This is a genomic window from Gilliamella sp. Pas-s25 (genome assembly GCF_009795885.1).
Lineage (GTDB): Bacteria > Pseudomonadota > Gammaproteobacteria > Enterobacterales > Orbaceae > Gilliamella.
Map to the genome: position 1 here is coordinate 1 of NZ_WTEV01000018.1, position 57,671 is coordinate 57,671.

Below are 57,671 nucleotides of genomic sequence, written 5' to 3' on the forward strand. Positions count from 1 at the left end.
GTTATGGTTGTTTTTTGCAGAATTATTATAACTCACATCATGCCGTCTAAAAAATAATCACGAAAGATCAACACGCCCTAATAACTTATTTATTTTATTGTGATTAAAGGTTAGCTTTTAAATTCACAATTTCAGCCTTTAGACATAAAATTTTTATTTTTAATAAGGAAACGATAAAATGGGATTGATGAATAAAGTAGTAGAAGTATTTCCAACTCGCCCTTTAAAAGTTATGAAACTAAAGCAAGAAGGCATATTACACCAAATAAAAAGAATATTTGCGATAATATTTTTCTTTGTGTTAGCTATGTTTATGGCCCTGAATTATTATCCTGGATTAATTGATGATTATAAAATATCACGGAATCCAGTTGTGGTTGACTATCCTGCAGAAGTAAAATGTAATACAAGACGTATTATTGAGAATTGTTCAGTGAAAATTACCACTAATACAGGACAAGTTATTAAGCGTGCTATCCTTGGTGGAATAAGCAAAAATAATCAAGTTGTAACTGTGGCTTCTGCCGATGATCCTTCACTAGTAACAATCAATTTAGCTATTGATAATATGCTGAGAGTATTTGTGATTACGACTGTTCTTACTCTTTTGTTTATGTTGCCTGTATGGATGGGTTTAGTAACTATCTTAAGAATACATAAAATGAGAAAAGTTATCAATGAAATTAATGGACAAAGATTAACGCCTGCTATTGTTCCGATTAAATTAACATCTTATGGTAAAACAATAACTGCTATATATCATGCAAAAAATGCTCAAGGTGTAGATGTTAAATGTGTAGCCCTTTTTAATAAAGACTCAAACGGTGGACCAATTATTATAGGTGATATGACTAAAAATAAATGTAATGTCTTGGCCATAATCGGGAAAAATAATCCTGTTCCTATTATTCTTGATCAAAACTTTACGCGTTGTGATTTTAATGATAATGAAATTCAAGCATTAAAAACAGTTCTTATCAATAGTAGTGAATTCAGGTTAAGTCTAAATATTCACATGTTATAAATAGAGCGATAGCATCGCCCTATTTTTTAGGGCTTATGATATGTATTGCAACTTATTTTTCTTTTAAGACAAAATAAACAAACTGCACTTATTAATGGCTTGCTAGATAAACCTTAAATTTTGTCGTTTGGGCAATCACTTCAACGCTTTTAAATGTTTCATCTAAAATGGTTTGATACGGTAAAAATGAATTTGCCACAATGCACAAATAACCATTTAATTTTAGGTGTTTTTTCGCCTCTTTAATTAGTGCATTAACGGCTGTGTAATTTGTCTCTTTGCCATCATGAAAAGGTGGATTAGAAACAATTAAATGATATTTATCATTCAGATTAGAAAAAACATCACTCGCCACAACAGTTGCATTCACGTTGTTACTGTTTAATGTTACTTTACTTGATTCAATTGCTGCACAGTTTACATCGGATAACGTTAGTGTAATATCAGGGTGTAATTTACCTAGTACCGTGGATAAGATGCCCGAACCACATCCCACATCTAATACATTACCTTTAATAATATCAGTACGATCCATTAATGCATTTAAGAGTAATTCACTGCCAGCATCTAACCCTTTTTGGCTAAACACACCGGGTAAACTTTTGATTTCAATATTCTGATTTTCAATAATTAAATGATAACTTAACCACCACTCATCAAGATCAAAGGCCAAACGACTATCCGCCTGAAAGTGGTATAAACCACAACGCCTTGCACTGTCAATTTTTTGAATTGTACCAAAATCACTCAATAACGCTTCCACGCTTTTTACACCTGTTCTATTTTCACCAATGATAAAAATATCACTGCCTTTTGGCATATTGTGCAATAAATAAGAAAGTTGAAATTGTGCTTCGCTTTTCGTTTTTGACCAATAGTAAATTAGTGTATCCATGCCAACATAAAGTTCTGCTTCTGGCAATAATGAAAAATAAGTATTCTTGCCACGGGCACTATTTTTTAAACGCAAATAAGTATGAAATTGTGTGCAATGAATCTTAACTTGATTTGCCGACATAATAGCCGGATAGCTATCTTGAATATCACCAGCTATAATCACATTTTTATCGTTAAAAAATGTTTGATGACGTTCAAGCACTTGACTTGCTGGAGTAAAAGCAGATGTTGCCATATTTCCTCAATGAAAAACCTTTATAATTTGATGCGTTGATTATACAATTAACTATCTTTAATCTCTAATAAAAAACAGCAAGTCAATAATGACACAACAAGATTGGTACTTAAAACAGTGCAATATAACGCAATATGTTTTGCGTAACTCGAATGTCTTTAAAGGCGAAATCGCACCCCATATCAGTGATAAGATCCGTTTAATTGTCGTTGCCAAAAAGCAACCTACCCAAAAAATCTATTTAGATATATTAAATGCGATTAGCCTTACCCAAGATCAGGTGTTAGTATTAACACCATCCCAACTCATTGTACCAGCAAATGATATTAAGACTGTGATTTGGTTTATTGATGTTAAGCCCGAAGAGTCTTGGCAAAACCCATTAACCATTCAAACCGCTAGCTTAGATCAGCTTGCAAAAGCACCACAACAAAAACGCCTACTTTGGCAACAATTATGTCAATATGAAAACTATTTCCACCCTGACCGAACATGATTTAACAAAAGCCTTTGAATTAGAACTGATCTGTCATGCTATTCCTTGGTCAAAGCAGACATTCTTTTCAAACCAAGGTGATCGTTACTTAAATTTTAAAATAACGATTGATAACCAAATAGCAGGATTTTGTATCTGCCAACAAGTCGCCGATGAAGCCAATTTATTTAATATTGCAATACATCCCGATTTTAGAAAACAGGGACTAGCAAAGGCTTTGCTCAATCATTTGATAGACACGTTAATAACTATAAAATCGCCTTGTCCGATTTCAACACTTTGGCTTGAAGTGAGACAGTCAAATACACCAGCAATTGCGCTATACCATGCTATAGGGTTTAACCAAATAACGGTTCGAAAAAATTATTATCCAACAACTGATGGTAAACAAGAAGACGCAATTATCATGGCTTACACGTTAGCTTTATAATTAACTAATCAGATACCAAAAAAGGAAAGCAGATGTCACAAAATAAAGCCTTACTCTTTGTTAATGGTGAGCCACCATTGCATGACTTTTGCAATTTAGAAAAGTACACCTATATCGCTTGCACTGATGGTGCTTACCATAATTATTTGTCCACATCATCAATCCAACCTGACTTTCTTATTGGTGATTTAGACAGTTATAATCCCAATGGTAAAATTCCACCCAAAACTGAAATTATTCACACACCCGATCAAAATAAAACAGATTTTGAAAAAGCACTTTTATTTTTAATAAGTAAAGGGATAACTTCATTTGATGTATTTGGTGCTACAGGTCGAGCAAGCGATCACTTTTTGGGAAATATTTCTGTTGCAATGCAATATTATCATCAATATCAAATCACATTTTATGATAACTATTGTCATTTCTTTTTTGTCAAACATTATCAAGAAATGACGAATGTAAAAGATCATATTATTTCATTAATTCCACTTTCCAAAGTAACAGGATTAACCATTACCGGCTTTCAGTACCCTTTGATTGACCAGACTCTATCCCTAGGTAGCAGCATTAGTTTAAGAAATAAAGCGATTAGCGATGTAGTTACAATATCTTTTAAAAAAGGTGATTTAATGGTTTTTATTGAAGATTCAAAGAATGTTAATTGACATCGTCGTTTACATTACTTTACAATAATTTTCCAAAGTAATATGTGTCATCTATTGGTCTAGGGAACTCTCCATGCTTTCAAAAAAACTTTCAGTACTTGTTTTTGCTTCATTTATTTCTTGTATGTCTTTTGCACAAACCAACAATGAGCAGAGTGAAACTGATAAGGTAATCAATACATTTCTTCAATGTGATCATCAGTTTTTCAAACAACTAGCTACACATCAAGAATTAATAAACCAATATGTTGACTTAGCAACGACTTCCGATAATGTAACTTATATCCCTGTTGAATCTATTCAACAAAGTGATAAAAATAAAGTCATGTTTAAAAAGCCACTTAAGTATCGTGGTTTAAAAATCACTGGCTATCAAAACATCTATATTCCGACCACTTTGTCTGGTCATTTTTTGTACTGGGGTTTTATCTTTGATAACAATGAAGACGAGGTTAAAAACACTTTAAATAATATTAATTGGTTGCCATACAACACTAATGTTTATATAGCAAACGCCAAAATTTATGATCGCCAATTAAAACCTACAGTCTGGCAAGACGATCCTTATGCTATTGATGGTGTTATTCCAAGATTAGGAACGATTAATAAAGCAATTTATTTAGAACTGTTTGCCAATAATCAAAGTACTGTTTTTTGTTCTATCCAAGGTGATTTAGACAAAGAAACTCTTCTTGCTACTCGCCCTGATCTAAAACCAATCATTGAAAAACAAGAAGCTGAACGTCAAGAACGGATTAAAACATATAAAGAGAAGATGCAAAAAGAAAAACAAGAACAACAATCTCAACCACAAGTTAACGCTACGGAAGCAACTTCAAAACATGGAGATAATATTTAATGAAAAAGCTCAGTTTATTCTTAATTTTTTTGTCTTTTGCAACATTTAGTTATGCGGTTGAAAAACAAACCAATACTAACAATACAGCAGTAGAGAGCTTAAAAGATCCTAGAGTAGGTGAACAATTTATTCCAACATCTAAATCAAACGAAGATAATACTGTTAGTTATTCTTTTTTAGATAGAAATTCAATTAAACTTCATCCTTTCAATGCCAAAATTCGTACGTTTAGTGAAGTGATAAATTACAGTCCCGCATTAGTGCAAAAAAATGATGATGGTACTGAAACGCCCTATCACGCCATTGAAATTGATTATTATGCCAATTGCGACAAAATGGAGTTAGCAAAAGGTAAACTCAGAACAATTGAAAATAACTTTGGTGATGGAAAATTAGTCAATACAATTGAAATTCCAAACCGCTGGGTAGCAGCAAGTCTAAGTCACGAACAACATAAGCTACTTGTTATTGCCTGTTCTTTGCCTCTTGCAAATGAATAATTAAGTCAGCACTTATATTTAACTCTTGCCACCTTGCTGTGGCAGAGTATATCCATTTATGCTAATATCAAGCCATTATTTACCTAAATGATTACACCTTTATGAATATCAAACAATTCCATACGCTTGCTGATCAGTTATTTAATAAAATAGAGCTATTTTTGGATGATTATGCAGATGAGCATGACATCGATTTAGATTATGAAACAAACGGCAATGTCATCACAGTTAGTTTTCCCGATAGCAGTAAGATTATTGTTAATACCCAAGAACCACTGTTTCAAATCTGGTTAGCCACACGCAATCAAGGTTATCATTTTGATTATATTAATAATAATTGGATTTGTAATCGAACTGACAAGTCGTTCGACCAGATTTTTTCTGAGTCTGTAAAAGAACAAGCAGCTCAATAACAGATATAAAAACGGGAATTAATTTAATGCTTAACTCCCGTTTAACCGCCTAATTAACCAATCTTACTAAAAAGCAAAATTTACAATAAAGTTAGGTTTGCCAGTTTAACCACTAGCCATTTAATACCTTCATTAACAAAAGCAATTTGTGCTCGTTTGTGATCGCCTTCACCATCAAGATTGACAATAGTTCCTTCACCAAAACGGTTATGTAATACTTTACGACCTAATTTATAACCATCACATTGAGGCTTTTTCTTAGGATAAGGTTCTTTTTTCTCAGATAGCGTAATATTACCTTGATAACTAATTTCATTTAATTTATCAACGGGTAATTCTGCTAGAAAACGTGACGGTAAATTTCGCTCCTCACGGCCATATAGACGCCTTATCTGAGCTAATGACAATGTTAGGCATTTACGTGCTCTAGTAATACCAACATATGCAAGACGCCTTTCTTCTTCCATTTTGTCAAATTCTTGAGAAGATCGTAAGTCTGGAAATATGCCCTCTTCTAATCCGACAATAAACACATTATCAAATTCAAGACCTTTAGCTGAATGCAGAGTCATTAACTGAACTGAATCTTGTTCATTAATCACATCTCGGCTTTCTAGTGAAGTATAAGCCAAAAATGATTCTAAAACCGTCAAAGTCTTACCCGTTATAGTATCTTGAATAACCGTGTTTTCATTAGCACGATAGAACTGCTCAGCAGCTGATACTAATTCTTCAAGATTTTCTAATCTTGCTTGACCTTTAATACCAGGTTCTTGCTCATACATCTGCAATACACCAGATAATTTAATAATAGCATCAAGCTGCTTGTAAAATGGTTGTTCCCCAACTTCATTATAGATAGATTCCATCAATTCCAAAAAGCGACTAATACCTGAACACTGCCTTTCAGTCAGTGCATTGGTTTGAATTAGCATTAAGCATGCATTCCATAAAGAAATATTATGTTGCTTTGCTATCAACCTAACTTTATCTAGCGTGATATTACCAATGCCTCGTGTTGGAGTATTGATTGTAGCTTCAAACGCCATGTCATTATTGTGATCATGCAATAGTCGCAAATAGGCAAGCGCTAATTTAACTTCTTGTCTTTCATAAAAACGAATAGAACCATAAATTTGGTATGGTACCCCTGCTTGTAATAGTGTATCTTCAAGTAGACGCGATTGCAGATTATTACGGTACAAAATAGCACAATCAGCAAACTTTTCGCCTTTTTGATGGCATTTTTTTATTTGACTCACAACAAATCTTGCTTCGTCAATATCATTAAAACCAATATAAAGCGAAATCTTTTCACCCTCGCCTCTATCTGTCCATAGATTTTTACCCAATCGATTTCGGTTTTGCGCTATTAAGCTATTTGCTACATCTAAAATATTACCTGTTGAACGGTAATTTTGCTCTAGTCGAATAATTTCTGTTTCGGGGTAATCATTGCTAAATAATTGAAGATTATCCGCATTAGCACCACGCCAACTATAGATAGACTGGTCATCATCACCAACAATCATCACGTTAGCTGTATTACCCGCTATTTTTTGCACCAATCGGTATTGAATTTTATTGGTGTCTTGAAATTCATCAATTAATATATTACTAAAACGATGATGACAGTAAGCTAAAACATCTTTATTACGGCAAAGCAGTTCATAAGATCTTAGGATTAATTCAGAAAAATCAACATAACCGACTCTCTCACAAATGGCTTGATAATCGCGATAAATCGTTTGCCACATGACTTGTTTAGGATCTTCAGGAACAATATCATCCGCACGAAGTCCCTTTTCTTTTTGAGTAGAAATAAAACCAGCACACTGTTTGGCTGACCACTGTTTTTCGTCGATTTTTAGTTCACGAAAAATTCGCTTGATAAGCCGAATTTGATCTTCTGTATCAATAAGTTGAAAATTAGGTGGCAACTTAGCTTGCTCAGGGAACATGCGTAATAAACGATGGGTCAATCCATGAAACGTACCCACCCACATACCATTAAAATAACCCTCACCTACTAATGCTTGAATTCGTTCTTGCATTTCAGCAGCGGCTTTATTAGTAAATGTAACGGCAAAAATAGAACTAGGCGAATAGTGCTTTTCAAGACAAAGCCAAGCAATTCGATGAACTAAAACGCGAGTTTTACCACTCCCAGCACCGGCAAGAACAATGGTATATTGGTTATCAGTGGTGACAGCATTTTGTTGCTCTGCATTCAGTCCATCTAATAATGTTTTATTAATTTCCATCAAATTCAAACCTATTTTGATAATAGAAAACATTAACCAGCATTAATGTTGAGTGTGTTATTAATATTTTTATCATATTTCGAGATATTTTGACGACTGTAATCGAACAGAATCTAAAGATAAGTTTCTTTAAGTGCTATCTGCCAGAACTTAACCTATCTTTATGTAATTTTACTGTCTATTTATACAGAAAAAGGAATGATTATAACAGATTCTCCAATTCTGGCAATTGAGTTATTTCTATATGGGGCAAACATCTTGCATCATCAAGGTGTAAAATATCACGATTATAAATATTGATAAAGCAAGCTAAAAATCCATTATTAATTGCGCCATTAACATCCGTTAATAAATTATCGCCTACATGTAAAATATGATGTGATGAAATAGCTAGCTTATCAGAGGCCAAATTAAAAATCTCGGGAAAAGGTTTTGAACGCCCATGTTCACCACCACGTAATGAAAACTGAAAATAGTCGCCCAAACCAATTTGATGAATATCAACGTTACCATTAGTAATTACCGCTAAAGGATATTTAGTTGCCAATTTGGTTAATAGCAAATGTGTTGATTCAGGAACGTTTATCTTGTGTCGCCAAAAATTAAAACAGGTGACAGATTCATCAATCACATCGGCAAATTTTGATACTGGAATATTAGTTTTACTTAATAGCGATTTAATAGTTTGAATTCGCCAAACTATAACATCATGATAAATTTCAGGATAAGATGCCAGTACTGAATACTTTTCAGCAAAAAAGTCGGATGTCGTTAAAGTGCACAATTGTTCATGACGTTGAAGCGTTTTAACCATTTCTTCTTCCGCTTTTTCTACAATCATACTGTTATCATATAACGTATCATCAAGATCGAATGTGAATGCTTTAATACAATGAATAGACCGATAAAAGTGCATCGCTATTTTCCCCTTTTGGCTCTCGGATGGGCTGAGTCATAAACTTCTGACAGGTGTGAAAAATCCAAATGGGTATAAACTTGGGTCGTTGATAAATCAGCATGACCAAGCAATTCCTGAACTGCACGCAAGTCCCGACTTGATTCAAGCATATGGGTAGCAAATGAATGGCGTAATTTATGTGGATGAACGTGACTACTTAACCCTTGTTTAACACCCCATTGTGTAAATCGTTTTTCAACATTACGAGGTGAAATTCGTTTGCCTAACTTTGAAATAAATAGTGCATCATCTTGCGGTACAAAAAAATCTCGCATGGATAACCAGTGTTTAATCCATTTGATAGACTCCCTACCTAATGGCAGTTTCCGTTCTTTACTACCCTTTCCCATTACGCGAATTTCACCATCGATAAGATTTAATTCTCGACAATTAAGACTAACTAATTCGGACAGACGCAACCCCGAACCATACATGACTTCAAGCATTGCTCTGTCGCGGACTGAAAGCGGATCGTTAGCTTCAATATCAAGCAATTGATTAATTTCGTCAATATCAATATTTTTAGGCAGATGCTGCCCCAATTTTGGATTTAATACTCCTCGAGCAGGATTAGCTGTAAGACGCTCATTTTTTACCATCCAATCACAAAAACTACGCAAAGCCGATAGCCTTAATGACAAGCTTCTTGCTTGTAATCCTTTTTGTTTACTGCGACTAATTAACACTCTTACTGCTGATGAATCTAAATCCTGCCAAGTTGAAATTTCACCTTCTTTTGCCAGCGAAATAAGCGCATAAAGCTGCCGTCGATAATTGATTTGAGTATTTAAACTCAACTGCTTTTCTGACTTTAAATAATTCAAAAACTGATCAACAGGCAAAGTTAATGTAGCATTACTATTTTCGTTAGGCTGAACCATGACATTTCCTTATCTTTTTCGCATAATCCATCGGCTAATTAAAATAGGTAAAATTTCACTCATTTTTTCAAGTAACAATGTACCTTGTCCGGCTTGATAATGTTCTGGATTAGCGCTAGTAAACATTAACAGCCCCAAATCACCAAATTGCCCTAATAAAGATAAAGCCACCGACCCAACATAGCCATGTTCAGGTAATAAAAAATCAAGCTCAGTTGAATTTAGTGTGCCTAAATATTGTTGACTATACTGTAAATGTCTAACACGAATAAAATCAAATTGCGATGAATTTAAAGCTAAGTGAAGATAATTTGACGGTGCCTTAAGCAGCCATTTATCGTCAAAAAGATATAAATAAGCACCGCTAAGCCCTAACGATTTTGCCCATGTATTTAATAATACAATCAATTGATTGAGATCCTGCACTTTAATCAATTCAATATGTAAATCCATCAGTTGGCTAAACAACAGCTCGTTAGCACTAGCATGTTCCATCAATAATGAAATTTCGCACTCTAATTGATTGATTTTGTTGCGCTGACGAGCCATATTCCATTCAGGTAACGAAATAATCCCTCGCACAGGATGAGGTACTCGCATACCCTCAACATAGCGCGCATTTCGTATAAAAAAATCTGGATTATCAATAAGATATTGACTCACAATTTCGTCATTTAATTTTATTGATGAAGACTGTTGTCGAGCTTTTTTTGCTCTTAAGTTTCGTGTATTTTTACCAACCATAATTAACGTCTATCGTATTATCTTATATTTCTAATGCTTTCTACTTTTGATTGAATCACGCCAAACATAAAAATAAAATAAAATCAAAATCATTATCAACTTATTTTATGAAGTTTTCTATCAACAAATGCTAGAGCCATACAGTAAAAATATCAAAATTAAATGGCAATAAAGCCATCATACACATGCGTAGCAGGTCCAGTCATATAAAGGGAATGCTTGCCACCTTTCCATTCAATTAACAATTTGCCACCCGGCAAATTAACATTAACACGTTGGTTCAATAAACCTTGATTAATACCAACCGCAACAGCTGCACAAGCCCCTGTACCACAAGCTTGCGTTTCGCCAACCCCACGTTCAAATACACGTAAATTAATATTTTCTCGATCAATAATATGCATAAACCCAATATTGGCGCGTTCAGGAAAGCGCTCATGTTGCTCTAATAGTGATCCGAGTGTTGCAACTTCTGCCGTTACAATATTATCAACTTGAATCACACAGTGAGGATTCCCCATAGATGCAACACCACATAATATGGTCTGTTCTTGTGCGCGAATGATATAGGTTTTTTCTTCTTTAATAGCCTTGAAAGGAATTTTATTGGGTTCGAAAATAGGCTCCCCCATATTCACACGTACTGTATCATCATCATTGACGGTTAATACAATATTACCTCTCATGGTGCTAACTTTTAACACGCGTTTTCGGCTTAATCCTTTTAAACGAACAAAACGCGCAAAACAACGAGCACCATTACCACACTGCTCAACTTCAGAACCATCGGAGTTAAAAATACGATAATGAAAATCACTATCGGGTACATAAGGAGGCTCAACAATAAGAAGCTGATCAAACCCGACACCCGTATACCTATCAGCCATCCGTTTAATCATTTCTGTCGAAAGATGAACATTTTGCGTCACAGCATCAATAACCATAAAATCATTTCCGAGTCCATGCATTTTTGAAAAGTTCATCGTTAGTTTACCTTCTATTGTCAAACGTGTTAGTTTGTTATTCTTCAGTTTAGGCTGTTAACCAGCAGCAACTTCAAAAAGAAATGCTATTGTGATTGAGCATTTCGATATAACGTATAAATATTATAAAATCACTTCACCGCGCCATAAATCTTCGAAAGATTCACGCTCACGGATTAATTTATGTTGTTGTTCATCAATGAGCATCACCTCAGCAGGTCTTGGATGACTATTATAATTCGATGCCATACTAAAGCCATAAGCACCAGCGCTACAAATGACCAATAAATCATCTTGATTAACCGAAAGCTGACGCTGATAAGCCAGTACATCGCTTGATTCACATATTGGACCAACAACATTGTATACAAAAGATTCATCGCCAGCTTGTAGTTGTTTTTCTGGCAATATGTTCATCCAAGCATCGTAAAGTGCAGGGCGGATCAAATCATTCATCCCCGCATCAACAATCGCAAAATGGTTATCATCTTGGTGTTTGGTATATTCTACTTTAGTAATTAACACACCTGAATTAGCAACAATAGAGCGTCCTGGCTCAAACAAAATTTCAATATCGGGATAATTAGTTAATTTATTTTTCAACTCAGTCACAAGTTGCGATGCTGCTGGAGGTTGTTCATTATCATAACAAACACCTAAACCGCCGCCTAAATCGATATGTTCAATAATAATGTTATCAGATTGCAATTTATCCACTAAGGCAAGAATACGATCGGCAGCATCAAGAAATGGTGATAATTGAGTTAGCTGTGAACCAATATGACAATCAATACCAACAATATTGATATTGGCTAATGATCGCGCCTTTCGGTAAACATCTAAAGCTAACTCATAGCTAATTCCAAATTTATTTTCGCGTAAACCTGTTGAGATATAAGGATGTGTTTTAGCATCTACATCAGGATTGATTCTTAATGAAATTGGAGCTATTTTATTTAATCGTTTGGCAACTTCATCAATTCGATACAACTCGGCTTCAGATTCAACATTAAAGCATTTAATGCCAACTTCAAGCGCACGTTCAATTTCAACGATTGATTTAGCAACACCAGAAAAAACGATTTTTTTAGGATCGGCTCCCGCCTTTAATACTCGCTCTAACTCACCTTGTGAAACAATATCAAAACCAGCTCCAAGTTTTACTAGTAAACTTAAAACAGCTAAATTACTATTAGCTTTAACCGCATAACAAACTAAATGCTTATTATTGGTCAAAGCCTGTTCATAGGCTAAAAACTGTTTACTTATGTGATCAGCCGAATAAACATATAATGGGGTACCATAGTGCTTTGCAAGATCGGCTATCGCTATTTGATTGACAAATAAGCGAGCATGTCGATAATTTAAAAAGTCCATCACTTTACTCCACTATACGTTTTTAATGAATATGTTAGATTGAATTGAGGCTGTTGTTGTTAGTTTGGTTTGTTGCATTTGTGCCTTTTCAACTGGCTGATAAAGCGGGCCCTTTAATCCACATCCCACTAATGCCAAGGTAACAAAAAAGATAGAGAGTGATTTTATCGTTGATTTCATACAATATCCGCAATTCTTTCCATTTTTTTATGATGCTATCTATATTACACGATAGCCATAGCAGTGCAAAGAGTAAATAATCATGTTTAAGCAAACACATATATAAAATTTGTAACTCGTGCAGATAAAAAGATATATAAAAATATAAACAGCGATTTAAAGCTTGGTTTTCGTCATTAATCACAAAACTTAATACACGTTAAACTATTTCATGTTAAGCTCCACCATTAAATGGCTTGCGAGGAGCTTAACACCCCAATCACAGCAATGGTATTAATCCTTTATGAAATAAAAAATAATTAGAATATTAGCAAAAAAGCGGAAAATCCGTTTTATCACCTATTGCTTTTAATCGTTTTTGAGCGGTAATTATATTGGATTTCCAATTATCATCATTTGCCCACATTTCAATGACTAGGGGGGCTACATAATTCATGGCATTAAGCGTTTTGAATATAGCAGTAAAATCAACTTCTCCTTCACCTATAACAAGATCCCTAAACTGACCGGGATAATTAGATTTAACTTTATAGGTATCTTTTAAGTGAATCTGCACAATATGATCACAACTTAACCTAAGTTCAGTGCAAGTATCGTAATTCCATCCTGTGATGTTTCCAACGTCTGGATAAGCCATAAAATAAGGCGAGTTAATTTCTTTTTTTAGAATTTCAAATTTACTTAAGCAGTTAAGATATTGCGTATCCATAATTTCAACCGCCAACATTACGCCAACTCGCTCGGCCTGTTTTACTGCCCATTTCATTCCTTCAATAAAACGTTTATGTGTTTGCAAGTCAGCTTGTTCATAATAAACATCATATCCAGCAAGCTGAATCACTCTTATACCCAATTTATAAGCAAACGTAATTGCTTTATCCATTATGGCTTTGGCTTCTTTTCTAATATTGCTATTTGCTGATCCAAACGGAAATTTACGATGCGCACTAAGACACATGGAATGAAGTGGTATACCGGTCTTTTCGCATAAATGCCTAAGCGAATATATCTCATCATCAGACCAATCTAACCTTGCACGACGCTCATGTGACTCATCTACTGAAATTTCGACAAAATCAAATCCTAATGTTTTAGCTTGATTTAATTTATCTTGCCATGATAGTTCGGTAGGCAATGCCTTTTCATAAATCCCTATACGAGGAGTTGTTTTAGATTGATACATTGTTTTTGATATATCTGTACTTTGCGACATAATGACCACCTAGTAATAATTAAACAAAAAAGAAAAATGGCCCAATTAACGGCCACATGATGGTAATTACCAATATTGAGCTATTTGTTCTTTTAATGCTTGAGCCGTTTTTTTGCCGTTTTCATTAGCCAAAGCACGACCAGCAATAAATGCTTTAGTTTTAATACCGGCGAATAGATGTATATCTTCAGGTACAATACCTCCAGTAATTGACAATTCTAGCCCTAAATCTGAAAGTTGACGCATTTTAGTTAGGTCATCTTCACCCCAGCCGATACCAGCAAGTTCAGCATCGCGTGACCGATGATATATTGCTTGCTTAATGCCTAATTTTCGCCACGATTTCGCATCATCTAAAGTCCAATGACCATATAATTCAATTTGAATTTCACCTTGAAATTCATCGGCTACTTTTTTACATGCCTCAACAGTTGCAATATGAGCTGCTGCTGATACTGTTAACCAATTGGCTCCAGCAGAAAAAGCCATTTTAGCCAAAATAGCGCCACCATCGGTCGTTTTTAAATCACACACCAAAATATGATTTGGATAGAGTTGTCTTAGACGTTTAACACTTTGCATTCCTGCGCCAAATGCCAAAATAGTACCAACCTCGATGATATCGACAAACCCAGCTACATTTTGTGCAACCTCTAATGCAGGAGCTAAATCGGTTTGATCTAATGCGATTTGTAATTTAGGTGCTACCATGTTTTTCTCCTTATCTCTTTTATTTTTGACCGTAGTAAGCATTCGCACCATGTTTGCGAAAGTAGTGCTTATCTGATAAAGTTTGTTGGATTTTAATTGTTTGATTCAGTTGGCGAGTTGCCAATGCCATCATGGCGATCTCTTCAAGTACAACTGCATTATGTACCGCATCAAAGGCACTTTTACCCCAGCAAAATGGCGCATGCCCCGAAATTATCGCACCCGGCATTGCGACAGGATCAAGCCCACGGCATTTAAATTCTTCAACGATAACTAAACCAGTGTTTTTTTCGTAGTCAGTCGCAATTTCGCTATCGTTCAATTCACGCGTGCAGGGCACATCACCATAAAAGTAATCAGCATGTGTAGTGCCTAAAGCAGGAATATCTAATTCAGCCTGAGCCCAAATGGTTGCATAACGTGAATGCGTATGCACTATACCACCAATAGCAGGAAACGCTTTATACAGTTCGATATGCGTTGCAGTATCACTTGAAGGATTCAATCTACCTTCAACAATCTCGCCTGTTAATGAAACCACCACGATATCATCAACGGTCATATTGCTATACTCAACACCAGAAGGTTTAATAGCAATAACATCTTTCGTGCGATCAATTTCAGAGACATTCCCCCACGTAAAAGTGACTAAATTATATTTTGGTAGCAATAAGTTGGCTTGTAAGACACTTTCTTTTAAAGCTTGATACATAACTCCCTCCCACTTATAGCCTGTTCAATAACGGCATAAACATCTTCTTTTGAGTTACATCGCCTTAACTTGTCAAGATCAATACCCGTTTCGCTATTTTCATCATCTAAGATTTGGGTCACTTCCATTAATCCTTCCATATGCTGATCAGACGTACTGCCAGCAAGCGTAACTAAAACATCAACTGGTTCGTCTTCACCCTCAAAATAGACGGGATTTTTTAAGGTAACTAAAGCAAACGCAGTTCTATTCACTCCGTCTTCAGGTCTAGCATGGGGCATGGCAAAGTTTGGAGCAATAATAATGTAGGGCCCCATTGACTTAACACAGCTAATAATGGCATCGTAATACGAAGGCTCTATCGCTTTTGATGCAACTAACATATCCGTGCCTAACTTGATAGCTTCTTGCCAAGTTGCAACATCTGCTTTGAGTAAAATCGAGTTATTCTCAATCAGTGATTCTTTTAAGGCCATGTTGTACTCCTTTTTTAATTGGAAAAACTATCTAGAAACTACTTGATTAATCAGCTTAATAAGCTCGTCACCAAAAGTTTGTGGATTAAGCATATTTTGAACACCTAACGCATACTGACCTTCATTTACTTCAATTTCATGAATAAGATGCTTTGATGCGACGATGATATCGACATTAGGAAGCCGCGATTTGTAATCAGTCACTGCACAAGAATCCATTTCATTAGCAATACCTTTTTTATTTAAGTAGTTGGCAATTTTCATTTTCATCATCATTGACGAACCTTGGCCACTACCACAGACAGCCAAAATTCGAACTGCGCGACCATCACTGGTTGCGATCTCATCCATTTTTTCAACTACAGCTATATTCATATCTTGATGTTCGTCATTTATTTCTGATTGTTTTGTTTGCATGGCTTCATCTAAACGTAACTGTTTAGCAGCAAAGAACATATAAAGCATTGCTAATGCTATAAGCACATAGATAAATAAATGCGACATAGATAAACCTTGTAAAATAGGTGGAAATAATATTGCCCAATCAGCCATTCCCATCCAAGAATCAATCGGTGTTCCATTTTGTGCAAAAATATAAATAACCCAAGCCGAGCCAAATACTTCTACCATGCCCATCACAAAACAAATTTTCATAACGGCTTTCCAACCACCAAAGTGATTAGCAAAAACACCAATAGTTGCGTTCGAAAAAAACATCGGAATAAAACCTGGAATAATCATAATAGGTGATTTAAAGACAAGTAATAAAGCAATAGCCAAAAATTGTCCTAACGCCCCCCAAATAAAACCAAATACCATGGCATTAGGGGAAAACGCATAAATGGCAGCACAGTCAATAGCTAATACTGCATTAGGAATTAATTTTTCAGAAATACCTTTAAAGGCTTCAGACAGCTCAGCAACAAACATTCGCACGCCACTTACAATCACTTGGATAGCCACAGCGAATTTAAGACCAGTTTCAAAAATATAAATTGTCCAATGAGTTGACCCAGCCATGGTTTGCAAATTATCTAAGCCAAACGAAAGTAAAATTATTCCGAAGAAAAACGTCATGACAATGGTGGTTGCGGCGATACTATCATGAAAAATGTGTAACCATTTAGGCAATTTTAAATTATCAACAGAATCGTTTTTATCCCCCAGTTTAGGTGCTAGTTTAACGGCTATCCATGACCCAAGTTGTTGTTGGTGACCAATTGAGAATCCAGCACCACCGGTAACAGCCTCAGTGGGTTTGAACATCATATTTGAAAAGATGCCCCAATAAAGCGCAATAATAACGGCCGAATAGATAATGGTCTCCCACATACTGTAGCCAAAAAGAAAGTAAAATAATGCAATTAAACCAACCTGCTGAAACATAATATGGCCAGTTAACATGATGGTTCGAATACCTGTTATACGACGAAAAATAACCAACACAATATTAATAGCCAATGCTAACAATACCGCATAACCAACCCATGAATAGTTTTCATGCATGCCATTTTCAACGGCCACCATTGATGCATAAGTATCAATAATAGATCCTTTAATACCATGATACTCAGCCAGTTTGGCAATAACAGGTTTGAAAGTTGAAACTAACACACCAGATCCAACTTGTAATAGCATAAAACCAACAATGGTCTTAATGGTGCCTTTTAACACTGTTGATATATCTTTACGTAACAGACAATAACCTAGCATTGTCACTAAGCCAAGTAACAAAGGTGCTTTTGTCATAACTTGACTATAAAAAATATAAAATACGTTATAGATTGCTTCCATATGTTCCTCTCATCAGTTATCGACATTTTTCATTGCTTCAACAATACATCTCGGAGATCAAGTTTTATCAAAATTAAATACTAGCAACATATTCCACAATCAAAACAAATCACTCAATGATTATTTATGATTATTTTGATAAGGATCACTTTTTTAAATAATTAATAATCACACCTGTGACATACATCACACTTTAATAAAAAAAGAAAGAAAGCAAAAATTAAATTAAATGTTATCAATACAATAAACAATAAAACCAATAAATTTTAATTTAAATAATTGACATTTACACCAATGAAAATTATTATCAATTTAAATCAAATTTAATCACTAAAAATAAAGAGGTTGTAATGAGTGAGCTATCTCGGCATAACGAAATAGTGGCATTAGTTAATGAAAAAGGTATGGTTAAAGTTACTGAGTTAATTTCGTACTTTGCTATTTCACCCGCAACAGCTCGGCGAGATATCACAAAACTGGATCAAGAAGGGCGAGTAAAAAAAGTTCGCAATGGAATTATGCGATTAGAAGAAGTGAAACCTATTTGGGCGCCAATTGATAATCATAATACCGACCATTATCACGAAAAAGCGCGCATTGCTATTCGTGCTGCCAAGCTATGCAATAATGACGAAAACATTGTTATAAACTGTGGATCGACGGCATTTTTACTCGGTCGCGAACTATGCGGTAAAAATGTCTCAATTATTACTAACTATTTTCCATTAGCGTGTTACTTAATTGAACATGACCATGAAAACGTCATTATTATGGGGGGATTATACAATAAAACACAAAATATCATTATTAACCCTATTGTCAGCATTACTGATTCCTATGCCGGCAAATGGATGTTTACCAGCGGCAAAACATTAACGCCAACCGGCCTTTATAAAAGTGAAATATTAGGTGCTGTTGCTGAACAGCAAATATTGGAAAAAGTCGAAAATTTAGTTGTTGTTGTCGATAGTTCAAAAATTGATAAAAAAGCCAATTCAGGCATGCTTTTTTGTCCTGTTAATAAAATCGATATCTTAATTACAGGAAAACAAGCAAATAAGGATGTGATTGAATACATTAAGGAGCAAGGCGTTGAAGTTATTTTAGTTTAACTATTAATTGTAAAAGGAACAAAGTATGAGTAAAGTAAACGAAATTACCCGTGAATCCTGGATATTAAATACATTTCCTGAATGGGGCACATGGCTCAATGAAGAAATAGAAACGACTGAAGTTAAACCAAACACATTTACAATGTGGTGGCTTGCTTGTACAGGTATCTGGTTAAAATCAGCAGGTAATACAAATATATCGGTCGATTTTTGGTGTGGCACTGGGAAAAAAACACACGCAAATCCATTGATGAACAAACAACATCAAATGATGCGTATGGGTGGTGTACGTGAATTACAACCAAATTTGAGAACGAGTCCATTTGTTCTTGATCCTTTTGCAATTAAACAAATTGATGCTGTAATGGCAACCCACGATCATGCCGATCATATTGATGTCAATGTGGCTGCGGCAGTTATTCAAAACTGTTCATCGAGTGTTAAATTTATTGGACCTAAAGCCTGTGTAGAATTATGGAAAAGTTGGGGTGTACCAGAAGAGCGCTGCATTATTGCCAAAGTAGGCGAAACAATCCAAGTGGGAGACATCACCATTCGTGTCTTGGACTCTTTTGATAGAACATCACTAGTTACCCTCCCCAAAGGCGTATCATCAACAGATAAATCAATTTTAGATGGTATGAATGACAGAGCTGTTAACTATCTATTTGAAACATCAGGCGGCTCGCTTTATCACTCTGGTGATTCACACTATTCTAATTATTATGCAAAACATGGTAATGATTATAAAATCGATGTTGCACTACTATCTTATGGCGAAAATCCTCGCGGTGTGACAGATAAAATGACGTCAGCCGATATTTTGCGTGCGGCTGAATCACTCAATACTCAAGTTGTTATTCCATTCCATCATGACATTTGGGCAAACTTCCAAAGCGACCCGCGTGAAATCGAAGTATTATGGAAAATGAAAAAAGATCGCCTGAATTACCAATTTATGCCATTTTTTTGGCAAGTTGGAGGAAGATATACTTATCCAACCGATAAACATAAAATGCATTATCAGCATTATCGTGGTTTTAGAGATATTTTCATTGATGAGCCAGAATTACCTTATCGTTCATTCTTATAATGCAATAATTTTATGTAGCTGTTAGATATTAACTTCAATGTGTGGACTGAAAACAGCAATACTCAAGCCCACACATAAATTTATTATCCATAAGTAAGTCCAGCATTAAATATCTCTAAAAAATAAAGCACAATTATACATTAATATATTTCTGACGATTTGGCAGCCAACAATCAACTAATTGTACAGCGCTTTGTGGATAGTTATTTTGGATGTCATAAGATGCTTGCTGCACTTCACTAATCAAATGCTGATCGCGAATCAAATCAACCACTTTAAAATTAGCCATACCCATTTGCCTAGTTCCTAAAATTTCGCCACTGCCACGAAGTTCGAGATCTTTTTGGGCAATAATAAAACCATCATTACTATCGCGCATTACTTTCATGCGTGCTTGGGCAATTTTGCTTAAAGGCGCTTGATACATCAGTACACAATGAGATACTGCCGAACCACGTCCGACTCGTCCACGCAACTGATGCAATTGGGCTAAACCTAATCGTTCTGCATTTTCGATAATCATTAAGCTAGCATTAGGTACATCGACACCGACCTCAATGACCGTTGTGGCAACAAGCAATTGAATTTTTCCCGCTTTAAAAGCTTGCATGACTGATTGTTTTAAATCAGATTTCATTTTGCCATGCACTAACGCAATACTTAAATGAGGCAAACGTACTTGTAACTCAGTAACCAACATTTCAGCCGCTTGAGCATCAAGCATTTCAGACTCTTCAACCAAAGTACACACCCAATATACTTGGCGATTATCTAAACAGGCTTGATTTACACGTTCAATGATCTCATCACGGCGAGTATTAGGTATAACAACTGTGGTGATAGGCGTTCGTCCCGGTGGCAACTCATCAATGACTGAAACATCGAGATCGGCATAAACTGTCATGGCTAATGTTCTGGGAATAGGCGTTGCGGTCATAATTAATTGATGAGGATAAAGATGATCTTTAATGCCTTTTTCCCAAAGACTTAAGCGCTGATTAACACCAAAACGATGCTGCTCATCAATAATCACCAAACCTAATGAATTAAATTGCACTTTATCAACAAATACCGCATGCGTTCCAATTAACATGGTAAGTTCACCATTTAAAATACGCTCATAACGCTGACGCTTATTTTTAGCGGTTAATGTCCCTGATAACCAATCCACAGAAATACCAAGAGGATCAAACCATTGTTTAAAATTGTGATAATGTTGTTCTGCTAATATTTCAGTCGGCGCCATTAATACTACTTGTTGATTATTTTCTATTGCATTGAGTGCGGCTAGTGCTGCAACTAACGTTTTGCCAGAACCTACATCTCCCTGAATTAATCGCATCATTGGAGTTGGTTTTGCCATATCCAGATAAATATCTTGAACCACTCGTTGCTGAGCATGAGTAGGTTTAAAAGGTAATGAAAATAAAAAAGGTTTTATAAACTGTTGATTAACATTCATTGCATAAGCTTGCAGCTTTTGATTATCTGTTTTCAACCTCAACATGCTTAAATGATAGGCGAGCAATTCTTCAAAAATAAACCGTTTAATTGCAGGGTGTTCCCCATTTGATAACTGATTTATATCAGTATCTATTGGTGGGTTATGAATAATATTTAACGAATCGAAAACAGTTAAATAGCGACTCGCTAGCGATGCCGGTAAAATTTCTTTTGGTGGGTTACGTTTTAATAATAGCAGTGCAGCTTGAATCAGTTTACGAATAATATTTTGAGTAAGTCCGTAAGTTGCTGGATAAATAGGTGTATATCTTTCTTGATTGAGCTCAGAAGATAGCAAGTTATCTTCACGACTGTTTTTAACTTTATATTGTGGATGAATTATTTCAGGATATTTTTTTCCTCTTTTAACCTCACCATAAGCACTTATCCACTTACCTTGTATTAAACTTGCTTTCATCCCTGCAGTAAAATTCATAAATCTTAATATTGCTATTCCTGATTCATCTTGAATATAACAAACTAACATTTGCTTACGCCTAAAGATGACTTCAGTTTTTATGATGAGCCCTTCAATCGTAGTATACCCACCGATAGCCACATCACCAATGGCACAAGTCGACGTGCGATCTTCATAACGCAAAGGAAAATGCAATAATAGATCTTTGACGCTATAGATACCTAATGTATTGAATTTTTTTTCTAAACTTGCACCAACTCCTGTTAGTTTTATCAACGGTACATGGTCCAAAAAACGATTTATCATAATGACTAATTTATATTTCGTGTAACACTCACTACATCCGGTTGTAGTAACATTTTACGAATTAACTCATTAAGTTGTTGAGTATCTTTCACTTCTATCTGCAAGATAATTGTATAAATTTGTCTATCTTTTTCTTCAGTATTCAACCATTGCAAGTGGGCATTTTCATCATTAATAATTGAAAGAATATGTGCTAAAGAACCTTGAGTATTTAAAATATCGACCCAAATTTCAGCAACAAAGGGTTGAGAAATATTAGGAGCCCATTTAAGCGAAATATATTTTTCTGGGTTATGTTGATAGCCCGTAATATTTCGGCAAGATTCATGATGTACTGTCAGTCCCTTTTCAGGGCTGACGTGCCCAACAATAGGGTCATTGGGAATAGGATGACAACACTTAGAAAACGTAACCAAAACACCTTCACTACCAGTGATAACAAGGGTTTTGTTCGGTTCTGCTTTATTTTGTAATAAGGATTTATCTTCTAAACCTTTGACAATAAAATGACTCATGATATTGCCTAATCCAATTTCGGCTAAGACATCATCAAAATTGGACAATTTTGTTAATTCAACCACTCGATCTTTTTGACTCGATGATAGCCCACTAATACCGCCAGATTTAACTAACGAAAGGTTAAGTAAACGCCTTCCTAATTCTATTGCATCCTCACGTTTAAGCGTTTTAAGTGCATGACGAATACGAGACTTTGCTTTAGCACTCACTACAAAATTCAACCAATTCGCGTTAGGTCGCCCTTCTGGTGAGGTAATAATTTCAACAGTTTGCCCACTACTTAGTGGTTGTGATAGAGGATAAGGTTTACGATCAACAATCGCTCCAATACATTGATAACCAATATCTGAATGAACCGCGTAAGCAAGATCAACAGCTGTCGCCCCCTCTGGTAACTGAACAATACGCCCTTTAGGGGTAAAAACATAAATTTCTTTAGGAAACAAATCTGATTTTACATTTTCGATAAACTCAAAAGAATTACCTACACTTTGTTGTAGTTCTAACAAACTTTGCATCCAGCGTTGTGCTTTAATTTGCGTGGTAGTATTCAACTCATCTTTTTCGTTATATGCCCAATGTGCAGCAACTCCCATTTCAGCCATTTGATCCATATCTTCAGTACGGATTTGTACCTCAACCGGTGTACCGTGTGGGCCAATTAATGACGAATGTAACGACTGATACCCATTCGCTTTAGGAATCGCTATATAGTCTTTAAAACGATTAAGCCGTGGTTTATATAAATTATGTACCAGCCCAAGCGCACGATAACAAGCATCGACATCTTTAACCACAATTCTAAAAGTGTAAATATCCATAATCGAATGAAACTGCTGCTCACGCAGTTTCATCTTTTGATAAATCACATAAATATTTTTTTCGATACCTGTTACTTTGGCATCAATATAAGCATCGAGTAATCGCTGCTTTATTTCAGATAAAATTTGTTGGATGAGCTCTTTTCGAGTATTACGCGCTGTTTTAACTACTTTTTCAATCACTTTAGCGCGATTGGGATTCATTGCTTTAAAGCCTAAAATCTCAAGTTCAGTTTTAATATGATGAATACCTAAACGATGAGCCAAAGGTGCATATATTTCGAGTGTTTCTTTGGCTATGCGACGGCGCTTGTCAGGTCTTAAAGCACAAAGTGTGCGCATATTATGCGTGCGGTCAGCTAGTTTAATTAAAATAACACGCACATCTTCGGTCATGGCAAGCACCATTTTCCGAAAATTTTCAGCTTGAGCCTCTTGTCTGTTACGGAATTTTAATTTATCAAGTTTAGAAACACCTTCAACTAAAATGGCAACATGTTTGCCAAATTTATTCGTAATATCTTGAAAGGTAACTGGAGTATCTTCGATAGTATCATGCAAAAGTGCGGCAATAATTGTTTCATAATCAAGCCGCATCTCAGCTAAATTTGTTGCTACTGCAACTGGATGAGTGATATAAGGTTCACCACTAGATCGGAATTGCCCATCATGTGCATTTTTAGCAAAAAGATAAGCATCTTGTATCAATTCGATTTGTTTAGGCGGAAGATAAGATGCTACAACCTCTTTTAAGCTATCGAAATATTGCATAAGCAATTCCTGTAAAGCTTATTCGTACGATGGTGTATTTTCGAGAAGAATCGACTCATGAAGTGTTGCGCGGACTTCAGCTTCTTCATCTTGACGTGCTTGGAAATCAGCAATATCAAGAATTTGTTTGTTGACAAGACCATCTTCTATTTCACGTAAAGCAACAACGGTTTCTTTGTCGTTTTCTTCCGGAACCAATGGAGATTTATTTTCAACTTGTAGTTGACGAGCGCGTCTTGCTGCTACAATAACGAGATCAAAGCGATTACCAATTTTTTCTACTGCATCTTGAACAGTTACACGTGCCATTTTTACCTCTAAAATTGTTTACTAAAATGCTTCATTTGAAAGATCCAATATTGTACTTAAATTTATAGGCGATTGTCTATATTAATATTGGTTGTTCTATCGAAATCAAGAGATGTAAGATAAATAAAAAACACTCTTTCCGATACCGTTAACGGTCACGATACCTGAACAGATTCATCATCAACTTTACTATTTATATGTTCCTTACTTTGGACTAATTTAACTGCAAAATAGAGATCATAAGCAAAATCAATATACTTATCATCAAGCTTAATATCCATTTGTTTAAACCAGTTTTTGAGCGTTTTGCGTCGGCCAGATAAGATTAAAGTCACGTTTCTTACTTTTAAAGACTTTACTAATTCATCAATGCCCGACAAAACACTCACATCTTTATAGGTAAAACAAGGAATCGCATCGACAATCACATAATTTATAGACTCTTGTGCTTCGTCAATATAACTAATAATTCTTCGTTTAAAATAAGCAATATTGAAATAAGTTAACGGAGAATTAAATCGATAAATCATCGTATTATTGACTGGTCGTACATCCTGACCTATTGAATGAATTCGACCACTTTCATCAATACCTAGCAACTGATCTTTTGGTCTAAATACGCGGCGTAAAAATAAAAATAGGCCAAGCAGTACTGCTAACGCCATACCAGGAATAATGCCAATTACAAGCACTGAAACGAGTGTTGTCAAACTTAAATAAAACGCATCTCGATCAAATTTAAAAAAGCGGATAATTGCTTGAAAATTGATTAACGAAATTGAAGAATAAATTAAAATGACTCCTAATACACAAGTTGGAATAAATTGTAAAGGTGAAAGGAAAAACAATACCACTATACCAATTAACATTGCAGCAATAATCGAAACGAGCTGAGTTTTCCCCCCATTGGCATCATTCACAGCGGTTCTTGATGATGTACCACTAACCACAAAGCCTTGTGATAACCCAGCTACAATATTGGCGATACCCAATGCTTTAAACTCAACATCGGCATTGGTTTCATAGTTATTTTTGGATGCAAAACTGCGCACGGTTATCATCATACTCACAAAACAGATGATAGCAATATTAAGCGAAGGCACAACTAAATCACGCATTAAGCCTTTATCAAAATCAAGCCATGATTTGACAGGAATAAAATCACCGCTCACATTACCAATAATACGAATATTAAAATGTTCAAAATTAAATAACCATGAAAAAAACGTCATCACAATAACAGCTAACAGTGGTGCTGGATATTGAGGCTTTAAACGCTTTAAAACAATTAAAATTAATAACGTAAAAAATGAAACCAGTGTCGTACCTATATGGATTTGTAGTATTTTAAATGGGAAATACACAATTCGCTCAATCAAATAAGAATAATCATAACTAAAGCCCAATGTTTTGGCTAACTGATCAACCATAATGGTGATTGAAATACCATTTAGTAAACCAATTAAAATAGGCTGACTAAGCAAGTCGGCCAAGGCTCCCAGATGCAACTTCCCTGCAATGATACACCAAATACCGATCATGATTGTTAATATCACAACTAATTGCCAACGCAATATTGGATCATTTGCCGCTAACGGTAATACAACAGCCGCAACCACAGCACAAGTAGCCGTATCAGGCCCTACAATCAGTTGCTTAGAAGAACCAAAAAGCGCATACACAATTAAAGGTAAAATGGTCGAATATAGTCCAGCTATAGCGCCAACGCCAGTCAATTCAGCATAAGCAATTGACACAGGTAATGAAACAGCGGCAACTGATAAACCAGCCTTAATGTCAAAACCTAAATACTCACGTTTATACTGTAATAAACTGCTTAACCCTGGCATCCATGAAGTTATTTTTTGAAAAAAAGCACTGTGAAAAAAACTGCCCATACTGATCCTTATTTTCCGGCTATACTCATATTATCAATCAAAATCGAACCACATTGGATATTCGTTCTTGTTTCAATATCATTACCGATTGCCACAATGTTCTTATAGATATTTTTAAGATTACCAGCAATGGTAATTTCGTTAACTGGATATTGAATTTGACCATTTTCAACCCAAAAACCAGTAGCACCACGCGAATAATCACCAGTCACACTATTAACACCTTGCCCCATTAACGAAGTTATCACAACACCTTTATCCAATTTTTTAAGCATATCATCAAAACCCGCATTATTTTGGCTTGGTGATACAAACCAATTATGAATTCCACCTGCATGCCCAGTCGATGTTAAACCCAATTTACGCGCAGAATAATTCCCTAACAAATAAGTCTGCAACACGCCTTGCTCAACAATATTACGTTGAACTGTTTTAGTACCTTCGCTATCAAAAGGTGATGACCCAATACCTTTTAGAATATGAGGATCTTCATAAATGGTTAGCCAGTTAGGAAAAACAGTTTGCCCAACACTGTTTAATAAAAACGAGGATTTACGATAAATTGCCCCGCCACTTATAGCGCCCACTAAATGCCTAATCAGCCCAACGGCAACTTCCGCACTAAATAGCACTGGTGCTTGCATGGTTGGGAGTTGCTTAGCGCCTAAATGTGAAATCGCTCTGTCGGCCGCCTGCCTACCAACCCAATTTGCTGATTTTAGCTCACTAAAATCGCGTGATGAAGTATAAGCATAATTACTTTCCATCTGCCCTGCTTGTTCAGCAATGACAGAACATGAAAGTGAATGTGAACTTGCGCAATAACCTTGTAACATCCCTAAACTATTACCGTACACATAAACACCATAGCGACTACTAAAATAACCGCCATCAGTATTAATTAATTTTGAATGATTGAGCGCGGTTAACTCGGCTTGTTTGGCCTGCTCAATAGCGTTATCGACATTCAAATCACTTGGGTAAAATAAATCTAAATCAGGTGGATTAAATGCCATTTGGCTTGCATCCCCTAAACCAGAACAAGGATCGGGCGAGGTATATTGCATAATATTAATTGCCATATCCACCGTTTGCAAAATAGCCTGTTCGGATAAATCATTAGTTGACGCACTGCCTTTACTTTGATTTTGATAAACAGTTATAGATAGCGCACCATCACTATTAAACTCAACATTTTCAGTTTCGCCAAGACGCGTACTTACACTAATACCTGTTGACTTGTTAATCGACACCTCAACTTCATCAACTCGCGACTTTGCTTGATTAATAGCATTAGCGACAATGGCTGATAAATGTTCTTTTTGCTTTAAGGCTTCTTTTTTATTCTGTTCAATACTCATTTTATTATTTTCTACAATTCTGCTAGTGATACGTTATAATAAGCCAGAATTGAATATTAGTTAACAAAAGAAATAATATGAATCACAATCAAGAGACAAATATAGAACCCAATTTTGCTATTGACAATGAAGACGAAGAAATCATTTACGTTAGCAAAAGTGAAATCAAACGCGATGCCGAGGCCCTTAAAAAATTAGGTATTGAACTTGTCAATTTAAGTAAAAACGAACTAGAAAAAATCCCTCTAGATGAAGATCTTATTTATGCCATTGAACTTGCGCAGAAAATAAAAAAAGAAGGATATCGCAGACAAATTCAGTACATTGGCAAACTACTGCGTAGCCGAGACATTGAACCTATTAGCCAAGCGCTAGATAAACTGAAAAATCGCCACAATCAGCAAATTGCCCTATTTCACAAACTCGAAAAGCTACGCGATGACCTGATCACAACTGGTGATGCTGAAACCATTATGGACTTATACCCAACAGCCGATCGCCAGCAGCTGCGCACCTTAGCGCGTTTAGCTAAAAAAGAGCAAGAAACCAATAAACCCGTCAAATCGGCAAGGCAAATTTTTCAATATTTAAAAGAATTGAGCGATACAGAATAATCTTTATAATGTGCCGCTTATTGTTAATAACAAACACTATATAAACTTAGATAGAGGATTCAAAAATGGGACTTTTAAATGTACCAGCAGGTAAAGAATTACCAGATGATATTTACGTTGTGATAGAAATTCCGGCTAATGCTGATCCAATAAAATATGAAGTCGATAAAGACACCGGTGCTGTATTTGTTGACCGTTTTATGGCAACAGCAATGTTTTATCCATGTAACTATGGTTATATTAATCACACATTATCATTAGATGGTGATCCGGTTGATGTATTAGTCCCAACACCATACCCACTACAACCGGGTTCCGTTATTCGTTGCCGCCCTGTTGGTGTATTAAAAATGACTGACGAAGCAGGTCAAGATGCAAAACTGGTTGCTGTACCTCACAGCAAACTATCAAAAGAATATGATCATATTAAAGACGTTGATGATTTACCTGAATTACTTAAATCGCAAATCAAACACTTTTTTGAACAATACAAAGCATTAGAAAAAGGTAAATGGGTTAAAGTTGACGGTTGGGATAATGCTGAGGCAGCCCGCAAAGAAATTATTGAGTCATTTGAACGAGCAAAAAATAAATAAAATTGAGTGATAAAAAAATAATCATTGTTCAAAGCCATAAATATTATTTTATGGCTTTTTTGTTTTTGCTTAATTTATTAACATTCAAAATTAATTAAAAGTTTTAACTATACAATAATTTGCTTTTTATCAATTTATAAGTAATTATTTAAAAAGATAAGAAAAACCACATGCTAAGCAAAAAAAAATTATTATTAAAATCTTGCTTTTGGTTATAATTTATGCGGTAATAGTACTGGGCAAACAACAAAGTTGAAATTATGAAAACGATTAACTTTGGTAATGTGGTTTTTAACGTTTTATCATGGTTATGAGTTACATAATGAAGACAATGTTAAAGCTCATACCAGCCTAAAAGGCTAATTATTAATTATTGTTAGGATGTCTAGTAAATGAATAAGAAAACAGGCCAAGTAAAATGGTTTAATGAAAGTAAAGGTTTTGGTTTTATCACTCCTGCGGATGGAAGTAAAGATGTATTTGTTCATTTTTCTGCTATTTCAGGTGATGGTTTTAAAACCTTAGCTGAAGGACAACAAGTTGAGTTTGCGATCCAAGATAGCCCTCGTGGACCAGCAGCAGCTGAAGTTGTTGTAATCTAGTTCAACTTTAAATAATTTATTTCCATACTAGCAAAACGCTCACCTACAAGGTGAGCGTTTTTTATATTAAAAATCTAAAAAATTACACGCAACTTAGCATAAAAAAAAAGCGATCCTAAGATCGCCATTTTAACAAAACTAGGATAAATGCTAATTATTATTTAGAAATAACAGCAATTAAATCTAGTACTTTGTTTGAATAACCCACTTCATTGTCATACCAAGAAACAAGTTTCACAAAGTTATCACTTAATTGAATACCTGCTTTAGCATCAAATACAGATGTACAAACTTCACCTAAGAAATCAGTAGAAACAACATCATCTTCAGTATAGCCAAGAACGCCTTTCATCGGGCCTTCAGCAGCTGCTTTGATTGCTTTACAAATATCTTCGTATTTAGCAGGTTTTGCTAAACGAGCAGTTAAGTCAACAACAGAAACATCTGGGGTTGGAACACGGAAAGCCATACCTGTTAATTTACCATTTAATTCAGGAATAACTTTACCTACTGCCTTAGCTGCACCTGTTGAAGAAGGAATGATGTTTTGAGCAGCACCACGACCACCACGCCAATCTTTATGAGATGGACCATCAACCGTTTTTTGAGTGGCAGTAGTTGCGTGAACAGTAGTCATTAGCGCTTCAACGATACCAAAGTTGTCGTTGATAACTTTAGCCAAAGGCGCTAAACAGTTAGTTGTACATGATGCGTTAGAAACGATATCTTGACCTGCATAATCTTTATCATTAACGCCGATTACAAACATTGGTGTGCTATCTTTTGAAGGACCCGTTAAAACAACTTTTTTGGCGCCAGCTTGGATGTGCTTACGCGCAGTTTCGTCAGTTAAGAATAACCCTGTTGCTTCAGCAACAACATCAACACCGACTTCGTTCCATTTTAAGTTTGCAGGATCGCGTTCAGCAGTAACACGGATTGCTTTACCATTAACAACCAATTTACCGTCTTTAACTTCAACTGTACCGTCAAAACGACCGTGAGTTGAATCATATTTAAGCATATAAGCCATATATTCAACATCTAATAAATCGTTGATTGCAACAATTTCAATGTCTGAACGTTTTTGAGCAGCACGGAAAACAATACGGCCAATACGACCAAATCCATTAATACCTACTTTGATTGTCATAACAATTACCTTCTTTTTTGTGTTTTTAATGTTAAAAATCTTTTCTGTAAACTATCAAATTTTAAAGATTTATTCAAGAAGATTCCTAATAATTAAACACGAATTGATTAAATAGATTAGACCAAGCACTGATTAGATAAATTATCGTAAATAAAATCATTGTGTTATTTAAATAACCGCCTAGCATGTATACTCTATAGATTCAACTCAATAAACAGTGAGCTGAAATATTTAGCTTTAAACTTCTTTTAAAACTTCTCCCCAAATTATAGTTACATGCAATAACCCAGCTCAGTTCCACCAACTAAACACTTTAATAAGTGTTGATGTTGCAATAGGTTAAAAATTCGTTCAATCGTCGGGTTGTTAATGCTAATTGAACGGATAAATTAGTGATAGTTACACTTAGCTGTCTTTTAAAATAAAAATATTTTGTGTGGTCTTAACGCATCGTTTGCGATTTACTCGTATGAGCTATGATACTCGTCTTTTCGAGACTATCTTGGCTTCGCTCTGATGCTCAAATTTGTCCGCCCCTCACTCGGTCTTGACGCACCACTATAATTCATTCTAGATAAAGCATAGCCTTTACCTAGCTTAATTGTCGGCGCATTATGATGCTCGATTAGTGGCTGTATTGACCTTTGGGTGTTGTGAAAGTTGGGATTTTTTTATAAAAATCACTTGGATATTATGTCGATTTTATTTAATTTTTTGCCTGATATTTTTTTGATTTCAATTCACATCATCAGATCACCCTATTGCGTTTCGAGATTATTAAATTCATTTATTGACACGCTTTTTATTTTAGGGATCATATATAATGATACAATCGTAAAACGCTAAAGCTTTTTTATTAAAATTTATTACAATTTTTATTACAGTTATAAATGAGTTTAAATAACAAAATAAGTGATTTTTTGACACACTCTAAAAAGTAAATAAATTGATTTTTAAAAACAAAAAGACATAACGCCATGACAAATGAATACAATTTAACCGACCACACACCAATGATGCGGCAGTATTTAAAATTAAAAGCCGAAAACCCTGATATTTTGCTTTTTTATCGCATGGGTGATTTTTATGAGATGTTTTATGATGATGCCAAGCGTGCCTCGCAGCTTTTAGATATTTCGCTCACAAAACGTGGCTCGTCAAATGGTGAACCGATTCCTATGGCGGGAGTGCCGTATCATGCGGTTGAAAGTTATTTAGCCAAGTTAATATCACTGGGTGAATCGGTGGCTATTTGTGAACAAATAGGCGATCCAGCAACAAGCAAAGGGCCAGTTGAACGTAAAGTTGTTCGTATTGTTACTCCAGGCACAGTCAGTGACGAATTATTACTAGAAGATCGCAAAGATAATTTACTTGCCTCAATCTGGCAACATAAAAACCATTATGGTTATGCCACACTTGATATTAGTTCTGGTCGCTTTTATGTTTTTGAATGTGATAACTTCGAAGCAATGCAAGCTGAACTGCAACGTACAAGCCCTGTTGAATTGCTATATCCCGAAGAATTTCAATCCATGCCATTAATTGAACATCGCCATGGTCTGCGCCGTCGTCCACAATGGGACTTTGATCTTGAAACGGCAAAACAACAGCTTAATTTGCAATTTGGCACCAATGATTTAGTTGGATTTGGTGTAGATGCGTGCAATTATGCACTATGTGCAGCAGGTTGCTTATTACAATATGTTAAAGATACCCAGCGCACCGCTCTGCCCCATATACGTTCCATTATTAAGCAATCGACAATTGACTTTGTCGTGCTAGATGCTGCAACTCGCCGTAATTTGGAAATCACCGAAAACCTAACGGGTGGGACACAAAATACCGTTGCTGAAATTCTTGATAAAACCCAAACACCAATGGGCAGCCGAATGCTTAAACGTTGGTTGCACTCACCAATCCGTAATTTGGCAATATTACAAAATCGACAACAAGCGATTAGTGAATTACAAAATTATATTGATGATGTTAATCCGTTATTAAAGCAAATTGGTGATTTAGAACGTATTTTAGCAAGGCTGGCACTGCGTACCGCTCGTCCTCGTGATTTTGCCCGTTTGCGTGATGCTTATAATCTGCTACCGCAATTACAAAAACTATTGAGTAGCCTAACCTCACCCGCATTAATTGGCTTGCGTGCCAAGATAAATCAATTTGAAAACCTCGCTAATCTATTAACTCGCGCTATTGTCGAAGCGCCCCCCGTAATTATTCGTGATGGTGGCGTGATTGCCAGCGGGTATAATGCAGAATTAGACGAATTGCGATGTTTAGCTGATGGGGCAACCAATTATTTAGAACAGCTTGAAATCCGAGAGCGTGAAACACTTGGCATTGATACGTTAAAAGTTGGATTTAATGCAGTGCATGGTTACTATATTCAAATAAGTCGCGGACAAAGTCATTTAGCGCCAATTCATTATACTCGCCGTCAGACGCTGAAAAATGTTGAACGATATATCATCCCGGAGCTTAAAGAGTACGAAGATAAAGTGCTCACCTCTAAAGGGCGAGCCTTAGCACTTGAAAAGCAACTTTACGAACAGCTATTTGATCTGTTAATGCCAGATCTAGCCGATATGCAAATCAGCGCTGAGGCTATTGCCGAACTTGATGTGCTTACCAATCTAGCAGAACGGGCATTAACCCTTAACTACCAAAAACCGACACTATCGACCAATGCCGGTATAGAAATTAAAGATGGACGACATGTGGTAATTGAGCAAGTTTTACAAACACCATTTATTGCAAACTCATTATCACTGTTGCCAAATAGGCGAATGTTAATTATTACTGGCCCCAATATGGGCGGTAAAAGTACCTATATGCGCCAAGCGGCCTTAATTGTACTACTGTCTTATATTGGTAGTTTTGTCCCTGCTTCTAAAGCAATCATTGGACCTGTTGATCGCATTTTTACCCGAATTGGCGCCTCTGATGATTTGGCATCAGGTCGTTCTACCTTTATGGTCGAAATGACCGAAACGGCCAACATTATGCATAATGCTACAGAACAAAGTCTTGTTTTAATGGATGAAATCGGTCGGGGTACCTCAACGTATGATGGGCTTTCTTTAGCTTGGGCCTGTGCTGAGAATTTAGCCAATCAAATAAAATCAATGACGCTTTTTGCAACCCATTATTTTGAATTAACCCAGTTACCAGAACATATGCAAGGCGTTTATAACGTCCACTTCGATGCCATTGAACACGATAACAACGTTGCTTTTATTCATGAGGTTTCTGAAGGTGCTGCAAGTAAAAGTTTTGGTATTGCTGTGGCAGGGCTTGCAGGTGTACCTAAGGCTGTATTAAAACGAGCTAAACAAAAATTGAAAGAGCTTGAAATAATATCAAAACAGTCAGCTAACAGTGGCGTTGATAAATCGCAACTTTCTTTGATCGACAAGCCTGAACCGTCAGAGGTAGAAGAAGCGTTAAAACAGATCGATCCCGATGCTTTAACACCAAAACAAGCATTAGAGATGTTATATCAATTAAAAAAATTACTATGATTTTAATAACGCGATAGCTGTTGTATCGCGTTATTATGCATCTAAAAAAATTCACAGGTGTTGATCAATAAAATACCGTCAGATAGTATTTTCTGGCGGTTAAATTTCAATACTTGATATCTAAAATTTAACGCTACTCAACCATGCATTAAGTCCAATTTTTCTTCTTAGATGTTTTACCTATGCCCGGATTAAGACTGTTTGTGGGATCAAGCTCTTGATAGAATTTTTTCAGATCTGCATTGGCGTGATACAAATGCCCCACATTGTGCTCAGCAGGGTATTGCGCGCCACGCTGATCAAGCAATGCTAAAATATCCTCCTTAACTTTATCGCAATCTACTCCTTTTTTAGCAATATAATCTTGATGAAACACATAACAGAAAAAATGCCCATAATACATTTTGTAAATAAAGTTTTGATCAATGTTTTGTGGCAGTGTTTCAAACCAATCGGTATCATTACGCCTTAGTGCAATATCTAATGCAACAATATTTTCCACGGTTTTGCTATGTACATTTCGGTAAGACGTTGCAGCCCCCGCTGCCGCAAAACGGTGTAACATTGCCGCTTCGGCTTCTTTTTCATTACACAAAAAATAATTACCATTTTTATTTTGAAAATAGTCTTTCAAAAAAGCCTCAGCTTCAGCAATCCCATCATCCGCCATTTTTAAAATAAGATGATGTTCATAACGATCACGATAATCACGCAATGACTTTGGTAAATGATTAGGTAAAAATTTGCAGGCGAAGATAGAAAACCGGTCCGAAAAATTTTTAGGAAAGAATGGAATTTTCGCCGTAACACGATCAACAATATTTTTAAAAACGAACATACGAGGCATCATATCAGTACCTAACTTTTTAATGGCTAAAAAGGTCGGTTTTCCATATATAGCGGCAATATCAAAAGCCACACGGTGCATATATTCACCCGACACAGGCAAGGTTTTAAATTGACTTAAAATGTGGCGACGAATACCGTTTAGTTCATTAATATCATTAGTACCGATATAAAATACTGCCGATTTTTGCTCAAGTGGAAAAGTGTCAAGACGCACTGCAAAAACCATTAAGCGCCCTGCACTGCCTGATGCTTCGTAATGACGGGCGGGATCAGCATTAAAGCGAGCAGGCGTATTAGCATCAATTTCACGAACATGATCACAATAATGATGATCATGCCCTAAACCAGCATCTCGTCTAATATCTTTATCGGTATAGTTATGATTTTGTAAGTTCTGTAAAATCGTTTCTGGATCATCCCCCAGTTCAATCCCTAAATGATTCACTAAGCGCAATTGTCCTTGCTGGTCTAATTGTGCAAACACAGCCATTTGCGTATACGCAGGTCCGCGCTGAATAAGTGCCCCCCCTGAATTATTACAGACCCCTCCCATAACAGAAGCACCAATGCAAGATGAGCCAATGACCGAATGCGGTCCACGATGATATTTTTTTAATTCCTTTTCTAAACGAAAGAGTGTGCTACCAGGCAAGCAAACAACTTGCTCACCATTTTCTATCACTTTAATGCCATCTAATCGACGAGTACTGACAATAACAATAGGACGATCATAATCATTACCATCAGGCGTAGAGCCACCAGTTAACCCCGTATTGGCTGATTGAGTAATAACAATAATATCCGCTTCCACACAGGCTTTTAAAACCAGCCACTGCTCGACTAACGTCCCGGGTAAAACAACAGCTAACGCATCGCCTTCGCCAAAGCGAATCCCTTGGCGGTAAGGTAACGTGCGCGCTGGATCGGTTAAAGTGTGTTTAGCACCAACAATTTCTTGTAACGTCTTAATAAATATAGCTGATTTGTTGCTATTCATAGGGGATTCCTTTGCAATGTTAAATGATGCTGGTGATTTTATAATCAACACATCTTAATCGAATCACCTACAATTTACTATGCAATTTTTAGCCAGTAACGAGACTTCAGGAATTATATTTTATGAATATAAACAATGAAATACAAAAAACAGAAACTAATTTATGAATAAAAACAACAAAGATAGGTTTATACTATCAATCGTTGGAAAGAATAGTTGTTAATAGCAAATCTTTGAATTCTTTATAAAATTATTGAAAACACAAAATAAAAAACTCAATAAAATCAAAGTTATCCCTAAGTGTTTTTTATACATGTCTGTCTATCTTCTTGACTAAAAAAACTCCACGCTACAAATCGGCTTACTTTCTGCCCTTGAGTCATGGGCACAATTTTGCTATCAGTCACTCCAACCGCTGTTAGCTGTTTTTTTATCAATTCCAATGAGGATTTTTTAGACACTAACGAAGTAAACCACAAACATTGATGTTTAAATGCTACACTTTCGTTAATCATATTAGTAATAAAAGTACTTTCACCACCTTGACACCACAGTTCGGCATGTTGTCCTCCAAAGTTAAGAACGGCTTTTTGATTTGGATTGGTTAACTTACCCAAATTGGTTAGTTTTTTTCGTGTACTTGCTAACGCATCTTGTGCCGAAGCATGGAAAGGCGGATTGCAAAGTGTTAGCATGTAAAATTCGTTCGGTTTAATAATATGCTTAAAAATCGCCGTACTGTCTTTTTGCAAACGGCACTGCACTGCCCCATTCAACATACGATTAGATTGGCAAATTAACGATGCAGCTTTAATGGTGGTAGGATTAATATCGCTACCGACAAACGACCAACCATATTCAGCCCGCCCAATAATTGGATAAATGGCATTAGCGCCAATACCGATATCTAAAACACGAATTTGCTTACCTGTCGGAATGTTATTTTGATTGTCTTGTGCCAATAAATCGGCTAAATAGTGAATATAATCCGCTCGACCAGGGATGGGGGGGCATAAATAACCATCTGGAATATCCCAATAATTCACCTGATAAAACCTAAATAACAAGGCTTTATTTAACATTTTAACCGCCAGCGGATCGGCAAAATCGATCGACAAATTGCCATATGGATTCTGCTTTACATATAGAGACAGTTCAGGCAGTATTTTGATGAGGTTTGCAAAATCATAACCGTTGCGATGTTTGTTTCGGCTATGTAATTGGGGCTTTTTTAATGGCGTTTGCACGGTTGTCCTATTTTATCCAAAATCAAATAACAACTATTATAACTGCTTAACTGCAATATGCGAAAACCGAACAAATAAATTAATCAAAATTACTGCAGTGGAGCGTTGTTTTTTTACTCTAAAACAGCTTTGGTATATTATTGATTTTATTTAAATTTTTATTTTTTTAAATAAAATCACACATTTATAGGCTAGTTTTTTATTACGTTGAGTTTGGATTTTTAAGAAAAGCGCTTTTATTATTTAATAACAGCGGTTTAATAACCGTTGTTTAATAACAAAGCACCAGTTTTTAAATCTTATCGGTCGGAGTGCTTTTTTGGCTTTCAGTCATTAAAACTCAAGACTCGCAGGCTTTGCCTGCTCAGCGCCCCAACTTACGCGGGGGCTTTATTCTTTGTTATATTATCCTCTCAAGCACCATAACCCCCCCCGCGACCTAAGGATTAAGAAATAAACGCTAAAAGCTAAGGTGCGGTGCAAACGCCATAGTTGCCGGAGCGGCCGCTGCTGCTGCTGGGGGTGAGGACTTGGCCGTTGAGCGAGTAGATAAGGAACGAGTTGCTACCTGTAGCGTCGGTCGCCCAGTAGAGGTTGTCGGCGAAGTCCGAATTACCAGTGTACCAGTTCACGTAGCCCCACTCCGAGAGAAAGCCAGCGCCTATGTGACGCGTGTAATGATTAACTGATGAGCTAGGTGTTGCACCTAAATTATGATAGTTTGAATTGGTTAAATCTCTTACCCGTGACATTCGATAACCCAAACTATTACACCATGCTAACACTTCAGGAAATGTCCAAGACCACGGTCTCCCCCGATTAACAAACCACTGCCTCAACACAAATCCATATCTTACAACCTCATTATCATTACTATCTCTACCCACTAATTCAAAAGTCTGCGGTAACCTTGGCACGGTAATTTGATTAGGATAAGGATCACGCCATTGAGTTCTTGCCTCTGGACCTGTTAGCGTCACACGAAACTCGACATAGCCTTCGTTATTACATTCTCTTTTTCGCGTCACTGTGGCAGTAATTCCCTCATGCGTGACTGGCGCTCCCCATGTCAATTCGCTTGCTTCTCCCATTATGATGAAATCAAAATATAATCCATTAGCTCCCGTAGTTGGAAAATTAAGTGCGTATGATGCAGGATCGGTTGATTGAACTAGGAATCCATAATCGGGTTCCCACATGTCAGCGGGGCCCGCGAAGGAATGCTCGCCGATATCAAGAATAGGTCTTACGGATTTGAGGATCCCCCATTGTAACGATGGCAGTATTATGGCATCACTGCGATCACCTCCTTGACTATTTTGACCCGATAATGCTTGTGAATTCAACGAAAACGACAATAATGATAGGAGTATCAACGCCAACGAAATTTTTTGGGATAATGTTGATAGTAATTTGAGAGATAACTTCGAGGATATAAACGAGATTAAAGTAAAAACTCGTCTAACGCGGTTATTTGGTAAATTTAAGACATAGGTTTGCCAGCGCTGGTGTCTGGTGTCTGGTGTCTAAAATGATAATGCATTGCGGTTCACCTGTCAAGTAAATTGTTGTTTTATTTATCTTTTATGTGTTTATTTGCTTGTAAAATAAGCTACTTCTTTAAATTGATGAAAGTATAACCATTAAAAAAAAGATTGGCTAGTTTTTTTGGGGAAATTTTTGGTAAAAATTATTTAGGTGTGACTTCGATTAAGTTTTATAAAAACTTTAAATTATTGAAATATTTGTTTTTTATTAAAATAACAATAAAATAAAATCAATATTTTTTGACAATTTTTTGCCTGATATTGAGTTTTTTGTTTTGATGGATGAAGTGGATTGAGGGAACTGGTTTCATTCATTTGCTGTTTAGATATTCAAAATAGCTATAGTGACCACATCCAAAACCCTACCACACTAAAATAGATTATGGTTTCAATCATTAAAACTCAGGACTCGCAGGCTTTGCCTGCTCAGCGTCCCAACTGCGTGGGAGCGCTACACTAGGGCTTTGTTCTTTGATTGATTATCCTTATAATCAGTACCATAAACCCAACAGCGGGCCAAGGATTAAGAACTAAGGCGTGGCGCAAATCCCGCGCGGACTATTACTTGTTTTGTTGAAGTATACGTCGCCGACATCCGAGTCCACATCAAACTGAGTATTTCCCGTCGTGTCACTCGTCCAGTATTGGTAGTCGTAGACGAAACCAGCTCCAGCATAAAGGTATGTGCCACCCCACTCAGAAAAAAATCCAGCCCCAATTTGGCGCTGGTAATGATTACCACTTGATGATGGTATGGCGCCGACGGAGCCTTTACACCAATCGCCTTCCCACATACCCAAACAGACTGCGTTGGTGAGATCCTTTACTTGCGGCACTCGATAGCCTAAATCTCTACACCACGCTTCTGTATTAGGATAGTTATCTTGTTTATCTCCGCGGTTGACGAACCACTTCTGCAACACAAATCCATATCTTACAACCTCATTATCATTACTATCTCTACCCACTAATTCAAAAGTCTGCGGTAACCTTGGCTTAGCAATTAAACTCGGATGAGGATTGTTTATTTTAGCTCTTGCCTCTGGACCTGTTAGCGTAACACGAAACTCAACATCACATTCGCGATTACATTCTGTTTTCCTCGTTACTGTTGCAGTGATTCCTTCATGCGTGACTGGTGTCCATGTCAATTCACTTGCTTCTCCCATTATGATTAAATCAAAATATAATCCATCAGCACCTGTGGTTGGGAAATTAAGCGCGTATGATGCCGGATCAGTTGATTGAACTAGGAAGCCATAATTTGGGTTCCATATATCAGCAGGACCTGCGAATGGGCCACTACCCGAAACAAGCTCGGGCATCACGGATTTGATGACGCCCCATTGTAACGATGGCAGTATTATGGCATCACTACGATTACCCCCTCGACTATTTTGACCCGATAATGCTTGTGAATTCAACGAAAACGACAATAATGATAGGAGTATCAACGCCAACGAAATTTTTTGGGATAATGTTGATAGTAATTTGAGAGATAACTTTGAAGATATAAACGAGGTTAAAGTAAAAACTCGTCTAACGTGGTTATTTGATAAATTTAAGACATAGGTTTGCCAGTGCTGGTGTCTGGTGTCTGGTGTCTAAAATGATAATGCATTATGGTTCACCTGTCAAGTAAATTATTGTTTTATTTATCTTTTATGTGTTTATTTGCTTGTGAAATAAGCTACTTCTTTAAATTGATGAAAGTATAACCATTAAAAAAAAGATTGGCTAGTTTTTTTGGGGAAATTTTTGGTAAAAATTATTTAGGTGTGACTTCGATTAAGTTTTATAAAAACTTTAAATTATTGAAATATTTGTTTTTTATTAAAATAACAATAAAATAAAATCAATATTTTTTTGACAATTTTTTGCCTAATATTGAGTTTTTTGTTTTGATGGATGAAGTGGATTGAGGGAACTGGTTTCATTCATTTGCTGTTTAGATGTTCAAAATAGCTATAGTGACCATGTCAAGTTAGGAATTGGCAAATGAATTCCCTAACAACCCACACTTTGGCAGCAGAATGAGGCCTTAGGTTACCCTCCACCGTCGCTCGGTCTTAACGCATTGGCTATATGATTACTCGTATCATCCTGATACTCGCCTCTGCGTGGCTATCTTCGCTTTGCTCAGTGTGTAAATTTGTTCCAAACAAATTTGTGTTCTCAACTAACATAGCCTCACTCTGTTATCCGCGCATTTTGACGATAAATTAATAGCAGTATTAACTTTCGCACTATAAAAATCGGTGTTTTTTCTATAAAAATAGTTTAAGTAGAATATTGATTTTATTTAAGTTTTATTTTTAATGTTCTTTATTAAAATCAAATATTTAATCTCAGTCTACGTTTAAAACTCCTCCACTTAAAATAATTATTCAGTTAGATAAAATCATTAATTAACATGCAGTAATATTTTATCATTTTGTATCAAACTCACTTAAATTATATAATCATAATTACTATTACAATATTGAAGGAATTTAAGATGTGCCTGCCTACGTTTAAATATCATCCAAATGCATATCAACTCGATATTTTTGTTAATGAAGAGGGGATTTGTTCCGTTTGTAATCAAAACCGAACAATAAAATATAATTTGGTACCTTATTGTGTTGAAGATCCTGATTATATCTGCCCATGGTGTATTGCCAATGGGTCGGCTGCAGAAAAATATCAAGGTCAATTCAACGATAATTATGGTGTAGAAGATGTCCCGCCCGAAATGTTAGACGAAATAGTATTAAAAACCCCAAGTTATTCATCATGGCAACAAGAAGTTTGGTTATCACATTGTAATGAACCTTGTGCTTTTATTGGTTATGTTGGTGCCAAAGATATTGAACCCTATTTTGATGAAATCTTAGATGACATCCAAGACTATCCCGATGAATTGATAAAATCGTCTTTATCGAAAGATGGGGCGCTTGTTGGTTATTTGTTTGAGTGTGTGCAATGTGCTAAAAAAAGGTTGCATGTTGATTGTGATTGATTTTAATAACTCTATACAGGGTATCGATTTAATATGAAAAATTAAAATAAAAAATAATAGTGTGCAATATCCCACTGATAAAAGGAAATAACTAGGAAAACTGCAACCATGAAAAAAATACCATTGTTATTAACTATATTGTTGTTTAGTTGGTTTAATACTAATTATACGTTCGCTAATACTCAAACTGCATCATCTCAATATAAACATAGAGAGCATTTTGCCACTTTTGATAGTTTTTACCAAAGTTTACCTGTGTTATCTATACCGTTTGATACTCATTCGCTACCTAAAGGTAAATTTGTAGATAGCAAATTTTTTCATTTTGAGAGCAATGATTATCAATATTATGATAATCCCCTAGATAAAGAACGACGTTATTTTACATTAAAAGATCTTATCGCTATTGGTCGTTTTGAAATCGATAATATTCGATTTGTACTCTATAGTTTTACCTTTGATAGTGAAGGTGAAGGCATTATGGAGGATTTAACCATACTCAATGCCTTCGATGAAAACGGAAAATATTTAGATGCGCTTATTTTGTCAGGGCAAACTGGACATGAAGATCATATGTTTTTTTATTCGTCTTTAGCGCTTAATAATTTATTTCATGTCCATATAAAAAGCCATTATTCATTGACGTATTTTATTGATGTTAAGGATAATAATTATTATCATGAAAAAGATATAAATTTAACTTACCAGTTTAAAAACAATCAATTCTGGCGAGAAGAACATACGCCAAACTGCCAAACCCTTGACCTTAAAAACTATTTAAACCAACTTATAAAAACACAGCTAGCAGACATTGCTGATGTTGCAGCTTTTAATGATTATATTGCTTGTTATCCAGTATCCGAAAACCTGAATACCTATAAAAAGATTGCTCACTATATTAGAAATACTCATTATCACTTTTTAAGTGATGCTGAATACTACAAACTTGAAAACCAACTTAACATCATCTTAGAAGATTAGCCGTTATACTCCAAAACTATTTCTTCTATGACAGTAATAAAAACCTTGTTCGTGGCGTATTGTGTATACAATGACGCCACCAATGGATAACGCTAGGTTAGTGTGCCAATTGAGCAATAATAAAAATAACTAGTACTATGGTAATTTAATATGATCAATATAGCCTTTAACAATATTAATGCTTTTTTCAAAGAGTTGCTTTTCGTTGTCGGTAAAGTCTAGTTTGATCACTTTTTTTATTCCATGTTGATCAAGAATCGCCGGTACACCAATAGCAACATCTTTATAACCATATTCGCCATTTAAAATACAACTAAGCGCTAATGCACGGTGGCTATTGGTGAATATATGTTGGCAGATTTCGGTAATAGTGCTGGCAATACCATATTCGGTGCAGTGTTTTCGATTCGCGATTTCAAAACCCATTTTTCGAGCTTGGCTGCCCACTTCGTCAAAATCTATTTTGTTTTTTTGTAAATCATTTAAATTAATACCATAAACTGATGAATGAGACCAAACTGGAAACTGTGAATCACCATGTTCGCCCACGATAAAAGCATCAATGCTTTGTGGACCAATATCCATTTTTTCGCCTAATAATCGACGTAATCGCACCGTATCAAGCCATACTCCTGTACCAATCACTCGATGACGAGGTAAGCCAGATAGTTTCCATACTTGATATGTGATGGCGTCGCAAGGGTTGGTTGCAATTAAGAAGATGCCTTTAAAACCATTTTTCATCATATTAGGCACTATGCTGGCAATAATTTTTGAGGTTCCTGCAAGCTCTTCGGCTCTGCTTTTCTGGGCAATGCCTGAGGTAACAGTGATAATGGCAATATCTATGTCAGCGCAATCAGTCGATTCGCGTAAACTAACCTTTATCATATTTTGCCGATAAGCTGCCGCATCTAATAAATCTTGCGCATGCCCATATGCTAATTCTTTATTCAGATCAACCAGTACAATTTCTTCGCAAATACCTCGGTTAACCAATGTATAAGCCGTTGTTGATCCAACATTACCCACGCCGATAATCATCACTTTTCGTAATTTCATACTTACCCCCCTATTTTATTTAGATTAAAAAGGAATCATTTATTTACCCTTATACTCTCGTTAATTATAGATTCAAGTCAAAATGACTAATTAATGGTATTGCTAAAAATCTATAAGGTAACAACCCATTAAGGTTGATTATTGAGTGGAGATTGTTTTATTGTTAAACTATTATTAATTATAGAAGAAAGGAAATTATTAGATGAAAAATAAAATAATTCTAGGATTATCCCTAGCCACACCATTAGTGGTAAATGCACTTGAGCTACAAGGAAATCAAACCTATACTGATGAAATTAATGTCCCCGTTACTCACGATTTAAATAAAGTTAATGGAGAAATTACATCAGGTATCCGTATATTTTCTAATAGCAACACTATTTTTGAAAAAAATGTCACTGTCAATATCCAAAGAGAAGCTAATCGCATAGAAGATGGCGTAACAATTGCAGGGCTAGATTCTTTTCCTTCAACTCGTTCTACATCTTCCACCATTTTTAATGGTGATCTTACAATTCATATGCAAGGACATGATTCTGATGCAATTTCTTTACTTGGAGATTCAACCATCATCGTTAATGGAAAAACAACATTAAGCGTTAACGATCGTGAATGGTCAGATGCTATTTTTATCTCTGATGGAAATTTAACATTAAATGGCGAATCATTTATTGATGGTAATATTAGTTCTATTGAAAATGGGGTATTAAGAATCAATAATAAATCAATAATTAATGGCGATATCGATGCAAGCTTTGGCGGAACAATTATATTAGATTTAGCCTCCGGTTCCAAAATTGTAGGTCGAGTGTCAGGATTTGGCGATCCAGATGATCCTGATGAGGGTAATCCTGATACCACTGGAATTATAAAAATGAATCTTGCCAAAGGCGCTTCTTGGGAAATAACAGATGATAATTCTTACCTTACAGAACTATCTGGACAAGGTTCGATAAAATTTGTTAATGATAATTCTAATGGTAACTATGTAGAGTTAACCATTGAGAATTTAAAAGGTGAATCAAGTTTTGATTTACGTACCGACATTGCTGCAGAGAAAAGCGATAAAATTATTATTTCAAAATCAGCTGACACAAACCGTCCTATATCCGCAGAGGGAACTCATACCCTAAATTTAACAAATAATGGAGCGTCTAATACCACAGGTAAAGAAAAATTAACTTTAGTCGAAATTGATGATAATGCCACAAGTACTGCTGAGTTTAAGACAAATCATAATGTTGAACTTGGTGGTTATCAATATTCCCTAAATAAAGAGGGTAACAATTATGTGTTAACAGCTCATCGTACTATTACTTCATCAGCAATGGCTAGTGCTGGGTTTCTTAACAGTAATTATTTAATGAGCTATATTGAAACCCAAACTTTACTCAAACGCCTTGGCGATATTCGAACAAGTGGACAGTTTGGTGATGTTTGGTTACGCGGTTTTTCTGGTAAGTTGGATTCATTTTCTGGCGGTAAATTAAGTAAATTTGATATGAGCTATCATGGATTCCAATTTGGTGCAGATAAACAGTTATCTGAAGACTCACCTTTTGTAGTCGGTGCTTTTGTTGGACAAACTTATGGAGATCCAGATTATCGTAAAGGAGATGGATCTTTAAAATCATTTAATACTGGTCTTTACGCAACTTATTTAAACAATGACGGATTTTATATTGATGGTGTTGCTAAATATGCTCGTCAAAAAAATCACTTTAAGGTTAAAGATACAGCCAATAATCATGTTCAAGGAACAGGTCATACCAATGGGCTTGGTTTATCTTTGGAGTTAGGTCAGAAATTTAAATTTAATGATTTTTATATCGAACCCCAATCTCAATTATCTTACAGTCACCAAAATGCTACATCAATTAATGCTACCAATGGGCTTAAAGTAAAATTAGGCAATTATAATTCGTTAATTGGTCGAGCATCAGCATTATTTGGATACGAGATCAATTCAGACAACAATAACATCAATATCTATGCTAAAACAGGAATTGTTAGAGAATTTCATGGTGATACTTACTATAAATTAAATACAAGTAAAGAAAAGCATTCATTCAAAGGTAATTGGTGGAATAATGGGGTAGGTATAACTGCACAGTTTAATCAACAACATAATATTTATTTGGATTTAGAAAGCTCACCGGGTAGCCGATTTGATTTATTACAAGTCAATGGCGGATATCGTTTTTCTTTCTAAATTACCGATTTACCAATAAAACTACTTTCACATTTCCCTAAAATCCATAAACCACATAGTTAAACATATGTGGTTTATGCCAATTTATTTGATCATTTTTTTCTACTGTAACTATCATTTAAATAGATGGAATTAGCTACTATTTATTTTAGTTTTATATACAATGAATTAATAACATAACTTAATAACATAACTAGGTAACCAGTTAATTGAAATAGTAAGTTTTAAAAAGGATTTGACTTTTATTCATTAAATAAGAATAATTCTCATTAATATCTAAGTTAATTGTTATTATGAATTAGTCATCATGTTTCACCATTACAAATAATTAAATAAAAAGGATATTGCTTGATTTAGTAAAAATGATCATTGTGTCTTGCTATTTAATTATGTTAAACGCAAGGAGTCGCTAATGAAGTTCAATTTTTTTAGATTTTTAAGCATTATTTTAGCCTCGTTGATTATTTTCATTGGAGTGTCTTCATCTGCCCATGCTGCAGAAAAAAAGTTTAAAGTGGTTACCACCTTTACCATTATCCAAGATATCGCACAAAACGTTGCTGGTGATGCAGCTCAGGTTGAGTCAATTACTAAAGTCGGAGCTGAAATTCATGAGTACGATCCCACACCAAAAGACATTACCAAAGTGCTTTCTGCCGATTTAGTATTATGGAATGGCCTTAATTTAGAGCTTTGGTTTAAACGCTTTTTTGAAGACGTTAAAGATGTACCTTCGGTTGTGGTGACAGAGGGTATTGCACCAATGCCAATTCAAGAAGGTAGCTATAAAGGTAACCCAAATCCGCATGCTTGGATGTCGCCAACGTTGGCTTTAATTTATGTTGAAAATATCCGTGCGGCGTTTGTTAAATATGATCCTAAAAATGCAGAGATTTATAATAAAAATGCAGCCGATTATATTGCTAAAATTAAAGCACTTGATGCACCATTACGTGAACGTTTAGCTAAAATTCCTGAAGCTAAACGTTGGTTAGTCACCAGTGAGGGCGCGTTTAGTTATTTGGCTCGTGACTATAATTTGAAAGAAGCTTACCTTTGGCCAATCAATGCCGAGCAACAAGGCACCCCTCAGCAAGTTAGGCATTTAATTGATTTAGTTAGAGCAAATGATATTCCTGTTATTTTTAGTGAGAGTACTATTTCAGATAAGCCCGCTAAACAAGTTAGTAAAGAAACCGATATTAAATATGGCGGCGTTTTATATGTCGATTCACTTTCAACTAAAGATGGCCCTGTACCCACTTATATTGATCTACTCAAAGTGACCGTTGAAACTATCGCTAAAGGATTTGAAAAATAATGACTCAAATTTGCTTGAATGTTGATGATATCACCGTGACTTATAATAATGGTCATACCGCAATTTATGATGCTAGCTTTCGCTTAAATGGTGGCACTATCTGTGCGTTAGTTGGCGTTAATGGTAGTGGTAAATCGACGTTATTTAAAAGCATTATGGGGATGGTTCGTCCAACTCGTGGTCATGTCACATTTAATGATATGTCAGTTAAGCAGACCTTAAAACAAAATATCATTGCTTATGTGCCACAAACCGAAGAGGTCGATTGGGATTTTCCAGTCCTAGTGTCAGACGTGGTCATGATGGGGCGATATGGGCATATGTCTTTTTTACGTATTCCAAGTAAAGAAGATAAAAAACAAGTCGATCTTGCCCTTAAACGTGTCAATATGCTCGATTTTAAACATCGTCAGATTGGTGAGCTGTCAGGTGGGCAAAAAAAACGGGTATTTTTAGCTCGAGCGTTAGCTCAGCAAGGTAAAGTGCTGTTGTTAGATGAACCCTTTACTGGAGTTGATGTTAAAACTGAAAATGCCATTATTGATCTGTTGAAAGATCTACGTAAAGAAGGCCATTTGATTTTAGTTTCAACTCATAACCTAGGTAGTGTGCCTGAATTTTGCGATCAAGTGGTGTTAATTAATCAAACTGTTTTGGCCTTTGGTCCAACTAAAACAACCTTTACACCACAAAATTTAATGACCACCTTTGGTGGTGCCCTGCGTTATCTGAGTTTGTCGGGCGAGAAATTGCACGATGATGAAGATCCTCGTAAAGTATCGATCTTAACCGATGATGAACGCGCTGCAATTTTTTATGGGGAAGGTAAGCATGACTCGCCTCATCGAGATTTGCTGGTTAACCATCACGATAATGAACCAAAAGGGCAATAATAAATGGAACTATTACTTGAGCCATTCACCTACGGTTTTATGTTAAAAGCAATTTGGGTAAGTAGTATTGTGGGTGCTGCCTGTGCTTTTTTATCGGCTTTTTTAATGTTAAAAGGTTGGTCACTCATGGGCGATGCGCTTTCGCATTCTGTCGTGCCTGGTGTTGCAGGGGCTTATGCGTTGGGGGTACCTTATTCTGTTGGTGCTTTTTTTACCGGATTACTCGCTGCGCTAGCCATTACGCTAGTGCGTGCCTTTACGCGATTAAAAGCAGATGCCATTATTGGTTTTATCTTTTCAACCTTTTTTGCTGTCGGTTTGTTAATTATTTCGCTCAATCCAACATCAATCAATGCGCAAACCATTATATTTGGTAATATTCTAGGAATTGATGATAGTGATATGTGGCAAGTGCAAATCATTATTTTGGTGTCATTTATATTACTTTTCTTTTTTTGGAAGGATTTATTAGTCGTTTTTTTTGATGAAACCCATGCCCGATCCATTGGATTAAAACCACTACCGTTAAAAATCCTATTTTTTACCATTTTAAGTGCCTGCACTGTTGCGGCACTGCAAACTGTTGGAGCCATTTTAGTAATTGCTATGGTTGTTACACCCGGTGCAACCGCTTACTTATTGACTAATCGATTTTCGCACTTATTGATTATTTCGGTTCTAATTGGTGCGATAACAAGTGCTATTGGTGCTTGGATCAGTTACTTTTTAAATGGCGAAACCGGTGGCGTTATTGTTACGTTGCAAACACTAATATTTATTGCTGCATTCTTATTTGCTCCACAGCAAGGGTTAATTGTAAATCGCCTTAGGATCCGCCAAAGCCGTTTAAATAAAAGGGGGCAGGTATGACAGAGTTTTGGGAATATATCTATTATCCACTTACTCTTCCCCTTATTGAGCGCGCAATCTTAGCTTCGTTAGCAACCGGTATTGTGTGTGCCCTACTATCTTGTTTTTTAGTTTTAAAAGGTTGGTCGTTAATGGGGGATGCGATTTCGCATGCGGTTTTACCCGGCATTGTGCTGGCATATGTAGCAGGTATCCCTATTATCATTGGTGCTTTTGCTTCAGGCCTATTTTGCTCGGTTGCAACAGGTTATATTAAAGAAAACAGTCGCATTAAAGAAGATACGGTCATGGGAATTGTGTTTTCAGGGATGTTTGCTTTTGGCTTAGTGTTATTTTCCAAAGTAGATACATCGCAACATTTAAATCATATCCTATTTGGTAGTGTGCTTGGCACCAGTTATGACGAGCTTAAACAGATCATCTTCATTGCTGTAATTGTATCGCTTTTAATTATTATTAAACGCCGTGATCTGATGCTCTATTGCTTCGACCCAGTGCAAGCTAAAGTTATAGGACTGCCCGTTAAGTTACTCCATTACGGTTTGTTGAGTGTTTTGGCTTTAACTATTGTAGGATCATTAAAAGTCGCGGGGATGATTTTAGTTATTGCAATGTTGATAGCCCCGGGCATCACTGCTTTTTCATTAAGTAAACGCTTTGAATGGATGTTAGTGATTGCCGTATTGGTTTCAACATTTTCAACAGTGATGGGAACGTTGATAAGTTATTATATAGATGCGTCAACCAGCGCTTGTATTGTTATTTTACAAGCAACTCTTTTTTTATTTGCCCAAACTTACCAGTTTGTTGCTCACAAAAAAGTGCGCTGTTAAATTAATTTTTGAAACTACTATTGAAATCACTATTAAAACTACATTGTTAATAGCTATAAAAAAACAGCGTAAATATAATTTGTAACTGTATTTACGCTGTATCGATGCTTATTTATTACTTTTAGTTTTTACTCATCATCCAGATATTTACTGTTATCGGCATAATTATCAAAACGTGAAAACTGACCTTGGAATTTTAATCGTACTTTACCAATTGGTCCATTTCGTTGTTTTCCTAAAATGATTTCAGCAACACCTTTATGTTCTGATGCTTCGTTATACACCTCGTCACGATAGATAAACATAATCACATCAGCATCTTGTTCAATAGATCCCGATTCACGCAAGTCTGAGTTAACCGGTCGTTTATCAGCACGTTGTTCCAAACTACGATTAAGCTGAGATAGCGCAACCACAGGCACTTGTAGTTCTTTAGCCAAAGCCTTTAGTGAACGTGATATTTCGGCAATTTCTAGGGTACGATTTTCAGAGATATTAGGCACGCGCATAAGTTGTAAGTAATCGACCATAATCATACTTAACCCTTTATGCTCACGATAAATACGTCTGGCTCTTGAGCGTAACTCCATTGGCGTTAAACCTGATGAGTCATCGATATAGATATTTTTCTTTTCCAGCAATAATCCCATAGTGCTTGAAATTCTTGCCCAATCATCGTCTTGTAATTGCCCTGTTCGAATTCGGGTTTGGTCAACACGTGAAAGTGATGCTAACATACGCATCATAATTTGTTCTGATGGCATTTCTAAGCTGAATATTAACACCGGCTTTTCTTGCTCTAGGGCAGCATTTTCACACAAATTCATGGCAAAGGTGGTTTTACCCATTGATGGCCTTGCTGCAATAATAATTAAATCGGAACGCTGTAAACCAGCCGTTTTTTTATCTAAATCAATATAACCGGTTGAAACCCCTGTCACCCCATCATGCGGACGTTGAAAGAGCTCTTCAATCTTAGCGACTGTTGCTTCTAACACTTCAGTAATACTTTTTGGTCCTTCGCCTTGTTTAGTTCGGCTTTCAGCAATCTGAAATATTTTACTTTCCGCCAAGTCTAAAATTTCGGTACTATCGCGCCCTTCTGTGGCATAACAGTTATCAGCAATATCATTTGATGCGCTGATTAATTCACGCAAAATCGCTTGTTGGCGAATAATATCACTATAAGCAACAACATTAATCGCACTTGGTGTGTTTTTAGAAAGCTCGGCCAAATAAGCAAATCCACCTACATCGGCTAATAGGTCTTTACTTTCAAGACTTTCTGAAAGAGTAATTAAATCAATTGGCGTCCCTTTGCTGACCAAGGTATGCATTTCAGAAAATATCAATTGATGATGACGCGAGTAAAAATCCCGCTCAGTGATCATTTCAGATACCGCATCCCAACGTTGATTATCAAGCATTAAGCTACCCAGCACCGCTTGTTCAGCTTCGATTGAGTGTGGTGGAAGCTTGATATTATGCAGATTTGATTTTTTCGCATCTTGATTTTTAAAATCTTTGTTTGCGCTTGTTCGATCAGTATTCATTACATTCATCTTTTGTTCTAAATTGAATTTATTGCTAAGCTACTTCGCTTATCTTAAAAATAATGGACCTACACTCGGTTCGGGAATTTGATATTCGGATGGATAATCCACCTGAACTAAATATAATCCTTCCGGTTTTGCTGTTGCGGCAGCTTGCGTTCTGTCCTTAGCTTGCAAAAGTTCATAAATCCATTCTGGACGCTGATTTCCCACTCCAACTTCTAGTAAACTACCCACAATATTGCGTACCATATGGTGCACAAATGCATTGGCTTTTATATCAACAATAATATACGTACCTTGCCTTGTCACTTCAATATGATGAATATTGCGCCAAGGAGTTCTTGATTGACACTGAGCCGCTCGAAATGATGAAAAATCATTTTCGCCTAATAAATACTGCGCCGCTTGGTGCATTAAAGTTTCATTAAGCGGTAAATAATAATGCGATACCCCTTTAGCTAAAATCGCCGGGCGATAACGATGATTATAGATCACATAACGATAACGCCGAGCTGTCGCACTAAACCTTGCATGAAAACTATCCTCAACTATTTGCGACCAGCGCACAGCAATATTATCAGGCAAATGCGAATTAACACCCATTGTCCAAGCACTCACTGAGCGCGCAGCTTGGGTTTCAAAATGCACAACTTGTCCTGTCGCATGCACGCCGGCATCGGTTCGACCAGCACAAAATACGTTGATTGGCGCATTAGCAATAATTGATAACGCAGATTCTAGCCGCTCTTGGATAGAATCGACAGACTGCTGACGTTGCCAGCCAAAATAACCACTACCATCATATTCAATGCCAAGGGCAATTTTACAGATAGTCATTAATCAGGATCTCAAGCGTCTCAATTAACATCAATGCCCCTAAATAACGGATATTATCGGCCACTGACCAAAATTGAATTTGTTCATAATGACCATAACTGTGTCTTAAATTCGCCAACTTTATAACCAAATTGTGTTCTGATTCGGTACTGACTTCGGTCACTGGTGTTGGCAAGTTATCGCCTTGCACTTCAACACCAAATTCACCAAAGCGTGCCATATCTAATTCAATTGGCAAGCTACTTGATACATTAATGGCTTGTGACACGCCATAAAACACGGGCACAATCACTGACTCGATAGAGACAGGAAGTTCATAATTACTCAATACTTTACGAATTTGATCAACTTGAGATTTTTCTCCTAGTATTGCATCGTGATGTTCATGCGATACTGGTAATAGATTAAAAGCTAATTGCTTATCAAACAGTTGATTATCAACTGGCATACCATTTAACAAGCGAGCACTTTGCCCTGCCAGCTCATCAACACCTGGCTTACCATATAATGATGCAGGGATAAAACTAGTCGCATGTAAATTTGTTAATAATTCCATATCAGTTAATGAAGCAACACAACGCAACAACTGGCATACAGTGGCGCTAGCAACAGCAATGATGTTTTCATTACGGTATTCGGTCAATACACTATTATTAACTTTAGGTACCACTAATGGAATATGATCTTGCTGGGCAAAATAGCCACTTGCATCAATTACCACACATCCCGCTTCTGCAGCAACTTGCGCATACTTTTCACTGGTTTTAGCACTAGCGACAAAAAAAGCAAAATGACACTCGCTCCAATCCATTTGTGCACTATCAATCACCGTTAAATTTTTACCAGCAAAGCGAACTATTTCGCCAGCACTATTGTCGCTACCGACTAAATAAAGATTTTCAATTTTTAGACTACTGTCTTGTAAACTACGTTGCTGTAGCAACTCAACTAGCGCAGAACCAACCTGGCCTGTCGCCCCTACAATAGCAATATTCCATGCAGACATATTTATAGACCCAAATAAAAAATTTAGTGGTAATTATATCACTATATTGTCAAAGATAACGGAAAAAGATATGTGACAATAGCATTAGATGAATAGATTTTATTTAACTGTGAGTTTGAACATTAAAACGATAAGCCATCATCAAGATGGCTTTATTGATACTGAGCTTTTGATAATACTCGAAAATGAATTTAGCAGTTTACATTTTCACAGGTTATTTGACTATTCAAACACATACTATGATTTGTTAGTCTTCACCAATAACGAATTATCTTTTATTGATAAAGTTTATACTCAATCATTATATTGATTTCCAAATAGTACTAATTGGCTAACTCATCTTCCACATGTTTGATGGCCTGCCGATGTTGTTCAATTAAGCAAGTCAAAACTTTGTCTAAATAGGGTTCAATATCACTTTCATAAATTGGCGCTGTTGTAATTAAACACGCTGTATTTATATTTTGTTTTAATGCCAGCAATGAATCTTGCTGTTGTTTATTGCTATCAAGTAATTTTATTTTCTCTTTTAGCTGATCTTGATAATAACGATAAACTCTAGTAGCGAGACTATAATCGGAAGAGCCATCCTTAGATGATTGTTCAAAAAGTGCAATTGATTCTTCTAATGTTAAACCATACTCAACAGCGCCTTCGTGAAATTTAATATTAAATTGGTTAGGATAGATAATGTGATAAGTTGCTTCTGGCATATTGATTTGCATCTCTTTAAGCACAAATTTCATATTACTTGTATCAATATTGTAATGCTTCCATAATGTAGGAAAAGTTCCAGACTCATCTTCAATCGGCTCTGATTTTATTGACAATAATGTGTAAATATCGCCACTTGGTGCAATATAGTAATGCTGATAGCCATTCCAAAGATTAGGATTATTAGAAAAAGAATTATTTGCTAAAAAAAGCTTATCAATTACCTGATTTTTGCTGATTAAAGATAACGTAATATCTCGCCCTAAATTAGGTAAATCTTCTTCGTTTTTATTCTTAGGATTAATTGGGCTAATGCTCAATTTTAGTTGAAAATCATTACCATTATAGGCAATAGGATCTTCATCAATTAATTTATCTAACCGTTTAAAATCAAATTTCAAATTGTTGAGAGGACAACGGCTATCGTATTTTATCTTTTCTTTTTTATCGAGTTGATTATATTCATCTTCGTTTCTAGCGCAATCTTGTTGCAATTGATGCATATCAACACTCATAAAAAATGGTTCACCACGATATTTAGAGTTAATATCAAGTAATTGACCATAGACACAATAACTAAACATAAATAAAATTGCGCCTAATGAAAGTTTCTGTTTCATATAGAATTCCTTTTATCCATCTTATTTTAACATGACTCCATCCTATCTTTTTTGTTAATAGAATAAAGCACTAATCTGTACCTGAATTTTTAATAATCATTCTTTTATTCAAGTAGGTCATCCACACTATATAACATGGATATATTACTTATGCCATAGCTTTAATAAAACATATTCATTTAAACTTCTTTAGATATCTGTCATAGATATTTTGGAACACAGATCGACAAAACAAAATTTTATCGCTTACAAATCAATCTAATATCGGTAAAGTAATAAGACTCTTTACTGCACTTATATGCGATTTATGACAAAAATTACCCTATCAACGATTGCCAAAAAGGCTAATATTTCTGTTGCTTCAGTTTCTAGAGTATTAAAAAAACCACATCTAACATCACCTCAAACTCAGTTACGCGTTTATCAAGCGATTGAAGAATTAAATATAGACATAGCCAAAAACTTCAAACCCTATCAACCAATACATAGCAGTAAACGGATATTAATTATTGATAATCAACTTTTTTCAAAAAGTTTAATCAATGTTGGCTTAGAGCAAGTTTTAAAAGAAGAACAGTACCAATGGTTTTATTTACAGTTTCCTTATAATAATAAAAATGATATCTATCATATTATTCGTTATGTGGCGCAAAATACCTTTGACGGGATTATCATTATTAATGACGCCCCTTACTTAAAAACACTAATTTCTTATAAAAATACATTACCGCCGATTGTATTAGTGAATCACTTTTCGCTTGATTTTGTTTGTGTTCACTTTGACCATTTATTTATTGGTTATCAAATGACGCAATATTTGATTGATAATTATCATAACCAAATTGCCATTTTACTTAATGATGACAAGGCGATGAATTCAGTACTTTTGCTGCAAGGTTATAAGCAAGCTTTATTACGTGCAAATATTACTATCGAACCTCGATATATTATTCAAGGATGCTTTACCTATCAACATGCGAGAGCGGCTATTAAAAAATTAATAAACGGCACAAAATCACCCACTGCCGTCATTTGTGCCGATAATTTTAGCCTAAATTACTTAAACGAAAATCATTGTACACAGCAGCAGCATCAATTACCTGATAGCATGGTTTTGGGGGCATTACATCAAGCCAATGAAAGTAAAGCAAAACTGACTAAACCACTTACAATATCGTATTTTAGTGCCTCAAAAGAACTTAAATACAATGAATTAGATAGCCTATGCAAAATAAATAAACCATTATTTAAAATGGGGCAAAAATCAGCGGCTTTACTATGTGAGCTTATAAAAAACACAATAAAACCCATTAAGCACTGTACAATCATTAACGCTGAATCGATGTTTTACTAGATGTACATAAGTACTAACTATAATAACTACTTACTATATTAGCCCAACTTAACTCGACATCAACTAGCTATTTATAGCAGCAACTATCAAAATATGTAAGGCACATAATTTACTGCATCATCATCAACACACTAAAAACTCGATAAAAAAGCATGCATAAAATCACATGCTTTTTTTGGGCGAATTTCGTGATTAAAATAAAGAGTCGTGTATTTTTATGTTTTGATTAAAAAAACGTAGCATAGATGATAAAATAACTCCATAATGCTTCTAAATTAATTTAGGTGGATATGGTGAAACACGTTATTAATTTCATTTTTTTAATTATTAATCATCATATTAATTATATTTTTCTTTTAGTTGATAGTGTGAATAGCTTTTCTGCATTACCAGTTTTATCATTTGATGGCAGGTGCAAATTATGATGGATTTCCCACTGTCTAACTGGCGCACCATCACCGCCACTTCTTCCATGCCTTTATATGCGGTGCTCTCTAACGTCAGTGACGCGCAAGCTGTTAAAAACTACTATATTACCGATGGCTCGCAAACGCCTTATGGTCTTTATACCGGCACCCCTTACGAGCATTGGTTTTCAGTGATGCCCATGCTCGTTAGACTTGATGAGCACAGCCCCTTTTTAGATTGGGTAAACAACACCGAATACAAAGACTGGGGTTGGCTGGCACGCTCTCATTTACCCTTCGAGACCATCTGTGCCCATTTACGTAGCCTAACCCAAGCCATAATGCCAGATGGCGAAGCAGTGTTTTTTCGCTACTGGGATGGCGAATACCTGTCAATTATGCTTGATCACTTTACCGATAGCTGGCAAGACGTGCTGCCTGCCTTTGCTTTTTATTGGATCAATCACCAATCGCATGTGGTGCATGTGCCACTTGAACAAGCGGTACAAACATCACCTTGGTGGCAAGTGCCACAAAAGCTATTAGAACAATTATCTGCAACCCAACCAGAACTTTTAGTTAACCATATTTTACAATTATTACAAGAAAATTATTTGGATATTTATACCGCCTTTCCTTATCAAGTATTAGAAACAAAAATAATTCATCTTTTATCGTTATCAACCAAAAAACAAAACGTATTTGAGTTTATATTGCAGCAGTTGGTTCAAGAAAAAAAGGAAACTTAACATGGACAATAATAAAAATAAATTTTTCAGTGAGGTTAACAATGCACTCCCGCCATTATACGTAGGCGCAGAAGGGACACCAAATGCACAGGACCAATTTGCCCGCTTATCAATTATTGATTTTCTTGCTGCAAAAGATGAAGACCCACAATTTTATATTAAAAGAGCCAATATTTTATTAACTGAAT

The 57,671-nt window shown here is 35.8% G+C and carries 51 protein-coding genes (1 of these 51 running past the window's edge); 23 read left to right on the forward strand and 28 right to left on the reverse strand.

The features are described 5' to 3' along the window. Positions 1–178 precede the first annotated feature (178 nt). Complete coding sequence (locus GQ593_RS08920; protein WP_160431709.1) at positions 179–1,024, forward strand: hypothetical protein; 846 nt, start codon at positions 179–181, stop codon at positions 1,022–1,024. A gap of 91 nt (positions 1,025–1,115) precedes the next feature. Here the strand turns inward: GQ593_RS08920 and rsmC are convergent, their stop codons facing one another. After that, positions 1,116–2,156 (reverse strand): 16S rRNA (guanine(1207)-N(2))-methyltransferase RsmC, encoded by a 1,041-nt coding sequence (gene rsmC, locus GQ593_RS08925; RefSeq protein WP_160431710.1) that lies wholly within the window; start codon positions 2,154–2,156, stop codon positions 1,116–1,118. A gap of 88 nt (positions 2,157–2,244) precedes the next feature. Here rsmC and GQ593_RS08930 point away from each other — a divergent pair, with 88 nt between their 5' ends. The 6 genes from GQ593_RS08930 to cyaY all read left to right on the forward strand — a co-directional run bounded on the left by GQ593_RS08930 (position 2,245) and on the right by cyaY (position 5,522). Next, positions 2,245–2,652, forward strand: coding sequence for a DNA polymerase III subunit psi (locus GQ593_RS08930; RefSeq protein ID WP_160431711.1), 408 nt, complete (start codon positions 2,245–2,247; stop codon positions 2,650–2,652). Next, positions 2,621–3,082: a ribosomal protein S18-alanine N-acetyltransferase gene (gene rimI / locus GQ593_RS08935; RefSeq protein WP_160431712.1), complete on the forward strand. Its 462-nt coding sequence runs from the start codon at positions 2,621–2,623 to the stop codon at positions 3,080–3,082. The genes GQ593_RS08930 and rimI overlap by 32 nt, the downstream gene beginning before the upstream one ends. A 32-nt stretch (positions 3,083–3,114) precedes the next feature. Beyond that, entirely contained in the window at positions 3,115–3,750 is a 636-nt protein-coding gene (locus GQ593_RS08940) for a thiamine diphosphokinase (protein ID WP_160431713.1), read from the forward strand. A gap of 73 nt (positions 3,751–3,823) precedes the next feature. Beyond that, positions 3,824–4,609 (forward strand): hypothetical protein, encoded by a 786-nt coding sequence (locus GQ593_RS08945; protein WP_160431714.1) that lies wholly within the window; start codon positions 3,824–3,826, stop codon positions 4,607–4,609. Further along, entirely contained in the window at positions 4,609–5,109 is a 501-nt protein-coding gene (locus tag GQ593_RS08950; protein ID WP_160431715.1) for a surface-adhesin E family protein, read from the forward strand. Before GQ593_RS08945 ends, GQ593_RS08950 begins: the two co-directional genes overlap by 1 nt. A gap of 101 nt (positions 5,110–5,210) precedes the next feature. Next, positions 5,211–5,522, forward strand: coding sequence for an iron donor protein CyaY (cyaY, locus tag GQ593_RS08955; protein ID WP_160431716.1), 312 nt, complete (start codon positions 5,211–5,213; stop codon positions 5,520–5,522). Between the two features lie 80 nt (positions 5,523–5,602). On the opposite strand, the gene uvrD is transcribed toward cyaY, so the two are convergent. The 12 genes from uvrD to GQ593_RS09015 all read right to left on the reverse strand — a co-directional run bounded on the left by uvrD (position 5,603) and on the right by GQ593_RS09015 (position 17,815). Next, a complete protein-coding gene (gene uvrD / locus GQ593_RS08960; protein ID WP_160431717.1) occupies positions 5,603–7,786 on the reverse strand; it encodes a DNA helicase II in 2,184 nt (727 codons plus the stop codon). Between the two features lie 202 nt (positions 7,787–7,988). Next, positions 7,989–8,702, reverse strand: coding sequence for a 5-amino-6-(5-phospho-D-ribitylamino)uracil phosphatase YigB (gene yigB / locus GQ593_RS08965; protein WP_160431718.1), 714 nt, complete (start codon positions 8,700–8,702; stop codon positions 7,989–7,991). A gap of 2 nt (positions 8,703–8,704) precedes the next feature. Continuing rightward, on the reverse strand, positions 8,705–9,625 hold the full coding sequence (gene xerC, locus GQ593_RS08970; RefSeq protein ID WP_160431719.1) for a tyrosine recombinase XerC: 921 nt from the start codon (positions 9,623–9,625) through the stop codon (positions 8,705–8,707). Positions 9,626–9,634: 9 nt separating this feature from the next. Next, positions 9,635–10,369, reverse strand: a complete 735-nt coding sequence (locus tag GQ593_RS08975) for a DUF484 family protein (protein WP_160431720.1) — start codon at positions 10,367–10,369, stop codon at positions 9,635–9,637. Positions 10,370–10,527: 158 nt separating this feature from the next. Beyond that, positions 10,528–11,352: a diaminopimelate epimerase gene (gene dapF, locus GQ593_RS08980; RefSeq protein WP_160431721.1), complete on the reverse strand. Its 825-nt coding sequence runs from the start codon at positions 11,350–11,352 to the stop codon at positions 10,528–10,530. Between the two features lie 123 nt (positions 11,353–11,475). Continuing rightward, on the reverse strand, positions 11,476–12,729 hold the full coding sequence (lysA, locus tag GQ593_RS08985) for a diaminopimelate decarboxylase (RefSeq protein WP_160431722.1): 1,254 nt from the start codon (positions 12,727–12,729) through the stop codon (positions 11,476–11,478). 12 nt (positions 12,730–12,741) lie between these two features. Then, positions 12,742–12,909, reverse strand: coding sequence for an LPS translocon maturation chaperone LptM (gene lptM, locus GQ593_RS08990; RefSeq protein WP_160431723.1), 168 nt, complete (start codon positions 12,907–12,909; stop codon positions 12,742–12,744). Between the two features lie 307 nt (positions 12,910–13,216). Further along, entirely contained in the window at positions 13,217–14,092 is an 876-nt protein-coding gene (locus GQ593_RS08995) for an L-ribulose-5-phosphate 3-epimerase (RefSeq protein WP_160431755.1), read from the reverse strand. Between the two features lie 96 nt (positions 14,093–14,188). Next, on the reverse strand, positions 14,189–14,833 hold the full coding sequence (locus tag GQ593_RS09000; protein ID WP_160431724.1) for a 3-keto-L-gulonate-6-phosphate decarboxylase UlaD: 645 nt from the start codon (positions 14,831–14,833) through the stop codon (positions 14,189–14,191). Positions 14,834–14,852: 19 nt separating this feature from the next. Further along, the gene (locus GQ593_RS09005) at positions 14,853–15,545 is read right to left on the reverse strand and encodes an L-ribulose-5-phosphate 4-epimerase (RefSeq protein WP_160431725.1); all 693 of its coding nucleotides are present in this window, start codon (positions 15,543–15,545) and stop codon (positions 14,853–14,855) included. Beyond that, positions 15,530–16,021, reverse strand: a complete 492-nt coding sequence (locus GQ593_RS09010) for a PTS sugar transporter subunit IIA (RefSeq protein WP_160431726.1) — start codon at positions 16,019–16,021, stop codon at positions 15,530–15,532. Before GQ593_RS09010 ends, GQ593_RS09005 begins: the two co-directional genes overlap by 16 nt. Before the next feature lie 27 nt (positions 16,022–16,048). Continuing rightward, positions 16,049–17,815 carry a PTS ascorbate-specific subunit IIBC gene (locus tag GQ593_RS09015; protein ID WP_160431727.1) on the reverse strand — a complete coding sequence of 589 codons (1,767 nt, stop codon included), beginning with the start codon at positions 17,813–17,815 and terminating at the stop codon, positions 16,049–16,051. 350 nt (positions 17,816–18,165) lie between these two features. Here GQ593_RS09015 and ulaR point away from each other — a divergent pair, with 350 nt between their 5' ends. Together ulaR and ulaG are read left to right on the forward strand one after the other, a co-directional pair. Beyond that, positions 18,166–18,927 (forward strand): HTH-type transcriptional regulator UlaR, encoded by a 762-nt coding sequence (gene ulaR, locus GQ593_RS09020; protein ID WP_160431728.1) that lies wholly within the window; start codon positions 18,166–18,168, stop codon positions 18,925–18,927. A gap of 25 nt (positions 18,928–18,952) precedes the next feature. Continuing rightward, positions 18,953–20,020, forward strand: a complete 1,068-nt coding sequence (ulaG, locus tag GQ593_RS09025; RefSeq protein ID WP_160431729.1) for an L-ascorbate 6-phosphate lactonase — start codon at positions 18,953–18,955, stop codon at positions 20,018–20,020. 133 nt (positions 20,021–20,153) lie between these two features. Here the strand turns inward: ulaG and recG are convergent, their stop codons facing one another. The 5 genes from recG to pmbA form a co-directional block, all read right to left on the reverse strand. Continuing rightward, positions 20,154–22,247 carry an ATP-dependent DNA helicase RecG gene (gene recG / locus GQ593_RS09030; RefSeq protein ID WP_160431730.1) on the reverse strand — a complete coding sequence of 698 codons (2,094 nt, stop codon included), beginning with the start codon at positions 22,245–22,247 and terminating at the stop codon, positions 20,154–20,156. A 5-nt stretch (positions 22,248–22,252) separates the two neighbouring features. Then, positions 22,253–24,358 carry a bifunctional GTP diphosphokinase/guanosine-3',5'-bis pyrophosphate 3'-pyrophosphohydrolase gene (gene spoT / locus GQ593_RS09035; protein ID WP_160431731.1) on the reverse strand — a complete coding sequence of 702 codons (2,106 nt, stop codon included), beginning with the start codon at positions 24,356–24,358 and terminating at the stop codon, positions 22,253–22,255. 18 nt (positions 24,359–24,376) lie between these two features. Further along, positions 24,377–24,667 (reverse strand): DNA-directed RNA polymerase subunit omega, encoded by a 291-nt coding sequence (gene rpoZ, locus GQ593_RS09040; protein WP_160431732.1) that lies wholly within the window; start codon positions 24,665–24,667, stop codon positions 24,377–24,379. A gap of 155 nt (positions 24,668–24,822) precedes the next feature. Next, positions 24,823–26,565 (reverse strand): SulP family inorganic anion transporter, encoded by a 1,743-nt coding sequence (locus GQ593_RS09045; RefSeq protein ID WP_202115437.1) that lies wholly within the window; start codon positions 26,563–26,565, stop codon positions 24,823–24,825. A gap of 8 nt (positions 26,566–26,573) precedes the next feature. Beyond that, positions 26,574–27,926, reverse strand: coding sequence for a metalloprotease PmbA (gene pmbA / locus GQ593_RS09050; protein WP_160431733.1), 1,353 nt, complete (start codon positions 27,924–27,926; stop codon positions 26,574–26,576). A 77-nt stretch (positions 27,927–28,003) separates the two neighbouring features. Here pmbA and yjgA point away from each other — a divergent pair, with 77 nt between their 5' ends. The 3 genes from yjgA to cspE all read left to right on the forward strand — a co-directional run bounded on the left by yjgA (position 28,004) and on the right by cspE (position 29,738). Then, entirely contained in the window at positions 28,004–28,540 is a 537-nt protein-coding gene (gene yjgA / locus GQ593_RS09055) for a ribosome biogenesis factor YjgA (RefSeq protein WP_160431734.1), read from the forward strand. Positions 28,541–28,605: 65 nt separating this feature from the next. Next, positions 28,606–29,136, forward strand: a complete 531-nt coding sequence (gene ppa / locus GQ593_RS09060; protein WP_065561528.1) for an inorganic diphosphatase — start codon at positions 28,606–28,608, stop codon at positions 29,134–29,136. Positions 29,137–29,528: 392 nt separating this feature from the next. Then, positions 29,529–29,738 (forward strand): transcription antiterminator/RNA stability regulator CspE, encoded by a 210-nt coding sequence (gene cspE, locus GQ593_RS09065; RefSeq protein WP_025315032.1) that lies wholly within the window; start codon positions 29,529–29,531, stop codon positions 29,736–29,738. A 157-nt stretch (positions 29,739–29,895) separates the two neighbouring features. Here cspE and gapA read toward each other — a convergent pair whose 3' ends face one another. Further along, entirely contained in the window at positions 29,896–30,891 is a 996-nt protein-coding gene (gapA, locus tag GQ593_RS09070; protein WP_160431735.1) for a glyceraldehyde-3-phosphate dehydrogenase, read from the reverse strand. A gap of 977 nt (positions 30,892–31,868) precedes the next feature. Between gapA and mutS the strand changes: the two genes are divergently transcribed. Then, entirely contained in the window at positions 31,869–34,427 is a 2,559-nt protein-coding gene (mutS, locus tag GQ593_RS09075) for a DNA mismatch repair protein MutS (protein ID WP_160431736.1), read from the forward strand. 148 nt (positions 34,428–34,575) lie between these two features. Here the strand turns inward: mutS and dld are convergent, their stop codons facing one another. From dld to GQ593_RS09095, 4 genes are all read right to left on the reverse strand, one after another. Beyond that, positions 34,576–36,273 carry a D-lactate dehydrogenase gene (gene dld, locus GQ593_RS09080; RefSeq protein WP_160431737.1) on the reverse strand — a complete coding sequence of 566 codons (1,698 nt, stop codon included), beginning with the start codon at positions 36,271–36,273 and terminating at the stop codon, positions 34,576–34,578. Positions 36,274–36,569: 296 nt separating this feature from the next. Continuing rightward, positions 36,570–37,520 carry a 23S rRNA (adenine(1618)-N(6))-methyltransferase RlmF gene (gene rlmF, locus GQ593_RS09085; RefSeq protein ID WP_160431738.1) on the reverse strand — a complete coding sequence of 317 codons (951 nt, stop codon included), beginning with the start codon at positions 37,518–37,520 and terminating at the stop codon, positions 36,570–36,572. 467 nt (positions 37,521–37,987) lie between these two features. Then, a complete protein-coding gene (locus GQ593_RS09090; protein ID WP_160431739.1) occupies positions 37,988–38,902 on the reverse strand; it encodes a hypothetical protein in 915 nt (304 codons plus the stop codon). 695 nt (positions 38,903–39,597) lie between these two features. Then, positions 39,598–40,527: a hypothetical protein gene (locus tag GQ593_RS09095; RefSeq protein ID WP_160431740.1), complete on the reverse strand. Its 930-nt coding sequence runs from the start codon at positions 40,525–40,527 to the stop codon at positions 39,598–39,600. A 1,037-nt stretch (positions 40,528–41,564) separates the two neighbouring features. Here GQ593_RS09095 and GQ593_RS09100 point away from each other — a divergent pair. Together GQ593_RS09100 and GQ593_RS09105 are read left to right on the forward strand one after the other, a co-directional pair. Then, positions 41,565–42,068, forward strand: coding sequence for a CbrC family protein (locus tag GQ593_RS09100; RefSeq protein ID WP_160431741.1), 504 nt, complete (start codon positions 41,565–41,567; stop codon positions 42,066–42,068). Positions 42,069–42,176: 108 nt separating this feature from the next. Continuing rightward, positions 42,177–43,049 carry a hypothetical protein gene (locus GQ593_RS09105; RefSeq protein WP_160431742.1) on the forward strand — a complete coding sequence of 291 codons (873 nt, stop codon included), beginning with the start codon at positions 42,177–42,179 and terminating at the stop codon, positions 43,047–43,049. A gap of 135 nt (positions 43,050–43,184) precedes the next feature. Here GQ593_RS09105 and GQ593_RS09110 read toward each other — a convergent pair whose 3' ends face one another. Further along, complete coding sequence (locus GQ593_RS09110) at positions 43,185–44,111, reverse strand: L-lactate dehydrogenase (RefSeq protein ID WP_160431743.1); 927 nt, start codon at positions 44,109–44,111, stop codon at positions 43,185–43,187. A 202-nt stretch (positions 44,112–44,313) separates the two neighbouring features. Here GQ593_RS09110 and GQ593_RS09115 point away from each other — a divergent pair, with 202 nt between their 5' ends. The 5 genes from GQ593_RS09115 to GQ593_RS09135 all read left to right on the forward strand — a co-directional run bounded on the left by GQ593_RS09115 (position 44,314) and on the right by GQ593_RS09135 (position 50,240). Then, positions 44,314–46,323, forward strand: a complete 2,010-nt coding sequence (locus tag GQ593_RS09115) for an autotransporter outer membrane beta-barrel domain-containing protein (protein WP_160431744.1) — start codon at positions 44,314–44,316, stop codon at positions 46,321–46,323. Between the two features lie 412 nt (positions 46,324–46,735). Beyond that, positions 46,736–47,644 carry a metal ABC transporter substrate-binding protein gene (locus tag GQ593_RS09120; RefSeq protein WP_160431745.1) on the forward strand — a complete coding sequence of 303 codons (909 nt, stop codon included), beginning with the start codon at positions 46,736–46,738 and terminating at the stop codon, positions 47,642–47,644. Next, positions 47,644–48,537: a manganese/iron ABC transporter ATP-binding protein gene (locus GQ593_RS09125; RefSeq protein ID WP_160431746.1), complete on the forward strand. Its 894-nt coding sequence runs from the start codon at positions 47,644–47,646 to the stop codon at positions 48,535–48,537. Before GQ593_RS09120 ends, GQ593_RS09125 begins: the two co-directional genes overlap by 1 nt. 3 nt (positions 48,538–48,540) lie before the next feature. Beyond that, entirely contained in the window at positions 48,541–49,407 is an 867-nt protein-coding gene (locus GQ593_RS09130) for a metal ABC transporter permease (RefSeq protein ID WP_085247480.1), read from the forward strand. Then, entirely contained in the window at positions 49,404–50,240 is an 837-nt protein-coding gene (locus GQ593_RS09135) for a metal ABC transporter permease (RefSeq protein WP_160431747.1), read from the forward strand. The genes GQ593_RS09130 and GQ593_RS09135 overlap by 4 nt, the downstream gene beginning before the upstream one ends. 128 nt (positions 50,241–50,368) lie before the next feature. On the opposite strand, the gene dnaB is transcribed toward GQ593_RS09135, so the two are convergent. The 4 genes from dnaB to GQ593_RS09155 all read right to left on the reverse strand — a co-directional run bounded on the left by dnaB (position 50,369) and on the right by GQ593_RS09155 (position 54,973). Continuing rightward, positions 50,369–51,793 (reverse strand): replicative DNA helicase, encoded by a 1,425-nt coding sequence (dnaB, locus tag GQ593_RS09140; protein ID WP_160431748.1) that lies wholly within the window; start codon positions 51,791–51,793, stop codon positions 50,369–50,371. A 48-nt stretch (positions 51,794–51,841) separates the two neighbouring features. Further along, positions 51,842–52,633, reverse strand: a complete 792-nt coding sequence (gene truA / locus GQ593_RS09145; RefSeq protein WP_160431749.1) for a tRNA pseudouridine(38-40) synthase TruA — start codon at positions 52,631–52,633, stop codon at positions 51,842–51,844. Beyond that, positions 52,620–53,639, reverse strand: a complete 1,020-nt coding sequence (locus GQ593_RS09150) for an aspartate-semialdehyde dehydrogenase (RefSeq protein WP_160431750.1) — start codon at positions 53,637–53,639, stop codon at positions 52,620–52,622. Before GQ593_RS09150 ends, truA begins: the two co-directional genes overlap by 14 nt. Before the next feature lie 323 nt (positions 53,640–53,962). Beyond that, positions 53,963–54,973 (reverse strand): hypothetical protein, encoded by a 1,011-nt coding sequence (locus GQ593_RS09155; RefSeq protein WP_160431751.1) that lies wholly within the window; start codon positions 54,971–54,973, stop codon positions 53,963–53,965. A 307-nt stretch (positions 54,974–55,280) separates the two neighbouring features. On the opposite strand from GQ593_RS09155, the gene GQ593_RS09160 reads away from it, so the two are divergent. The 3 genes from GQ593_RS09160 to GQ593_RS09170 form a co-directional block, all read left to right on the forward strand. Next, positions 55,281–56,327 carry a LacI family DNA-binding transcriptional regulator gene (locus tag GQ593_RS09160; protein ID WP_160431752.1) on the forward strand — a complete coding sequence of 349 codons (1,047 nt, stop codon included), beginning with the start codon at positions 55,281–55,283 and terminating at the stop codon, positions 56,325–56,327. A 421-nt stretch (positions 56,328–56,748) separates the two neighbouring features. Then, positions 56,749–57,483 (forward strand): DUF4123 domain-containing protein, encoded by a 735-nt coding sequence (locus GQ593_RS09165; RefSeq protein WP_160431753.1) that lies wholly within the window; start codon positions 56,749–56,751, stop codon positions 57,481–57,483. A gap of 1 nt (position 57,484) precedes the next feature. After that, positions 57,485–57,671, forward strand: part of the annotated coding region (locus tag GQ593_RS09170; protein WP_160431754.1) for a DUF6531 domain-containing protein (this coding region is incomplete at its 3' end). The annotated region continues 2,712 nt past the right edge of the window; 187 of its 2,899 annotated nt are in view.

Excerpts from the sequence above, each read along its gene's own strand:
- GQ593_RS08945 (WP_160431714.1), top strand. The coding sequence starts at position 3,824 with ATGCTTTCAAAAAAACTTTCAGTACTTGTTTTTGCTTCATTTATTTCT.
- uvrD (WP_160431717.1), bottom strand. The coding sequence starts at position 7,786 with ATGGAAATTAATAAAACATTATTAGATGGACTGAATGCAGAGCAACAA.
- ppa (WP_065561528.1), top strand. The coding sequence starts at position 28,606 with ATGGGACTTTTAAATGTACCAGCAGGTAAAGAATTACCAGATGATATT.
- truA (WP_160431749.1), bottom strand. The coding sequence starts at position 52,633 with ATGACTATCTGTAAAATTGCCCTTGGCATTGAATATGATGGTAGTGGT.
- GQ593_RS09100 (WP_160431741.1), top strand. The coding sequence starts at position 41,565 with ATGTGCCTGCCTACGTTTAAATATCATCCAAATGCATATCAACTCGAT.
- xerC (WP_160431719.1), bottom strand. The coding sequence starts at position 9,625 with ATGGTTCAGCCTAACGAAAATAGTAATGCTACATTAACTTTGCCTGTT.
- dapF (WP_160431721.1), bottom strand. The coding sequence starts at position 11,352 with ATGAACTTTTCAAAAATGCATGGACTCGGAAATGATTTTATGGTTATT.
- dnaB (WP_160431748.1), bottom strand. The coding sequence starts at position 51,793 with ATGAATACTGATCGAACAAGCGCAAACAAAGATTTTAAAAATCAAGAT.
- GQ593_RS08995 (WP_160431755.1), bottom strand. The coding sequence starts at position 14,092 with ATGTATCAATCTAAAACAACTCCTCGTATAGGGATTTATGAAAAGGCA.
- GQ593_RS09015 (WP_160431727.1), bottom strand. The coding sequence starts at position 17,815 with ATGGAAGCAATCTATAACGTATTTTATATTTTTTATAGTCAAGTTATG.
- GQ593_RS09120 (WP_160431745.1), top strand. The coding sequence starts at position 46,736 with ATGAAGTTCAATTTTTTTAGATTTTTAAGCATTATTTTAGCCTCGTTG.
- GQ593_RS09105 (WP_160431742.1), top strand. The coding sequence starts at position 42,177 with ATGAAAAAAATACCATTGTTATTAACTATATTGTTGTTTAGTTGGTTT.
- GQ593_RS09150 (WP_160431750.1), bottom strand. The coding sequence starts at position 53,639 with ATGTCTGCATGGAATATTGCTATTGTAGGGGCGACAGGCCAGGTTGGT.
- cyaY (WP_160431716.1), top strand. The coding sequence starts at position 5,211 with ATGAATATCAAACAATTCCATACGCTTGCTGATCAGTTATTTAATAAA.
- GQ593_RS08950 (WP_160431715.1), top strand. The coding sequence starts at position 4,609 with ATGAAAAAGCTCAGTTTATTCTTAATTTTTTTGTCTTTTGCAACATTT.
- GQ593_RS09165 (WP_160431753.1), top strand. The coding sequence starts at position 56,749 with ATGATGGATTTCCCACTGTCTAACTGGCGCACCATCACCGCCACTTCT.
- GQ593_RS08930 (WP_160431711.1), top strand. The coding sequence starts at position 2,245 with ATGACACAACAAGATTGGTACTTAAAACAGTGCAATATAACGCAATAT.
- yigB (WP_160431718.1), bottom strand. The coding sequence starts at position 8,702 with ATGCACTTTTATCGGTCTATTCATTGTATTAAAGCATTCACATTCGAT.
- pmbA (WP_160431733.1), bottom strand. The coding sequence starts at position 27,926 with ATGAGTATTGAACAGAATAAAAAAGAAGCCTTAAAGCAAAAAGAACAT.
- GQ593_RS09110 (WP_160431743.1), bottom strand. The coding sequence starts at position 44,111 with ATGAAATTACGAAAAGTGATGATTATCGGCGTGGGTAATGTTGGATCA.
- ulaG (WP_160431729.1), top strand. The coding sequence starts at position 18,953 with ATGAGTAAAGTAAACGAAATTACCCGTGAATCCTGGATATTAAATACA.
- GQ593_RS08940 (WP_160431713.1), top strand. The coding sequence starts at position 3,115 with ATGTCACAAAATAAAGCCTTACTCTTTGTTAATGGTGAGCCACCATTG.
- GQ593_RS09005 (WP_160431725.1), bottom strand. The coding sequence starts at position 15,545 with ATGTATCAAGCTTTAAAAGAAAGTGTCTTACAAGCCAACTTATTGCTA.
- GQ593_RS09125 (WP_160431746.1), top strand. The coding sequence starts at position 47,644 with ATGACTCAAATTTGCTTGAATGTTGATGATATCACCGTGACTTATAAT.
- GQ593_RS09010 (WP_160431726.1), bottom strand. The coding sequence starts at position 16,021 with ATGGCCTTAAAAGAATCACTGATTGAGAATAACTCGATTTTACTCAAA.
- dld (WP_160431737.1), bottom strand. The coding sequence starts at position 36,273 with ATGAATAGCAACAAATCAGCTATATTTATTAAGACGTTACAAGAAATT.
- GQ593_RS08920 (WP_160431709.1), top strand. The coding sequence starts at position 179 with ATGGGATTGATGAATAAAGTAGTAGAAGTATTTCCAACTCGCCCTTTA.
- GQ593_RS09130 (WP_085247480.1), top strand. The coding sequence starts at position 48,541 with ATGGAACTATTACTTGAGCCATTCACCTACGGTTTTATGTTAAAAGCA.
- GQ593_RS09160 (WP_160431752.1), top strand. The coding sequence starts at position 55,281 with ATGACAAAAATTACCCTATCAACGATTGCCAAAAAGGCTAATATTTCT.
- spoT (WP_160431731.1), bottom strand. The coding sequence starts at position 24,358 with ATGCAATATTTCGATAGCTTAAAAGAGGTTGTAGCATCTTATCTTCCG.
- GQ593_RS09135 (WP_160431747.1), top strand. The coding sequence starts at position 49,404 with ATGACAGAGTTTTGGGAATATATCTATTATCCACTTACTCTTCCCCTT.
- gapA (WP_160431735.1), bottom strand. The coding sequence starts at position 30,891 with ATGACAATCAAAGTAGGTATTAATGGATTTGGTCGTATTGGCCGTATT.
- cspE (WP_025315032.1), top strand. The coding sequence starts at position 29,529 with ATGAATAAGAAAACAGGCCAAGTAAAATGGTTTAATGAAAGTAAAGGT.
- GQ593_RS09000 (WP_160431724.1), bottom strand. The coding sequence starts at position 14,833 with ATGGTAGCACCTAAATTACAAATCGCATTAGATCAAACCGATTTAGCT.
- mutS (WP_160431736.1), top strand. The coding sequence starts at position 31,869 with ATGACAAATGAATACAATTTAACCGACCACACACCAATGATGCGGCAG.
- recG (WP_160431730.1), bottom strand. The coding sequence starts at position 22,247 with ATGATAAATCGTTTTTTGGACCATGTACCGTTGATAAAACTAACAGGA.
- ulaR (WP_160431728.1), top strand. The coding sequence starts at position 18,166 with ATGAGTGAGCTATCTCGGCATAACGAAATAGTGGCATTAGTTAATGAA.
- rpoZ (WP_160431732.1), bottom strand. The coding sequence starts at position 24,667 with ATGGCACGTGTAACTGTTCAAGATGCAGTAGAAAAAATTGGTAATCGC.
- GQ593_RS08975 (WP_160431720.1), bottom strand. The coding sequence starts at position 10,369 with ATGGTTGGTAAAAATACACGAAACTTAAGAGCAAAAAAAGCTCGACAA.
- yjgA (WP_160431734.1), top strand. The coding sequence starts at position 28,004 with ATGAATCACAATCAAGAGACAAATATAGAACCCAATTTTGCTATTGAC.
- GQ593_RS09045 (WP_202115437.1), bottom strand. The coding sequence starts at position 26,565 with ATGGGCAGTTTTTTTCACAGTGCTTTTTTTCAAAAAATAACTTCATGG.
- lysA (WP_160431722.1), bottom strand. The coding sequence starts at position 12,729 with ATGGACTTTTTAAATTATCGACATGCTCGCTTATTTGTCAATCAAATA.
- rsmC (WP_160431710.1), bottom strand. The coding sequence starts at position 2,156 with ATGGCAACATCTGCTTTTACTCCAGCAAGTCAAGTGCTTGAACGTCAT.
- GQ593_RS09115 (WP_160431744.1), top strand. The coding sequence starts at position 44,314 with ATGAAAAATAAAATAATTCTAGGATTATCCCTAGCCACACCATTAGTG.
- rimI (WP_160431712.1), top strand. The coding sequence starts at position 2,621 with ATGAAAACTATTTCCACCCTGACCGAACATGATTTAACAAAAGCCTTT.
- GQ593_RS09155 (WP_160431751.1), bottom strand. The coding sequence starts at position 54,973 with ATGAAACAGAAACTTTCATTAGGCGCAATTTTATTTATGTTTAGTTAT.
- lptM (WP_160431723.1), bottom strand. The coding sequence starts at position 12,909 with ATGAAATCAACGATAAAATCACTCTCTATCTTTTTTGTTACCTTGGCA.